Genomic DNA, 57288 nt, shown 5'->3' on the forward strand with positions numbered 1-57288 from the left:
TGTGCAGGAACGGTAGCCCTGGTGACCGGCGGAGCGTCCGGGCTCGGCCGGGCGACGGCGCAGCGGCTGTATGACGACGGCGCATCAGTGGTGATCCTGGATCTTCCGCAATCGGATGGCGCAGATTTTGCCCAGTCGCTGGGGGAGCGGGCGCGGTTTGTTCCTGCTGACGTGACCAGCGAGGAACAGGTTCAGGCTGCGGTGGACGCGGCGGTTGAGCTGGGCCCGCTGCGGATTGTTGTCAACTGCGCAGGAGTGGCAACGCCCGGCAAGGTACTGGGCAGGGACGGCGTGCTGCCGCTGGAGCAGTTCAACAAGGTCATCAGGATCAACCTGATCGGCACGTTCAACGTGCTGCGGCTCGCGGCGGCCGCCATGGTTGCCACCGAGCCGGTACAGACGTCGACCGGCACGAACGAGCGCGGGGTCATCATCAACACGGCCTCCGTCGCGGCGTTTGACGGGCAGATCGGCCAGCCCGCGTACTCCGCGTCCAAGGGTGCTGTTGCGGCGATGACCCTGCCCGTTGCGCGTGAACTCGCGCGGTCCTTCATCCGCGTCATGACCATCGCCCCAGGCATCTTCGAAACCCCCATGATGGCCGGCTTGCCGCAGGAGGCCCAGGACTCCCTCGGGAAGCAGGTGCCGCACCCATCCAGGCTCGGCAAGGCCACCGAATACGCTTCGCTGGTTGCGCACATCGTTGAGAACCAGATGCTCAACGGCGAGACCATCCGGCTTGACGGTGCCATCCGAATGGCCCCCAAATAAAACACAGCAGTAGCTCCTCTATCCCGAAAGGACAGCTCAATGGAGAGCAGCCTCCCATCCGCAGACTTCTACGGATTCGAGTCCCTGCTCAGTGACGCCGAACGGGCGAAGCTGCAGGACGTGCGGGACTTCCTCGCCAAGGAAGTGGCGCCGTTCGCCACCGATTGGTGGAACCGGGCGGAATTTCCGTTGGAGGTGCTGCCCAAACTTGCCGCCCTGAACCTGAGTACGCCGGTCCAACAGGGGTACAGCTACCTGTTCAGCGGCATGGTCATCGCCGAACTCACCCGCGCCGATACCTCGTTGGCAACGTTCTTCATGGTGCATCACGATCTCTTCGTTGAGGCGTTGCACGAATTCGGGACAGAGGACCAGAAGGCACGGCTGCTGAAGGATGCCATGGACCTCACCATCACGGGTGCCTTTGCCCTCACTGAGCCCCAGCACGGGTCCGATGTGGCGGGCGGCATGGCAACCACCGCAACGCGGGACGGGGATACCTGGATTTTGAACGGCGCGAAGCGCTGGATCGGAAACGGGACGTTCTGCGACTACATGCTGCTGTGGGCGCGGGACACCGCGGACGGCGCCGTGCGGGGCTTCATCCTGGACGCCACACTGCCCGGGGTTACCCGGACGGCCATCGAGAACAAGATTGCGCTGCGGACTGTGCAGAACGCGGACATCATCCTGGACAACGTCAGGGTGTCAGAAGCAGACCGCTTCGCAGGAATCAACACTTTCACTGACACCAAGCACCTGCTGCGCGGTTCCCGCATCCTGGTGGGCTGGCAGGCGGTGGGCCAGCAGTTGGCGGCGTTCGACGCGGCGCGTGCCTACGCCGTCGAGCGCCATCAGTTCGGGCGTCCGCTGGCGAGCTTCCAGCTCATCCAGCAGCAGCTGGTGCGCATGCTGGGCAACACCACCGCGAGCCTCGGCATGATGGCGCGGGTTGCGCAGTTGCAGGAAGACGAGCACCGCGGATTGCATGAAGGACAGCAGCAGGTGCAGCGCAGCGGAGCGGACATGGCGCAGGCCGCGCTCGCGAAGTCCTACACGTCATCGCTGATGCGGGAGACGGTGGCAATGGGCAGGTCGATCTTCGGCGGCAACGGGATCGTGACGGACTACAAGATGGCGAAGATTTTCGCGGACGCCGAGGCAATCTACACCTACGAGGGTTCTTTCGAAATCAATACCCTCATTGTGGGGCGTGCGGTCACGGGAGTATCTGCGATCCTCTGACGGTTGTTCCTGCAGCCAGCGCGGAAGTGGTGGTTGCCAGGGTGAGCAATCCACCGGGACAGTGGAGTATGAGCTCTGTTGAATCGCTGCCGCAGCTGACAGCCCGGGAGACCACAACCTTCCTGTCGAAGGTGTTTGTGCCGACCCTGGCCAAGGGACCGATCATCCGGAAACCCCCGGAGCAGGAGGCGGAGGATCTTTTGCGCGTGGTGGGCAGATCCGGTGCGTTGAGCTGGGACGAGTTCATCCAGTCTTGGTACCGGATGGTTCGGCGGGTGGTCTTCACGGATGCAGCCGCACACGATTCCGAACTCACGGACATGCGGCCAGCTCCGCGCTGACGGGAACTGGGCGTTTTGGAAGCCTCGCAAAAGGAAGCGCTGAATGTCGGAGGACCGTTGCCGGGCACCCTCGACAACTATTCACTGCGCTTCACGACGGACCCCGCCAACCGTTGAGGAAGCTTCTGCACCTCCTGTGACCCGATGCACGGTTCGATTCTGGAATGACGCGCGGGTGTCCGGGGTTCCACCGAGTGAGTCCTCAGTACCCGATGGAAGGAATCAGCAGTGAAAGCAGTGTTCTATTCAACGTACGGTGACCCGGGCGTCCTTGAGTATGGTGACCAGCCGGAACCGAAGGTAGGCCCGGACACCGTCCTCATCGAGGTCAAAGCCGCATCGGTCAACCCGGTGGACTGGAAGGTCATGGCGGGTTACCTCGACGGTGCCATCACGGCGCACTTCCCGGTGATCCCGGGGTGGGATGTTTCCGGCGTCGTTGTTCAGCCCGGCCCCGCAGTTCCTGAATTTTCCGCTGGCGACGAGGTCATGGGCTACGTCCGGATGGACACCGTTGGCCAGGGAACCTTCGCGGAGCGTGTCGCCGCGCCGGTGCGAACCCTCTCCCGCAAACCCGCGAACCTCTCGTGGGCAGAGGCGGCAACTGTCCCGTTGACCGGCCTCACCGCACTGCAGACGCTGGACGCGCTGGACGTCTCCAGCGGTGACACCGTGCTGATCCACAACGGTGCTGGCGGCGTGGGCACTTTCGCCATCCAGATTGCACGTGGCCGCGGAGCCCGCGTCATTGCCACCGCGTCCGAGCGGAACCATGACTTCCTGCGTGAACTCGGCGCTGAACCCGTCTCCTACGGCGAGGGCGTCGCTGATCGTGTCCGTGAGATTGCACCGGACGGTGTCAACGCCGTCGTCGACTTCGTGGGCGGCGACGACTGGCAGGCATCGCTGGACAACCTGACCCGGCAGGGGCGCGTTGCATCCATTGCCGACGCCGACGTGAAGGAACATGGCGGACGGTACGTCTTTGTGCGCCCGGTGGCTGCCGACCTCGCCACGCTTGCTGACCTGATCGAAGCCGGCACGGTGAAGCCGGTGCTCGCCCAGACCTATCCGTTGGAGCGCGCGGCGGAAGCCTTTGCAGCCAACATGGAGGGTCACACGCGCGGGAAGATCGCGATTACCGTCGGCTAAGCCCGCGCCGGGCCGCCGTGCACTTCCTCACCGTCGTGATGGTCGTCGTCGTATTCGTACTCATCGTCGTCATCATCAGCGAGGTCAATCGGTGGGAGGTTGGCGGTCTGGTGACGGCGCAGGGCCCGGCGATAGGAATGGTCCACGCGGTGACGGCGTGATCCGGCGGTGATGAGAACGAGGAAGACCGCCAGCGCCGTCGCCGCGGCCGTGGGCAGCGACTGCGGTTCCCCGATGAGCCGCTCCACGATGATCCAGCCCATGCCCCACACCAGGGCAAGGGCAACCGCAATGCGGCCGCGGTCCATCGAGCAGACTGCACTTCCCATCACGACGACGACGCCGAGCCCCGCGAGTGCCCAGGCGAACTCGTTTTCCGTGAGCCAGGAAAACCCCTCAAGGGACAGGAACGCCGCGGTATGGCTGAGTGCCGTGAAGCCCGTCCAGCCCAGGAAAAGGCCGAGCGGTACGTCGACCAGCGTTCCTTCCAGCCGGGTGGCGGCCGACCACCGGTTCAGCCAGCGCAGCGACACCAGGAGCAGGACCAGCAGCACGCCGTGCACCATCAGGCTCGGTGCATAAAGCTCCGCCTGAATGGTCAGGGCCAACGCAAGATTCAGTAACAGGGCGGCGATGACCACCCAGCCCAACCGGCGGTGCCGCGGGCTGTCTGCCTGGCCGGGCAGCCACTGGTGAACGGTGTAGGCGATCAGGCCGAGCCCGATCAAGGCCCAGATGTACAGCGAGTTGAGGCTGGGGGAGACGAGTGTGAGGTCCGGACGCAGCAGTTCACTGGTCCAGATTTCAGTTCCACCGAAGAACCCTGCCACGGACGCCGTTCCCACCAGTGCGCCGATCACCGTCAGGGTGACAAGATTGCGCCGTACCTGGTCAGCCCGCCACGACCGAACGTTCGCTGCAGCGCTCCGGGAGGTGGTCGCGGTCCAGGCGGCGGTCTGTCTCCCTGACTTGGCGGCCCATGCGGCGGCGGCGGCGGAGGCCGCTTTCAACTTCTCTGCACGCGCCGCCCTGAGTTCCGCAGCGCGGGCCTTCTCGCGTGCTTGCGCTTGGTCGTCCTGCGTCTGGTTCGGGGTGCGGGTTGGGCTGGGAGCAGCACCGGCGGGCGCAGCGGTCGCAGCAGGACCAGCGGTCGGCGGTGCCGCCGTCGTCGTTCTTGGTTTTTCATCACCGGCGGAGACCGGCGCCTTCGGTTGTGCGGCTTTCAGCCGCTCAAGGACGCTGCTCGTCTCGGTCCGCGGAGGGGACGCTTCGGTGTTCTCCCCGGGCGGTACGGGCGGAACCTCGGGCAGCCGGTGATTGGACGGGGTCGGCATGCTCATGTGTCTTTCGGACCTCCCGGCGCTGCTTCAGCGCGAAGAACGCTGCAATGATCAGTCCCACCAGAGTACCCACCCCCATTCCCAGAAGTGCACTGGCCCACATGGGGAAACCGGTTGTGACGTCCGAAATGTACCCAAGGCCCACCAGCCAAATGGACCACAGCACCCCGCCCACGGCAGCAAATCCCAGGAAAGGCCGCAGGGGCAGTTCGGCGATCCCGGCAGCGGCGATACCCGCGGTCCGACCGCCCGGAAGGAACCGGAGAGCAACCAGGCCGGCGTAGGTGGGAGACTTGCCCGCCTTCTCGACTGCGTTGCGGATGCCGCGGTGGACGGCGCGGCCCCAGCGGAAGCGGTCCAGCCAGTGCGTCAGTTTTTTTCGGAAGAGCAGGTACAGGGCGAGGTCGCCCAGCAGGCTGCCGGTTGCAGCGGTCAGGAGGGCGATGGAAAGGAGCACTGAGCCCTCGGATGCAAGCGAGCCTGATGCAATGACCAGGAATTCCGAGGGCATAATGGGCGCGAAAACATCAGCGATGACCACCAGAAGCGTGACCGGATGGATCATGAGGGACCACTCGGCAATGGTTGACAGGTCCACCCGTACCAATTTACAGCGGGACGCCAAAACATGACCGGCTGCCGGCACAGATTCTGGGACCTCACCCGAGCGAAGACAGTTCCAACCCGCTCGTGAAGGACGCCGGCCGGGAGGACAGCGGGTCGACAAACTCGATGTGCCGGGCCAGGAGTTGCAGGGGTTTCGAGTAGTCGTCTTCCTGCTGCGGCTGCAGGACCGGGTAAAACGGATCGTTGACAATTCCGAGGCCCAGGCCGGCCATATGTAGCCGCAGCTGATGCGTCTTCCCGGTGTGCGGTTGCAGCCGGTAGCGGCCCACGCTGTGGTGCTGCCCGACAAGCTGCACCCGGGTCTCCGCGTTGGGGTCACCGGGGACCTCCTGCGCGAGGAGGTAGTCGCGGGATTTCACAATGCGGCTGTGGACGGTGCGCGGGTGAGCGTCAAGCTCCAACGACGGATCGATGGGAGCTGCGGCCTCATACTCCTTGCGGATACGGCGGTTCTCGAACAGGAGCTGGTACGCGCCGCGCGTTGCCGGGTTGGTGGAGAACATGAGGATTCCGGCGGTCATCCGGTCGAGGCGGTGCATGGGGATCAGATCAGGAAGGTCCAGCTGCACCCGCAACCGCACCAGAGCCGACTCCGCCACGTACATGCCGCCCGGCGTCGTCGGCAGGAAGTGCGGTTTATCCACAACCAGCAGGTTCTCGTCCTGGTGCAGGATGCTCAGCTCCACCGGCAGGCGCTTCTCCACCGGCAGTTCCCGGTAGTACCAGATAAACGTGTGCTCGCTGAGCGGAGTTGCCCGGGTGAGCCGCTCACCGCCCAGGGCAACCACTTCACCGCGGTCAAAGCGCTCGGCAATTTTGTTCGGATCCACGTGGTTCCAGCGGTCCAGGATGTACTCCAGCGCGGTATCCCACGGCCCCTCCGAAGGAAGCCGCAGCCGCGTCGCGTTCACGCCGTTGCGCACGGGAAGAGGGGATTGCATCACTTATCAAGGGTAGCGGGACTGGGAGCGGGCACGCTCTCAGCAACCCGTGATCCGGTAAAGGGCAGCTTCCCCCTCGCTGTCCACGCGTTCAAATCCGTTTTCCGGGGTCAAGTCCTGCAGCCCCGGCACTACCTCCGTTTTCCCCGGATGCACGGAGCTGATCCCGAAATCGAGGACGTACTCCACCCCCATCTCCTGAGCCGCAGCGCAGACTTCCGGATTGGTGGTGAGCTCGTCCAGGGACTCGTAGATGATCTTGCCGGCAGCGGACGCAGGTAGGGTTCCGTACGGCAACAGCGTGGGGATTCCCGTGTAGGAGTATGACAACGACGCCCCCGTCAGCGGAACCCCCACAATGCCTGAGCCCTCCTCCACAGTCTCGGGCAGCCGCTCGATGAGCGCGAGCTCATCGACTGTCAGCAGTTGCGACTCCTGGGTGAACCGGTACTTCGCGGCGGCTTCCGCAACCCCGCGCTGTACCGCTCCCAGCGGCGCCAGCAGCACACCCACAACAACCAGCGCGACGACGACGGCTCCCCGCTCCCTGCTCCCCTCACGGAGGAGGGCACTCACCTTTGGCTGGCGTTTCGCGGCGTCGACGAGGGCCACCGCTCCGAGGGAGGCAATGATGATCCCAGCCACCGGCAGCATGGCGCTGATCCGAAAGTAGTCGTTGTACCAGACGCCGGCCACGATCCACCGCAGGTCCGGAGCTTCCTTCCAGTTCGCGACCACGAACAGCATCGCCGCGAAGCCGTACAGGGCAAGCGCCCAGCGGTGCCGTTTGCGGCGGAGTACGAAGGCGGCCCCCACCAGTGTCAGGCCCGCCACCAAAAAGGCTGGAGGCCGGAAAAGTGGGGAGTGCAGGACCACCTCGATCAGGGCCAAGCCGGCGTTACCGAGTTCGTCCCAGTTGTCCGAGCTGCCGCGCGAGGGCCGGATCCGCATCCAGACAACTGCGAGGACCACCAGGAAAACCGCGGTGGGTGTCAGGGTGCGCCAGGTCGGTTCAGCGCTCCGGCGGAGTCTGCTGTACGCTGCCGCGAGCACCATGGGCAGGCTGAGGCCGAGTGCGCCGACCACCGACGATGGGTGCGCCAGAGCCAGCCCCGGCAGAACTCCCAACAGCAGCAGGAGGTTGGCCGCCGTCGTCGTGCGCAACGGTGCGCCGACGCGCATCAGCTGCACCACCAGGCCGAGCACAGCCGGCAGCAGGGCGATGGACAGCATGAATGGATAGACCACGCCGAATTCATACAGGAGGTAAGGGAAACTGCTGTAGGCACCGGACAGCACGGCGGCGCTGAGCAGGGCCGTGCGGCGCTCGCCGGTCACACGGGTCACCAGGAAAAGGCACCCGATACACCAGATCGCCAGGACTATGGCGAGGTTCACCACATTGATGGCTGCGGGTACGGACAGCCCGGAAGACAGAAGGACCACCGACACGATGGCGTGCCATCCCGCCGGGTAGAACGTGGCCGCCCGTGTTCCCAGGTATCCGAGGTCCGGGGAGGACGCGTTGCCGGTTTCCGCGATGTACCGGACAGCGTTGAGATGGAAAATGTTGTCGTGTGACTGTGCGATGTTTTCCGGGTCACCGAAGATCCACAGCGTGATCAGACCGACCGGGATCGCCGCAACAGCCCACGCAGCAAGCGAGTGCCGCAGTGGCCCGCCGGGGTCCGTGGCGACCGCCTCCCCGAAGCGTCGCCGGATGAGCCAGAGCAGGAGTGCTACAGCGGCGGTGACTCCGAGCAGCGGCACAATCGACCAGCGGACGCCCGCCAGCGCGGCCGACTCGGAGGCGATGACCACGCCACTGACGCTCAGCGGACCGGCCAGTGCAAGCAGGGTGAGGCGACGCAGACCGAAGACGGCGCCCCACAGCAGGCCGGGGCCAAGGAGTACCAGCAGCGCAACGAAGAAGCCTGGAAGCGTGCTGAGCCAGCTCATGGTCTCCCTCGGTAGTCAGTGCGGATGGTACGGATGGTCAGGGTGATGCGGATGGTCATGTGCGCGCGGATGATGCTCACGCCGTATCCCGCGCGGGCTGGCAGCGCGGGCAGTGATACAGCACCCGCTGCTCCAACTCGTTGTCGCCGAGCTCGCTGCGCACAACGCGGGTTCCGCAACGCAGGCAGCCCCGGTCCGTTCGCCCGTACACCCACAGCGGGTCACGCAGCATGGACCCGGTGGTGACGCGCGTTGACCTGCCTTTGTTCACCTCGAGCAGCCGGTGCGCGAGTTCCACCATCCGCGGAAGGTTTTTGACTTCGCCCACCGGGGTGAGTGGATGCTCCCCAGCGAGGAAACACAACTCGCATCGGTAAACGTTACCGATGCCGGCGAGGTTCCGCTGGTCAAGCAACGCCAGGCCCACGGGGCGAGCCGGGTCCGCGCGCAGTCGGCGCAGCGCTTCCTCGGCGTTCCAGTCGGGCCCGAGCAGGTCGGGTCCGAGGTAGCCGACGGCGTCGTCCTCCTGTACCTGCGGGATGATGCGGAGGAATCCGAGTTCGAAACCCACGATTGTGGAGGTGTCCGTTTCCAGGATGCAGCGCGCCTTGAACGCTGGGCGGCGCCACTTCCCGCCTTTGGGATAGACGTGCCAGAGGCCCTCCATCTTCAGGTGGGAGTGGATGCTCCACTCTTCCTCCACACGGATGAGCAGATGCTTGCCGCGGGCGACGACGTCGCGCACCGTCCGGCCGGTGAAATCCACCGTCGCGAATTTCGGCACGCGGATGTCGCAGCGGGTGAGCTCCTTGCCGTGGAGGGCGCGGTCGAGGTCGCGGGCAGCGCGCCAGACAGTATCTCCCTCAGGCACGGATTCTCAGCCCCCGGGGTGTGCTGTAGAAGCCGGCATCGGCAAGGGCTCGTCCGGCTGCGGAGTCGAGGACGGATTCGCCGTTGATTTTCTCGACGGCCATCTTGTCCGCTGCCCCGTGCCGGATTGCGGCAACAAGCGCCTCCGCTGCGGCGGTGAGGGGTTCGGTTTCTGCGGTGTAGGTCAGCATGGTTTTACCGCCGCGCTCAACATAGAGCGCAAGCTGCCCGTCGACCAGCACCACCAGGGCGCCGGCTTTGCGGCCGGGCCGGTGTCCGCCGTCGTGCTGTGGCCAGCCGAGCGCCGCTCCGAAGGGGTTCGCCGGATCTGTAGCAGCAAGCGCGACGGCGGTGGGCTTCTTCGCGAGGGCGGCATCCGGGCGTGCGTCAGCGCTGAAGGAGCGCAGCCGGTCCACCGTGGCCGGCACCGCGAACTGCGCGGCGCCGAGATGCTCGATGAAGTAGCCGCGGCGGCACCGCCCCATTTCCTCCAGGCGCGACAGCATTTTGTACATGAGACCGAATCCGCCCGGAATACCCTCACTCACAACGGAACCGCGGGTGAGCACGCCGTAGCGGTCCATGAGCAGTTCCGCGGTAGCGTGTGCCCGGATGGTGGTGTCACCTTCGATGCCGGGCAGCAGCGACCACCGCCCGGCAACCTGTGGAGGAGTGCTGCGCTGGTAGCCGGTCCCGCTGTCGTTTCCGGTTGACAATGCGCCCGTCCGCAGGCTGCCGCCGGTCAGGGACGGCGCCCTGCCGAGCCGTCCCATCCGCGCGGTCCGCGCTCGTGGAGTGGGCGTGCGCTGCTTGTGCGCGGTTTTTCCGCCGGCCAGCAGGGAACGTACCGGAGTGAACGTGTCATTGCCGATCCGCCCGGCCCAGACCAGGTCCCACAGTGCGGCGGTCACCGCGGCGTCGGCGGAATGGTTCCCGTTGGTCAGGCCCTGAACAAGCTGCCGGAAGAAGTAGGCGCCGCCGCCGGAAAGCAGGTCAAGGAGTCCCTGCTGCAACGGGCTGGGCTCAAACTCCGGGTCCGGCCGCAGGGTAAGCGGCGCGTTCTCCGCGAGGTGAAGGGAGATCCAGCCGTCGTTCCCGGGCAGCGACCCGGCACCGGACCAGACCACTTCACCCGTCGCCGCCAGCTCGTCCAGCATCGCCGCGCTGTAGTTGGAGACTCGCGTGCGCAGGATCAGCGGCTCCCACGCCGACGCCGGAATCGGCACTCCCGAGAGCTGGTCGATCACCGTGGCCACGCCGTCGAGACCGCGCAGTCCGGAACCGACGTGCTGCCACGCGGGCAGGAACCGGCCGTAGGCGGCAGGGTCCACCGGCTCGACTTCGTGGCGCAGGGCAGCCAGCGACCGGCGGCGGAGCCGGCGAAGCACCTCGGCATCGCACCACTCGCTCGAGGCAGCCTCATGGCCCGGGGCTGAAGCCGTGGGGCGGAACTCGCCCTCCACCACGCGGCCATCCGCGACCAGCCGCTGCAGGGCGGTGACGACGACGGCGACACCCAGTCCCAGCCGCGCGGCGGCTTCCGCTGCCGTGAAGGGACCATGCGTGCGGGCGTAGCGGCCGACGAGGTCGCCCAGCGGGTCCGGGACCGGTTCGATGAACGCCAGCGGGACACCCATGGGCAGCGGCACTCCGAGGGCATCACGCAACCGCGCGGCGTCCTCGATGGCAGCAATGCGTTCTTCGCCGGCAACGTTGACGCGCAGTGCCCGGTTGGTCTTGACCAGCGCGTCCGCGGACGTGGCGGCTTCCCCGGGTTCCTCGGACCGTTCGGCGATTTCGGCGGGGGTCAGGGGGCCAAGCAGGCGCAGGAGGTCCGCGACGCCCTCGAGGCCGCGTGCTTTCCGGTCGGGGGCGAGGCGCTGAAGTTCCTGCTCGGTGTCAGCGATGACGCCGGCGTCGAGGAGTTCACGTAGTTCCGCCCGGCCGAGCAGTTCGTTGAGGAGCGTGGGGTCGAGCGAGAGCGCTGCGGCGCGGCGCTCGGCGAGCGGTGAGTCGCCCTCGTAGAGGAAGGACGCAACGTACCCGAACAGCATGGTGCGCGCGAACGGCGACGGTTGGGAGGTGGTGGTCTCGACAATCCGGAGTTCACGGCGGTCGATCTGCGCGGCGATGTCCTTGAGCGCCGGAAGATCATAAACGTCCTGGAGGCACTCGCGGACTGTCTCGAGGATGATCGGGAAGGTGGGGAACTTGCGTGCCACGTCCAGCAGTTGGGCGGAGCGCTGACGCTGCTGCCATAGCGGGCTGCGCTTGGACGGGTTATTCCGGGGCAGCAGCAGCGCCCGCGCCGCGCACTCACGGAACCGGGATGCGAAGAGCGCGGACCCGCCTACCTGCGCCGTGACAATGCCGTCCAGTTCCTCCGCATCGAAGAGGAACAGGTCGGCGCCGGGAGGCTCGTCTTCCATGAGCGGCACTCGCAGCACAATGCCGTCGTCGGACGCCATGGCTGAGCCGTCCATCCCGTACCGCTGCTCAAGGCGGGCACCCACCGCGAGCGCCCACGGCGCATGCACGGGCATGCCGAACGGGCTGTGGAGGACTACCCGCCAGTCACCGAGCTCATCGTGGAAGCGCTCAACCACGAGCGTGCGGTCACTCGGAACCACTTCGGTGGACTGCTGCTGCTCACGGAGGTAGGCGAGCAGGTTGCCGGCCGCCCACTCGTCCAGGCCGCTCGCACGGCACCGGGCAGCGGCGTCGTCCTCCGATGCATTCGAAAGTTCGCGGACGAACTTGCCGAGTGCCCGGCCCAGTTCCACCGGCCTGCCCAGCGAATCGCCCTTCCAGAAGGGAAGCTTGCCCGGCTGCCCGAACGCGGGAGAAACCAGCACGCGGTCGTGGGTGATGTCCTCGATGCGCCAACTGGTTGCACCGAGCGCGAAGACATCACCGACGCGCGATTCGTAGACCATCTCCTCGTCCAGCTCACCGACCCGACGCCCGCCGCGGTTTGATCCGGCGTCCTCGGACCCCACGAGGTAGACGCCGAACAGCCCACGGTCCGGGATGGTGCCGCCGGAGGTGACAGCCAGGCGCTGGGCGCCGGGCCTGCCGGTGATGGTCCCTTCCACCCGGTCCCAGACGATGCGCGGCCGCAACTCGGCGAATTCATCCGACGGGTACCGGCCGGCCAGGAGATCGAGCGTCGCCTCAAAGGCGGAGCGGGGAAGCGTGGCGAAGGGCGCGGATGCGCGGACCACATCGAACCATTCCTCCACATCAATGGTCTCGAGGGCGGTGGCCGCGACGGTCTGCTGGGCAAGGATATCCAGCGGGTTGGTGGGAATGTAGAGCGGTTCGATCTGACCGGCCAGCATCCGTTCGACGGTGACGGCGGTGTTCACGAGGTCTCCGCGGTGCTTGGGAAACAGCACGCCCTCGGAGACCTCGCCCACCTGGTGCCCGGCCCGGCCCACGCGCTGGAGGCCGCTGGCCACGGAGTGCGGGGACTCGACCTGGATCACGAGGTCAACTGCGCCCATGTCGATGCCCAGTTCCAAGGACGACGTCGCCACAACACACCGCAGCCGGCCGGACTTCAGGTCATCCTCAATGAGCGCGCGCTGGTCTTTCGATACAGAGCCGTGGTGGGCGCGGGCGAGCAACGGCTCGGCGCCCTCGGTCTGCCCTGCCTGAGCCATCAGTTCGGCGGGCGTGCGCTTCGGTTCGGTTTTCCCGCCTGCTTGCGGGTCCACCGCAGGATCCGCCTGGGGATTCTGAAGAGAATCCGCAGGCGCAACCGAGGGCGCGTTCGCGGGTGGATCCCAGAAGGACGCGGCTTCCAGCCGCTCAGCATGAATCTCGTTCAGCCGGGCGGTGAGCCGCTCGGCCAGCCGGCGGGAGTTGGCGAAGACGATCGTTGACCGCTTGGTCTGGATCAGGTCGACGATCTTCTCCTCCACATGAGGCCAGATGCTCGGCGAGGCAGTGGGGCCGCCGTCGTCGTCGTCGGTGGTGGGTGCGCCGCCCAGCTCGGTCATGTCTTCCACAGGCACGGTGACCGTGAGATCCCACGACTTCTTCGAGGGCGGAGCCACGATCTCCACCGGAGCGTTGCCCGCGAGGAAGCGGGCCACCGTCTCCTTCGGCTCCACAGTCGCTGAAAGTCCAATCCGCTGGACCGGCTTCTCAAGCATCGCATCGAGCCGCGCCAGGGAAACTGCAAGGTGCGCGCCCCGCTTGGTTCCGGCCACGGCATGGACCTCGTCGATGATGACGGTGTCCAGGTCCATCAGGGTTTCCCTCGCCCGGGAGGTGAGCATGAGGAAGAGTGACTCCGGCGTGGTGATGAGGATGTCCGGCGGCCGGGTGAGCAGGGCGCGGCGCTCAGCTTGAGGCGTGTCCCCGGAGCGCACGCCCACGGAGACGGACGGTGCCGGCAGGTCCAGTCGCTTGGCGGTCTGGGTGATACCGATGAGCGGAGCGCGCAGGTTGCGCTCAACATCGACGCCGAGTGCTTTCAATGGGGAGATATACAGCACGCGCGTGGACCGCTTGCCCTCAACGGGACGCGCAATGAAACTGTCCAGCGCCCAGAGGAACGCGGCGAGGGTTTTCCCCGATCCGGTTGGAGCGACGACCAGCGCGTGCGAGCCCGCCGAGACGGCGTTCCACGCGCCCTCCTGGGCAGGGGTGGGTGCGGAGAAGGCGCCCTCGAACCACTGGCGTGTGGCGGGCGTGAATTTCTCAAGCACCGATGTCATCGATTCATCATCTCCTACCCCTCCGACATTCTGTCAGCTGCGGTGGGAGCACGCGGTGCCGAGAGTTTGCTGTCAGGGTGACAGCGGTTTCGTGGGAGCTACCGTCATGAGCACGATGTCTTCGGCCGCGCACGCGGTGCCCGTCTGGTCGACGATCAGCGACTCGGTGTCATTCGGCGGGTACACACGCAGGCCTGCAACGTCCGTCAGCTCGCAGTCAGCACCGTAGTTCTGTGCGTTTGTCTGCTTCACGGGTGCAACCGCGGATTCGCCCGGAGCCAGGATCACCTCGGCGGATTCCGCAGGCTCGCGGTCTGCGGGAGCGCCCACCTGGTTGCCGGCGGCGTCCACATAGGACACCCCAGGGTATCCCGTGATCTCGCACTCCTCACCGGCCGTATTCGTGAAGATGATCTGCCGGTAGACGCTGCCCGCTGCGCCGCCGCCCATTTCGGTTTCGAGGACCGCGCCGAGCATGTCGGCGGTGCAGACGCCGTCCGCAGGCGACGCCGTCGGACTCTCATCCGCGGTGGCGGATGGCGTGGGTTCGCTGCTCTCGGAGGGCTCTGCGGAGGATCCAGAGGTCGATTGCGAAGGCGTCGGCTCAGCCTCTGCCGTCGGCGGCTCCGCGCTGGCCGACGACGCCGGACCGGCCTCTTCGGCCGGCTCGCCGGAGGCGCAACCCGTCAGGGCGAGCGTTCCAAGTGCGACGGTGGCGGCGAGCAGACGGGAAGCGGGTACGCGGGTGGTCATGAACCCACCCTTGTGGGGAACGTTCCCTGCGTCAAACAGCCGCGACGGCGCGTGGCCGATTGAGGCAGGGAACGTTAGGCCGTTACGCCTTGGCGTTGCGCGTGCGCAGAAGGGCGGTGACGCCGGCGATCAGCCCGAGCAAGCCGGCTCCAAGTCCTACGTAGCCAACGGTGGAGGCGCCGGAGGAGTCATTGCTGGCGGAGGCGCTTTCCAGATCAGCTTCTTCGGCGGTGGTTTCCGTTGCCGCTTCCTCAGCGTGGCCGCGCTCCTCGGCTCCGGTCAGCGTGATGGTGGGTGCGGGTGCCTCGAGGCTGTGCGGATCCTCGCCCTCAGCGGGGATTTCCGCCCAGTCGGTCTCTCCCTCCACACAGCTCTGCAGGACGGGGAACGCAAGCGTTTCACCCTCGCGCTCCGGCAGCTGAACCGATATGTCGAACTGCTGCAGGTAGCCGTCCTGCACAGGGGTCTCGGCTGTGTATACGATCTGCCCGACGCGCTCGGTCACGCTGCTTCCGTTATCCAGTGTCAGCGGCTCATCGAGCGTCTCGGTTACCTTCTCCACCGTCCACCCGGGAACGATTTCCGGCTTGGCATCCACCAGGGGCTCCGGCAGGGAGATGGTGAGCTTGTTGGTGGGCGAACCCTCGCAGTCATGCGAGAACGACACAGTGAGCAGGGCATGGGCGCCCGCCGCCGTGGTGTCAGGGGTGATGGTGACGTGCGCTGCGGCGCCGGCTAGTCCGAGGCCCATAAGGCCGGTGGTTGCGGCGGCTGCGGTCAGGGTACGGCGAATTGAAGTTTTCATGGTGTTACCTCTCGAAGGTGCTTGTTCAGGGACAAGCTGAAGTGTGGAAAGGGCGCTGGTACGGCGCCGGTGTTGGCTAGTGAGAGGTGGACAGGGGTGGGCCACGCAGCGGCCTCATGGTGAGCAGCGGCTGGAGGTAGTCGTGGACGGGAGCTGCGGGAATGACCGGGAGATCGGCCAGCGGCGGGAAAGTCACCAGCCGTGGCAGTGCGGCAAGCGGCCGCAGCCATTGCACTGCCAGTTCCAGTGCCGCTTCCCCGTGATAGAGCATCAGCGAGGTGACGATGACAGCGCCGGCGTGCGTCGCCAGCATGAGCGGGCTGTCGAACATGGAGAAGGCATGCGCGTGTTCCATGCCGCCGGCGGGTGCGCAGTGAACCTGTTGCGGACCGAAGTGCACGCTGGAGGCAGGGACGCAGGCCGCCGTCGTCGTAAGCGTTGTGAACGCCTGGTGAAGCATTAGCTGACCGGCGCCGAGGATGCCGAGTACGGCGGGAAGTGGCAATTTCTTCCGCGAAAGGATGGTCACCGCGAGCAGCGTGGTGACCGCAAGCGTGCCGAGGATTAGCGGGCTGGGAAGCGCCGCTCCACCGGCAAGGTGAGCGCCTGCGGCAAGAAAGAAGATAACGACGGCGGTGGCAATCGCGCGTACGAGGCGCGCGTGCGTGCTGGCCATCAGTCTCCTCCTTCCGCGATGCCGTTCTACTTCCTGTAGAAGTAGTAGGTTCTTCCTACTCTATTCGCTGCCGCTGACGCTTTGGCTCGGTCCTACCGCTCGTGGTGGGCAGGGCGGCTACTCGTGATGGTACGGTCGGCGCCCTGCAATTTCCTGGGACCGGTAGAGCTGCTCAGCCAGGATGAGCCGGACCAGTTGGTGCGGGAAGACGAGCGGTGAGAGGGACCAGACGAAGTCGGCGCGCCGGTGCACTTCAGGATTGACGCCGTACGCTCCGCCGATGATCAGCGTGACGTTGCGGGAGTTGTCGAGGGGCTGCTGGAGGCGGGCAGCGAGTGTGGGGGAGTCCACGGCTTTGCCCCGCTCATCGAGCAGGAAGACGTAGTCGGTGGCGTTCTTCCCGCCCAGCCGTTCGAGGAGGCGTGCCGACTCCTCGTCACGGGCTGCGTCGCCTTCGCGGGCAGAATGCGGGAGGAGTTGCCAGGACAGGTCAAAGGGCTTCTTCAGCCGCTTCTCGTAGCGGGCAATGCCTTCGGCGACCCAGGGTTCGTGTTTCCGGCCGACGGCCAGCGCGCGTAATGCCATGGTCCAACGCTAATGCCGACGCGAAGCGAGTCAGCAGCCATAGTGCCGCACAGGGCATGATGGCTGCTGCCCCGATGTACTCAGATGCGACCTATGCAACGCCGAGCTGCTTGAGGATACCTGCCTCGTCGGAGCAGCCCCAGCGTTCCACGATCAACCCGTTCTCGAAGCGGGCCACCTGGATTCCGCGGATGCGGATGCTGCGTCCGGTCGGTTCAATACCCTGAAAAGGACCCTGGTGTGTCCCAGCGAGAGTCAGTACTACGGTGACCTTGTCTTCGTCTGCCATCAACACTTCAGGATTAAGCTCGAGGTCCGGGAAGGCGTTCAGGAAGTCAACCCAGAAGTCGATAATGCCGCGGACACCCGGAGCGGCGTCCGGCGCGGGGTCATGGTCAACGACGTCCTGCGCAAACACTTCATCCAGCCGGTCCACCTCCCGGGCAGCGATGATGGAGCCGAGCTTTTCCTGTGCCTTGAGATTGATATCGCTGGACATGGATGAGTCCTCCTTGGATTGTCAGTAGTCTTAGTACCCACCATTGCCGTAAAGGTTTCCTGGCGCAACCGGTTGGACGAAAAGGAGCACTTCATGAAGAAAATTCTCATGGTACTGACCAGCGTTTCCGAGATCAGCGACACGGGAGAGGAGACCGGCTACAACGTCGCGGAGGCTGCACATCCCTGGAAAGTCTTCAAGGATTCCGGGCACTTTGTCGACTTTGCGTCCATCAAGGGCGGCCAGCCCCCGCGCGACGAGGTGGACACGGATGATCCCATTCAGGTCGCCTTCACCGAGGACGAGGTCACGCGTGCCGGGCTCTATAACACTGCCCGTGTCGACGTCGTTGATCCCGACCAGTACGACGCCGTCTACCTCGTGGGCGGCCACGGCACCATGTGGGACTTCCCGGACAGCGAAGGCTTGCAGAACCTGGTGGCCAGCATCTACAACTCCGGCGGCGTGGTTGGCGCGGTCTGCCATGGACCGGCCGGCCTGCTGAACGTGGAACTGGAGAACGGGTTCCGCCTCGTCGAGGGCCGGGAGGTGGCCGCCTTCACCAACGACGAGGAGGTCGCAGCAGGGAAGGACAAAGTCATCCCGTTCTTCCTGGCGGATCGACTTGAGGAACAGGGCGCCACCCACGTCTCCGCGGAGGTCTTCGCTGAGAAGGTCATCGTCGACGACCGTTTGGTGACCGGCCAGAACCCGGCCTCAGCCGCCGGAGTGGCCAAGGAGATGGAGAAGCTGCTGGCCGAGGTCATCCACCAGGAGAAGGCCGAGGAGCAGCATGACGCGGAGGCCCTGCGCGCCGAGAAGGACGCCAGGAAGACTGCTGCTGCGGACACCGAGCACTAACGCAGATGCCCGCTTTTGGGTAAAACGAAACCCCTGCCTCCCGTTGCACAGAAGGGAAGCAGGGGTTTTCAGTTGGCGGTGACGGTGGGATTTGAACCCACGTTGGCTTTTACACCAAACAACATTTCGAGTGTTGCACCTTCGGCCGCTCGGACACGTCACCAACGCCAACACTTTACCGGCTGAGTGACTCTGTGCCCAAAACGGCGGACGCTAGAGGTCGACGACGTCGTTCTTCCCCGAATCAGGGCGCTCGCCGGTAACCATCCCCTTGGCAATCTCGAAAGCCGCAACCACTCGTGGTGTATCAAGCGACCAGTATTCGGCGGTGTCGGCGTCCACCTTGATCAGGGCAACGGACGGATCATCCTTGCCGTCGAACCACGGCTCGACCGAAGAACTCCACAGCTCATCAATCTTGGCGCGGTCCTTCGTCAGCGTGGCCGTCCCCGCTACGGACAGATAGCCCTTGCCGCTGCTGATGGACACGTTCACCTGTGGGTTGGCGCGGATTTCATCCGCCTTCGGGGAGGGGTCCTCCGTGAAGAACCACAGGTCGCCGTCGAACTCTGCCTCCTGCACCGCGAGCGGCCGGCTCACAAGCTGGCCCTGGGCGTTCACAGTGGTGAGGATCGCGATATCAGCGTCCTTCACAATCTTCCTGAGTTCCTTCATGCCGTCCTGTTGAGAATTCATTCCTGCTCCTTATCTCGGTGCGCGATTGGTAAGTACACTTAGCAATCACCCTACGTCATCCCCTCCGGGCGGCGAAGAACTCCTTCAACAGGGCTGCGCACTCGTCCTCGCGGACCCCGGGGAAAACTTCGGTCCAGTGGTTCAGCCGGCGTTCACGCAGCACATCAAACACTGACCCGGCAGCACCCGCCTTCTCATCCCAGGCGCCGAAGACCACGCGGGGAATCCGCGCAAGCACGCTTGCGCCCGCGCACATCGAACACGGCTCGAGCGTTACCACCAGCGTGCAGTCTGCCAGCCGCCAGGCGCCCAGCACGGCAGCCGCCCGCCGGATGGCCAGTACTTCCGCGTGGGCGGTGGGATCGCCGGTTGCCTCACGCTCATTCCAGCCGGTGCCCAGCACTGTTCCATCAGGACCGACGACGACGGCGCCAATCGGCACGTCCGCCGTCTCACCCGCGTGCCGGGCGGCGGCCAGCGCCAGCTGCATCCACGCGGCATGGTCCCGCTTTGCGGGGGCGCGGTGGCTGGACATGTGCCAATGATACTTTTGAGCAATGCGCGTTCTGGTAGTGGACCATCCCCTGGTGTCCCATAAATTGACGGTCCTGAGGGACAAGAACACTCCGTCTCCGGTCTTCCGGTTACTCACGGAGGAACTGGTGACACTGCTCGCGTATGAGGCCACCCGGGATGTGCGCGTTGAGCCGGTGCAGATCGAGACTCCTGTCACCACAACGGTCGGAACCGGCCTGGTCAAGCCGACGCCCCTCGTCGTTCCCATTCTCCGCGCAGGTCTGGGCATGCTAGAGGGAATGACCCGCCTCGTGCCCACCGCGGAAGTCGGTTTTTTGGGGATGGCACGGAATGAGGAGACCCTCGAGGCCATCACTTACGCTGAACGGCTCCCTGATGACCTCACGGGCCGGCAGGTGTTCGTGCTCGATCCCATGCTGGCTACGGGAGGAACCCTCCGTGAGGCCATCAAGTTTCTGTTCCGCCGCGGTGCAGCTGATGTCACCTGCATCTGCCTCCTTGCCGCGCCCGAGGGACTCGAGGTCCTCAAGCAGGAACTGGAGGGCAAAAACGTCACCATCGTCCTCGCCTCCATCGACGAGAAACTGAATGAAAACGCCTACATCGTGCCTGGCCTCGGTGACGCAGGCGACCGCCTCTACGGCGTCGTCGGCTAGCTGGCTCGATCGTCCACTATCCGGGCGCTCACCCTTGAGCACTTCCGGACATCCAGAGGTTCTCTGGACAATATCCCGCTCTGAGATGCGCTCGCCACCTTTTCGTCTTCAAACGCCACGCAACGAGGCTGATGGTTTGACATTTTGTCTTCACTCGAAGCGTCCACCATGCGGACGCCCTACCATTGTTACTTGTGCGTAGCTGATTGTTACGTGTAATAATTCGGATTGTGAACACCAACTCAGCAGCATCTGCAGCCGCAGCTTATTCCCCGGGCATCATGTCCGCGCAGGAATCTCGCTGCTGTCGAATGTGCGCGTAACGGTTTACCCCACCCTCTTACGCATTCCCTAGCCCAACGGCGGGCTCCACAGAAGCTCCATCTCGACCGGGCACACCCCTGCATTCGAGCCGTGATGACGGCGATTCACCATGAGGTTGTTTGAACATGACCGTTTCTTCCGGATACGTCCACATTTCCCTCCGCAACGCACAAAACCGCGCGAGTATTCAGCGCCAGACTTACGGGCAGCGCCCGGGGTTTCCGACCTACAGCCAACCGGCCGCACCCTCGTATGCGCCGGCCTACGGACAGTTGAAGCCTGTGCCTACACCTGCTGACTCTGCCAACCCCATCACTGCGCCGGTCCCGGTGGTCACTCCCAACGGGATTCCCGGACCGCAGGCCGTAACGGCAGACACCACCGCCCGTGGATTCGTTCTCTACGTTGCACTGGACGAGGACACCGCTGCCGAGAATGACACCACGCTGAGCAAGCTGGCACAGGACGTGCGGGCCTACGTCCGCACACTCGTCCCCGGCGCACAGAGCCACGCCGCCGTCGCGCTTGCTCCGGCAGACGCCGTCGGCACCGATATTGATGTTGTCCGGCAGGCGCTGGGTGACCCTACGGTGAACCGCCGTCAGCGCACCGAACAGCAGCCCACACCTCCTCCGGCTCCACGTCCCACCGGAGTGCTGATTGACCTGTCCCGGCGCGAGGTGCACCTCGACGGTGACATTCTGAACCTGACCTTCAAGGAGTTCGAACTCCTTAACTACCTGGTCGAGAATGCCTCGCGGACAGTTGGCCGCGAGGAACTGCTCAGCGGGTTGTGGCGCAATGCCGATGAGGTTCCGAATGAGCGCACCATTGACGTGCACATCCGCCGCCTGCGCTCGAAGCTTGGCCGTCTGGCCAACACGGTGCGCACGGTTCGCGGGCAGGGTTACCGCTTCTATGAGCACCCTGAAGTTGTGGTGTGGGCTGCTCCGGAGTACTCCATCTAAGGTGCCGCTTTCCAAGTAGGGTGAGGGAATGTCCTCCCACCATCTGAAGCGCCTGATGCTCCTGCGGCACGCGAAGTCGGACTGGCATTCGGATGTGCCGGACCATGAGCGGCCCCTGAGCGGACGGGGACACCGGGACGCGCCACTGATTGGGCGGTGGATGGTGGAGCACGACGCCCTGCCGGACCTCATTCTGACGTCCAGCGCACTACGCGCGCGCCAGACCTGCATCTGGGTGTGCCAGGAGCTGGGGGAGAAGGCTCCGACTCCCCGGCTCGAGCCGAAACTGTATGCGGCAACGGCCACGGAGATACTCGCGGTGATCAACCAGGTGCCGGACACCGCAACAAGCGTCCTGGTGATCGGGCACCTGCCCGGCATCCAGAACCTCGCCATGCGGCTCGCGTCTGTGGACTCCGATGAGGACGCTGTGGTTGACCTTGCCAGCCACTATCCGACGGCGGGACTCACCGTCCTCAGTCATGCCTCGCAGTGGGGGGAACTGGACGGGCGTGACGCCGAGGTGAGCAACTTCGTGGTCCGCCGCGCTTAAAGCCCGTACTTCTCAAGCAGCCGGAGCCACACTTCGCTGATCGTTGGGTACGCGGGCACGGCGTGCCAGAGGCGGTGCAACGGAACCTCACCGGCAATGGCGATGGTCGCAGCGTGCAGGAGCTCGGCGACATCCGGCCCGGCGAAGGTCACGCCCACCAGAACCTTCCGTTCCTCGTCCACCACCATCTGCGCCCAGCCCGCATAGCCGTCGGCGTGGAGGGAAGATCCGGCAACCGACAGCTCCAATGACGTCTCGCTGACGTTCAGCCCGTCCTTGCGTGCTGTCTCGAGTGTCCGGCCCGCCATGGCGATTTCCGGATCGGTGAAGACAACCTGAGGGACGGCGTACGAATCCGCGGTGGCTGCAAACGGCCCCCACCTTTCCGGCGGCCCCTGCAGCTCGCCCTTCGCGCGGGCAACGATCGCATCCCCGGTCATCCGGGCCTCGTATTTGCCCTGATGGGTGAGGAGCACTTTCCCGGCGGCGTCGCCCACTGCGTAGAGCCAGGGATGGCCGTTGACCTGGCCGGAGTCATCAGTGTCCAGCCGCCGTGGTCCGAGCCCAAGTTCCTCGAGACCCAGCCCTGTCAGGGCAGGATGGCGCCCGGTGGAGACGAGCAGTTTTTCTGACTCCACGACGGTTCCGCCGGCGAGGCTCACACGGAAGCGGCCGGCGTCGTACGCAACTGATTCCGTACCGGTGTTCAGGTGGAGGGTGACGCCGTCGTGCTTCAGGCCCTGCTGCACCAGCCACGCCGCGGGTTCCGGGTAGCTGCCCAGCAGCCCACTCCGGGCGATCAGGGTGACCGCTGAACCAAGCCGGGCGTAGGCCTGCGCCAGTTCTGCACCTGCAACTCCGCCGCCCAGCACTGTGAGCGATTCCGGCACTTCCTTGGCGGACGTTGCTTCCCGCGTGCCCCAGAAGTTGAGGGCGTCGAGACCGTCGATGGGAGGAATGGTCGGTGTGGATCCGGTAGCGAGAACGACGGCGTGGCGCGCAACCAGGGTGGTGGCGCCGTCGTCGCTGGTCACCTCGATCCGACGCTCGCCGGTGAGGCGGGCGCGGCCGCGGATCAGTGTGATCCCCGTCTTCTTCACCCATTCGACCTGCGAGGAATCATCCCAGTGCGAGGTGAATTCGTCGCGGCGGGCCAGTACCTGCTGGGCATCAAGTGTGCCGGTGACTGCCTCACGTGAGCCTGCGACCGCGCGCGCGGAGTGCAGGGCGGAACCCGGCCGCAGCAGTGCCTTCGACGGCATGCAGGCCCAGTAGGAACACTCGCCGCCCACCAGTTCCGACTCGACGAGGGTGGCGGAGAGCCCTCCCTGAATCACACGGGCGGCAGCATTCTCGCCCACCGCGCCGGCTCCGATAACAATGACGTCGGTGGTCTGCTCAGCACTCATGGTCCTGAGCTTGGCACCGGAGATGCGGTGGGGCAAGCTCCGGGGAACGGGAGAGGTTAAACCAAAACCGCCCCGGTTGCCCGGAGCGGTTTGTTTAGTGGTGCGCGCGAAGGGATTCGAACCCCCAACCTTCTGATCCGTAGTCAGATGCTCTATCCGTTGAGCTACGCACGCAGTCAAAGCCGTTGTGAATGACTTTTCCATGGCCGTTTGGCCGTAGATAACTTTACAGCCATTCGGAACCTAATGCTAATTGGCGAAAGTGTTCGATTACTACCGTGGAGTAGGTTAGACCGGTCTACGTGACGTTTATCACACTAAGCAGGGTGAGGAGTTAGGTGAAACCGCGTACTTGTGCGGATCGCCGCGTTCGCAGGGCCAACAGTACGCCTCCGACGGCGGAAATCCGCGCCGATACCGCCCCTAGCATCAATACACACCACCCACCCAACGAAGGGACGAGACATGGGCGATTCTGTGCGGCAGCCGTTGCTTGCTGACCGAGCGACTGAGCACGATGCAGTAATGGCTGCACCTACAACTCACCAGGAACTGCTGGCCTGGGTCGAGGAGACTGCCGCGCTGACGCAGCCGAACCGGGTGTATTGGGTCAACGGATCCGCTGAGGAGAACGCACAGCTCAGCGATGAGCTGGTCTCCGCAGGCACCTTCAAGCGCCTCAATCCCGAGCTCTTCCCCAACTCTTTCGCAGCGTTCTCCGACCCGGCCGATGTTGCCCGGGTCGAGGAGCAGACCTTCATCTGCTCGCAAAACGAGCGGGACGCCGGATTCACCAACAACTGGATGGACCCGGACAAGATGAAGGAGAAGCTGCGCGGCCTGTTCGCCGGCTCCATGCGCGGCAGGACCATGTATGTAATCCCCTTCGTCATGGGCCACCTCGATGCGCAGAGCCCGAAGTTCGGCGTCGAGATCACGGACAGCGCCTATGTAGTGACCTCCATGCGCATCATGGCGACCATCGGTGCCGACGTCTTGGACCGGCTGACCGAACTCAATGCCGAGTTTGTCCCGGCCCTTCATTCCGTAGGTGCGCCGCTGGAATCCGGGCAGCAGGACGTCGCGTGGCCGTGCAACGAGGAAAAGTGGATTGTGCACTTCCCGGAGGAGCGCTCAATCTGGTCCTTCGGATCCGGTTACGGTGGAAACGCTTTGCTCGGCAAGAAGTGCTATGCCCTGCGCATTGCTTCGGTGATGGCCCGGGACGAGGGCTGGCTCGCTGAGCACATGCTCATCCTGAAGCTCACTTCTCCGGAGAACAAGACGTACTACGTTTCCGCAGCCTTCCCGTCCGCTTGTGGCAAGACGAACCTCGCCCTGCTCGACCCGACCATTGAGGGCTGGAAAGTCGAGACGCTCGGAGATGACATCACGTGGATGCGTTTCGGGAAAGAGGGAGAACTGCGTGCCGTGAATCCGGAGACTGGCCTGTTCGGCGTGGCGCCGGGCACCGGTTGGGACACGAATCCCAACGCCATGCGTGCCATCGCCAAGGGCAATTCCGTGTTCACCAATGTTGCATTGACTGACGACGGCGGTGTCTGGTGGGAGGGCATGACCGAGGACGTGCCTGCACACCTGATGGACTGGCAGGGCAACGACTGGACGCCCTCCTCGGACAACCCGGCTGCCCATCCCAATGCCCGATTCTGCACGCCGATCGACCAGATCGACATGCTTGCCGAAGAATTCAACGACCCTGAGGGCGTTGAACTGTCGGCGATTCTCTTCGGAGGTCGGCGAAAGACCACCGTCCCCCTCGTGACGCAGTCACGCGACTGGACCAACGGCATCTTCATGGGCTCCACCCTGTCCTCGGAGACCACGGCCGCCGCTGCCGGAGCGGTTGGCAGGGTGCGCCGCGATCCAATGGCGATGCTGCCCTTCATTGGTTACGACGCCGGTGATTACCTCAGCCACTGGCTGAAAGTCAGCGGCCAGGCAGACCAGACGCGATTGCCGAAGATCTTCCTCGTGAACTGGTTCCGCCGCACGGCGGACGGCGGCTTTGCGTGGCCGGGCTTCGGTGACAACTCACGGGTGCTCAAGTGGATCATCGAACGGCTCGAGGGCCAGGCCGATGCCGTTGAGACCCCGATCGGGTACGTGCCGGCGCCGGACGCGATCGATCTCACCGGCCTGGACCTCACCGCCGCTGACGTTGAGCAGGCGGTCCGGGTGGATGCTGACGAGTGGGCTGCCGAGCTGGAGGGCATCGAGCAGTGGTACCAGCGGTTCGGGGAGTCATTGCCCTCGGCGCTTTCCGGGGAACTGCAGCGTTTGAAGGAGCGTTTCGCGGTCTAGCGGCGGGTAATACGCAACAGCGTGGCCGGTTCTGCCCAGCGGCGGAGCCGGCCGCGCTGCCTTGAAGATACTTCTCTACTGGCGGATCTGCTCGAGAACCGCAGTGGTGAGGCTTTCAAGGGTCTCAGGCTTCTCGGCTTCCGCGTTGAGCCTCAGGAACGGCTCCGTATTGGACGCCCGGAGGTTGAACCACCAGGAGCCGTCATCGGCAGTAAAGGTGAGGCCATCAACCTCGTCCACCGTGACGCCGTCGTTCTCGAATTCCTGCCGGACGCGCGCGGTCGCGGCGGCGACGTCGTCGAGCCGTGTGTTGATCTCGCCGGAGGCGAAGTAGGGCTCGTATTCACGGCCGAGCTCGGACAGCGGCTGACCCTGTTCACCGAGCGCGGCGAGCACGTGCATGGCCGCGAGCATTCCGGTGTCTGCGTTCCAGAACTCACGGAAGTAGTAGTGAGCCGAGTGTTCCCCGCCGAAGACCGCGCCCTCCTCGGCCATGACGGCCTTGATGAAGGAGTGGCCCACGCGCGTGCGCACCGGCCGGCCGCCCTCTGCGCGAACTAGTTCCGGCACGGCGCGTGAGGTGATCAGGTTGTGGATGATCACGGGTTCCTGCTCGCCGGCAGCCTGCGCACGGCGGATCTCCCTGCGCGCCACCATGCCCGTGATTGCGCTGGGCGAAACCGGGTTGCCCTGCTCATCGATGACAAAGCACCGGTCCGCGTCCCCGTCGAAAGCGAGCCCGATGTCCGCGCCGTTACTGACCACTGCCTGCTGCAGGTCGCGGAGGTTTTCCGGCTCGAGGGGATTGGCGGGATGGTTGGGGAAGGTGCCGTCCAGCTCGAAGTAGAGCGGAATGATCTCGAACGGCAAAGCGTCCAGATACTCGGCCCCAAGCACTGCCGGAGTAGTGAGCCCTGCCATGCCGTTACCTGCATCCACAACAACCTTCATTGGGCGGCTGTCCGAGAGATCCACCAGCGAACGCAGATACTCGGCGTAATCCTTCAGTACATCCCGTGAGGAAGTGGAGCCACGCCGCTCGCCTGCCGGAATGGTGCCTTCAGCAAGGTACTTCTCCGCCAGCTCCCGGATCTCCGCAAGGCCCGTCTCGGAGGACACCGGGACTGCGCCGGGGCGGGACATCTTCATGCCGTTGTACTGGGCGGGATTGTGACTGGCTGTGAAGGTGACGCCTGCGGCGTTGTACCTGCCGCTGGCGTAGTAGAGCTCATCAGTGGAGATCAGACCGAGGAACACCACATCTGCGCCGCGGGTGGTAGCGCCTTCCGCGAAGGCGTCGGAAAACTCCGGCGAGGAGGGGCGCATGTCGCCGCCAACCAGGACGGTTTCCCCGGACAGCTTCAGCACATCAACGAAGGCGGCGCCCACTGCCCGGACGGACTCCGTGGTGATGGTCTCACCGACGATCCCTCGTACGTCATAGGCCTTGAACGATGCGGACAGATCGATGGTTGTGTTCACGCTGGAAAGTCTAACCGCTTGGCTTCGGCCGTCCGGAGGCTGGGGAGTAATGGACGACGACGGTTGTCCACACTGCGCCGAAGCCCGCCGAATGCGTCAGTACCAACTGCCATACTGGGGCGCATGGCTGAAACAACCACCCTCCACCAGCAGGCGCTCGCGATTCTTCGATCACTCGTGGGGCGCGAGGACGCCGCATTTCATGAGGGCCAGTTCGAGGCTATCGAGGCGCTGGTCAGTGGTGGGCGCCGGGCCCTGGTGGTGCAGCGCACCGGGTGGGGGAAATCCGCCGTGTACTTCGTTGCGAGCCTGCTGCTGCGCGCCACGGGTGCGGGACCCACCCTCATCGTGTCTCCGCTGCTCGCGCTGATGCGGGACCAGGTGGCTGCCGCCGAGCGGGCTGGTGTTCGGGCCGCTGCCATCAATTCGGCAAACCAAACCGAGTGGCAGGAAATCACCGCCCGGCTCGACGCGGACCAACTGGACGTGCTCCTGGTGTCCCCGGAGCGGCTGAATAACCCGGCCTTCCGCGAGAACCAGCTGCCGGAACTTATCCGTCGCACCGGGCTGCTGGTGATTGACGAGGCACACTGCATTTCCGACTGGGGGCATGATTTCCGGCCGGACTACCGGCGCCTCCGCGATCTCATCACCACGCTGCCGCAGGGTGTGCCCGTGCTTGCAACCACGGCCACCGCCAACTCCCGCGTGGTCAAGGACGTCGAAGATCAGCTCGGCACCGATGGAACTGCTGTCTACACACTGCGCGGAGAACTTGCCCGTAAGTCGCTGCGGCTCGGTGTGCTGCGCCTTCCGAGCCCCCGCTCACGGCTCGCGTGGCTCCTGACCCACCTGAATGATCTGCCTGGAAGCGGGATTATCTACACCCTCACCGTCTCTGCAGCTGAAGACACTGCACGCCTCCTGCGCGAGAGCGGCCATTCCGTGCTGGCCTACACCGGCCGAACAGACCCGGCGGATCGAGAAGCGGCGGAGAAGGCACTCAAGAACAACGAGGTGAAGTCATTGATTGCCACGAGTGCCCTCGGCATGGGCTTCGACAAACCCGATCTCGGGTTCGTGGTGCACCTTGGCGCGCCGTCCTCTCCGGTCGCCTATTACCAGCAAGTGGGCCGCGCCGGCCGAGGAACCCCCAACGCGGATGTGCTGCTGCTTCCAGGAAATGAGGACCGCGAAATCTGGGAGTACTTCGCCACCTCGTCCATGCCCGCCGAGGACAAGGCGCAGCGGATCCTGGCGGAACTGGCAGGAGGAACGGTGCTCTCCACGCCGGCCCTCGAAGCCCGGGTGGACGTGCGGCGATCGCCGCTCGAGCTTCTCCTGAAGGTGCTTGACGTGGACGGTGCGGTGCAGAAGGTGACCGGAGGTTGGCAGGCCACCGGGAGGCCCTGGGAGTATGACCGCGAGCGGTATTCGCGCATTTCGGCAGCTCGTGTGCAAGAGCAGAACTCAATGCTCGACTATGAAAATACCAGTGGCTGCCGGATGGAATTCCTCGCTGCCGCGCTCGATGATCCGCTGGCTGCGCCCTGCGGCCGCTGCGACAACTGTGCCGGGTCCTGGTTCTCGGACGAAGTGTCACACGACGCCTCGGAGAGTGCCGCCAGCGCGCTCGGCAGGGTCGGTGTCCTTCTGGAACCCAGGAGCCAATGGCCATCCGGGATGGACAAGCTCGGTGTCCCCGTCAAGGGCCGCGTCCCCGCGGACCAGCAGGTCTCCGCCGGACGTGCACTCGCACGCATGACTGACCTCGGCTGGGGGAACCGGGTAAGGGAACTCCTTGCGGACTCATCCGACGACGCCGCGCTGGACCCGGCAGCCGTGCAGGCCTGTGTGCGGGTGCTCGCAGAATGGCAGTGGGACACCCGACCGGTGGCGGTGGTCAGCATGCCATCACGACGGCGCGCTCTGCTGATCCGTTCGCTCGCCGAAAGCCTGGCCGGCGTGGGCCGGATCCCTTACCTGGGGGCACTTCAACTGCCGCAGGGCTGGCCGAGCGGTAGCTCCGGCGGCAACAGTGCGTTCCGCCTCGCAGCGGTGTGGGAGAGGTTTGCGGTACCGGACGAAGGCCGTGCCTGGTTCGCGGCCAATCCCGGGCCGGTGCTGCTGGTCGATGATCTGGCGGACAGCCGGTGGAGCCTCACAGTCGCCGGAAGGGCACTGAGGCAGGCAGGCGCCCAGGAGGTGCTTCCCTTTGTCCTCGCACTGAAGGCCTAACCGTTCAGCAGATACGTTCGTGTAAAGGAAAAGGCGCCCCGGTCCAGGACCGGGGCGCCTTTTCGAAACGCGGAGACGGGGGGATTTGAACCCCCGGTAGGCTTTAGGCCCACACTTCATTAGCAGTGAAGCCCATTCGGCCGCTCTGGCACGTCTCCAGCAGCTATTACTAGCCACCCAAGACTACCCAGAACCTCAGGGCAAGAGCAAAATAACGCGGGCCCTACAGCTTGCCCGTCAGCGCTTTCCACACAAACTCGTGGGACATGGCGTGCATGCGCGCCGCCTGGCGGTTATCAGAGGCTCCGGCATGCCCGCCCTCGAGCGCCTCGTGGAACCAGACGTTCTTCACCCCGAGCGCCTTCATCCGGGCGGCCATCTTCCGTGCCTGCACCGGGCCCACCCGATCATCGCTCGTAGCGGTCCAGATCAGGGTCTTCGGGTACGCCGTCCCCTCCTGCAGCCGGTGATACGGCGAGAACGTCTGAACGTACTCCCACTGCTCCGGCTTGTCCGGATCGCCGTACTCGGCAATCCACGAGTAGCCCGCGGAGAGTTTGGTGTACCGCTTCATGTCCAGCAGGGGGACACCACACGAGATGGCGCCGAAGAGGTGCGGGTATTTGGTGAGCATGTTGCCCACCAGCAACCCGCCGTTGCTCCTGCCCGTGCAGCCGAGCAGCTCCGGCCGGGTCACTCCGCGGTCCACCAGATCCTGGGCGATCGCGGCGAAATCCTCGTAGGCCCGGTGCCGGTTGGCGTGCAGCGCCGCCTGGTGCCATGCTGGCCCATACTCGCCGCCGCCCCGGATATTGGCCAGCACGTACACACCGGACCGGCCGTCCTCGGTCCGGCGCTCCAGCCAGCCGCGCCCGGTCACTCCGCTGTACGCGGGTGTCATGGCATGTTCAAATCCTCCGTAGCCGGAGAGCAGCGTAGGGTTGCCGCCGTCGAGCACCAGGTCCTTGGACGCCACCTGGAAGTAGGGAACCCGGGTGCCGTCACTCGATTGCGCGAAGTGCTGCGAGACGGTGAAGGAGGACTCATCAAAGTACGACGGAGACTCCTTCACTTCCGCGTGCGCTCCACCGATGGTGCCGCGCACCACCGTAGTGGGAGTGAGGAAGCCGGTGGCAACCAGCCAGTAGTCGTTACCGGCGTCGTCGTCCTCGTCATCGACCGCATACGCATCCACCGAGTGCAGGGGCGGGCAGGCATCCAGCAGTTCGGCCGTCCACGAATCGGCAGGGTTGAGCACGCGGATTTCCGAAGAAACATCCCTGAGCAGGTTGAGCAGGAGGTAGTCCCTCGTCCAGCTCCAGGACTGCAGGGCAGTGTGCGCATCCGGCTCGAAGACGGTTGTCAGTCCGCGGCGCCCGGCGAGGAAGTCCTCCAGAAGGACCGCCTGAAGCGAGCCTCCGCGGTATGTGACGCCGTCGAGTTCGAAATCGGTCCGTGGCCGCAGCAGCAGCCACTGGCGGTGCAGCGACACGTTGACGTCGTCGGGGACGTCGATGTGCACCCACTCCTCTTCGCGGCGCAGGTAGGTGCGGCTTGAGTAGAAGTCGATAATGTGGGCGGCGATATCGCGTTCGAAGCCCGGCGTCTGATCATGGGCCACTGCGGCCATCATCGAGTTCTCAGGGATCTCGAAGTAGAGCTGCGCAGCGTCCAGCGGTTCACCACGCCGAAGGGTGCGCACTGTGCGGGGGTAGGAGCTCGTGGTCATAGATCCCGGCCCGAAGTCCGTGCCGACATGCAGCGCATCCGGTCCGGCCCAGCTGATCCTGCTCTTTGCCACCGGGATATCGAAGCCGCCCTTCACGAAGGAGCGGTCGGCGAGGTCGTACTCGCGGTAGCGCTGCGCGTCCCCGCCGTCCGGTGAAAGGGCAATCAGGGCCCGCCGGTAGGGATCGCCGTTAGCCGGACGCAGGAACATCGCGCCGCCCCAAACCCACTCCTGACCCTCCACAGCCGCCAGCTCATCGACGTCGAGAAGCGTGTCCCACTCCGGCGCATCGGTGAGGTAGCTGTCCCAGGTGGTCCGCCGCCAGAGCCCTTTCGGGTGTTCCTTGTCCCGCCAGAAGTTGTAGTAGTGCTCACCGCGCTTGGCGACCATCGGAATCCGGTCGGAGGAGTCAAGAACCTCGAGAAGGCGCTGTTCGTCTTCGAGGAAGGCGTCGTTGACCAGAACCTCCTCCGTCTCCGCGTTCTGGCCGCGCACCCACTGGAGGGGTTCTTCGCCGTAGATATCCTCAAGCCAGAGGAATTCGTCGTCGCTGGTAGGAATGGGTTCAGGCACGGTGGACGTCATACCGTTATCTTAGGCAACTTGCCTCGTGTGTGCTCATTGCCTGATGAATAGGGTCTGCCCATCGCTTGCCTTACCTGATTGGATAGAGCCATGCACATTGCCGACACCCATGACCTGATCCGCGTGCAGGGTGCGCGAGAAAACAACCTGAGGGACATCAGCGTCGAAATCCCCAAACGGCGGCTGACCGTTTTCACGGGGGTCTCGGGATCCGGCAAAAGCTCTCTGGTCTTCGCCACGATCGCCGCGGAGTCACAGCGGATGATCAACGAAACCTATAGCGCCTTCGTGCAGGGATTCATGCCCACGCTTGCGCGTCCCGACGTCGATCTGCTCGAGGGGGTCACCACCGCGATCATCGTTGATCAGGAGCGGATGGGCGCCAATCCGCGCTCAACCGTCGGTACGGCCACCGATGCCAACGCCATGCTGCGCATCCTCTACAGCAGGCTCGGATCCCCATACGTCGGTCCGCCCACCGCTTACTCCTTCAACGTTCCAACCCGCAAGGCGAGTGGCGTCATGTCGACAGACAAGGGCGGCCGGGTGGAAAAGAGTGTTGTCAGCCAGGCCGTCTACCTGGGTGGGATGTGCCCGCGGTGCGAGGGGATGGGCAACGTCAATGACATCGATCGAACGGCCCTGTATGACGACGCGAAGACGCTCGCCGACGGCGCGCTGACCGTTCCCGGGTACTCGATGGACGGCTGGTACGGCAGGTTGTTCGAGGGCATGGGATTGCCGATGAACAAGCCGATCGCCAAGTTCACAGCGAAACAGCTCGACACCATGCTGTACGCGGAGCCCACCAAGATCAAGGTCGAAGGAATCAACCTCACCTACGAGGGCATCATCCCGAAGATCCAAAAGTCGATGCTCTCCAAGGACCCTGAGGCGATGCAGCCGCACGTACGCCGGTTCGTCGAACGCGCAGTGACGTTCCAGACCTGCCCGGAATGCAAAGGGACACGACTCACCAAGGAGGCGCTCTCCTCCAAAATCAACGGCAGGAACATCGCCGAGCTCTGCGCGATGCAGATCAGCGACCTGGCCGACTGGCTGCGCGATCTCAAAGAACCCACCGTGGCGCCGCTCCTCAAGGGGCTGCAGCACCTTCTCGATTCTTTCGCCGACATCGGCCTGGGCTACCTCTCGCTCGATCGGCCCGCTGGCACGCTTTCCGGCGGCGAGGCGCAGCGGACCAAGATGATTCGCCACCTCGGTTCCTCACTCACCGACGTCACCTACGTTTTCGACGAGCCCAGCATCGGTCTCCACCCGCACGACATCGAACGGATGAACCGGCTCCTGCTTCAGCTGCGGGACAAAGGGAACACGGTGCTCGTCGTTGAACACAAGCCGGAGACCATCACGATCGGCGACCACGTCATCGATTTGGGACCCGGAGCAGGCACGAAGGGCGGGACCCTCTGCTTCGAGGGAACCGTTGAGGGACTGCGGAAATCCGACACCATCACCGGTCGCCACCTCGACGACCGGGCCAGGCTCAAAGACACTGTTCGCCCGGCGGCGAAGGCGCTGGAGGTCAGGGGAGCGTCGACGCACAACCTGCAGAACGTGGACGTCGACATTCCGCTCGGCGTGCTGTGTGTTGTCACCGGCGTGGCCGGATCAGGCAAAAGCTCACTGATCCACGGCTCGGTGGCCAAACGGGACGGCGTCGTGGTTATCGACCAGGGAGCCATCCGCGGATCGCGGAGAAGCAATCCCGCCACGTACACCGGCCTGCTTGAGCCCATCCGCAAGGCGTTCGCCAAAGCGAACGCGGTCAAGCCCGCGCTGTTCAGCTCCAACTCGGAAGGCGCGTGCCCCACCTGCAACGGCGCCGGCGTTATCTACACCGAACTGGGGGTCATGGCCACCATGGAATCCACGTGCGAGGACTGTGAGGGCAAGCGGTTTCAGGCATCTGTGCTGGAGTACACCCTGGGTGGAATGAACATTGCCGAGGTACTTGCGATGCCCGTGTCGGAAGCCACCGCGTTCTTCGGTGAGGGTGATGCCCGCACCCCGGCGGCGCACAAGGTCCTCGACCGGTTGGCCGACGTCGGTCTTGGCTACCTCAGTCTCGGCCAACCGCTCACCACGCTCTCCGGCGGTGAGCGGCAACGCCTGAAGCTGGCCAGCCAGATGGGCGAAAAGGGAGACATCTACGTTCTCGATGAGCCGACCACCGGTCTGCATCTGGCCGACGTCGAGCAGCTGCTCGGTTTGCTGGACCGCCTCGTCGACTCCGGGAAGTCGGTTCTGGTCATCGAGCACCATCAGGCAGTGATGGCGCACGCTGACTGGATCATCGATCTTGGTCCCGGTGCCGGGCACGACGGCGGCAGGGTCGTTTTCGAGGGAACGCCGGCAGAACTTGTGGCTGGCGGAGATTCCACCCTCACGGGCCAGCACCTGGCCGCCTATGTGGGACGAAGCTGACCGGATGCGCCGGACATCCGGTTGAACCGGCGGATGCTGCGTGGCCGATAATCTAGACGGATGGAAACAACGCGGACGGTGACGGTAGCCATCATTGGCGCCGGTCCGCGTGGTATCTCCGTGCTCGAACGCCTGGCAGCGAACTGGGCCGCCCTGCCCGAGGGGAACCGGCCGCGGACCACGGTCCACCTGGTCGAGCCCTACGAGCCGGGGCCGGGCCATGTGTGGCGTACGGACCAGTCACGGCATTTCCTGATGAACACCCCGGCGCTGTTTCCGACGGTAGTGCCGGTGGGTGAGGCTGCCGCGGGACGGGCGCCATCGCTTGTTCCGGTGTCCTTCGACCATTGGCGCCAGCGGATGGTGGACTCCCCGGACAGTCGTCTCAGCGACGATGACCGGAAGGAACTCCAGTCACTCACCTTCGCTGATTTCCCGAGCCGTGCCCTGTACGGCCGCTACCTGGAGTGGATCTACAGCTCGCTGACCGGGGCTCTTGGGGAGGGGTTCAAGGTGGTGGTTCACCGCTCCGAGGCGCAGCATGTGGAGCCGTTGACTGCGGGCTTCCGGGTGAGGCTGAGCGGGGGCGGCGCGGTGGTCAGTGACGCCGTCGTGCTTGCGCTGGGCCATCTGCCCGCCCAACTCAATCCTGAACAGGAAGCACTGCGTGACGGCGCGGCCCGGCTCGGCCTGCAGTACTGGCCGCCGAACGTACCCGCAGACGCCGACTGGAACCGGTTGCCTGCCCGCAAAACCGTGCTGGTGCGCGGGCTCGGTCTGAACTTCTTCGACATCATCACCCACCTCACGGAGGGCAGGGGCGGAAATTTCGTATCCAGCGGTCTGCCGGCAGGGCGGGCGTTGGACTATCATCCTTCCGGGCGTGAGCCGCTGGTGGTCGCCGCGTCGCGTCGTGGCACCCCCTACCGTGCCAAGGCAAAGCTGGACAGCTATGTGCCGCGCAGCATCCAGCTCCGGTACTGCACACCCACCCGCGCTTCCCGCTTCGCGGCTGAGGGAATCCAGCCTGGTTTTGATCACGACCTTTGGCCGCTGCTGCACCGGGATGCTGTCTGGGCCTACTACGGCACGCTGGCACGCACGGCCGGTCTGCCGGACGCTTTCCTTCCCTCGCTTCAGGACGTGCTGGATGATGCCGATCAGGTCTGGCGCCGGCGGCTGGAGGAGCTCCTTGACGGGACAGTGGCTCCCGCTGACCGGTTGGACCTGGAGTCGCTCGCCAGTCCCTTCCGGCGGCACCGGTTCGCCTCTGAGGAGGAGTACAACCGTGCAGTGCTGGACTATCTGGAAGAGGACGCCGCCGGTTCCGACCGCGGCGAGAATGACCCATTGAAAATGGCGATTGGAGCCATGAACGCCGGCCGATCCGTCATCAAGGAGATCGTGGCCGACGGCGGGCTGACCGAGGCGTCGTGGACTGCCGAACTGCGCGGTTGGTTCGAGCCGCTCGTCGAGGGCCTTGCGAGCGGACCGCCGGCCCTGCGTATCGAGCAGCTGGCAGCACTGGCTCGCAGCGGCATCGTGCGTTTTGCGGGCCCTGCGCCGCGGTTTGAGCTGGATGCCGCGCTTGGCCGGTTCACTGTTTCCTCGCCCTGGGTGGAGGGCGGGAAGTACGACGCCGGGGTCCTCGTCGAGGCGATGATGCCGGCTAATCGGGTGTCCCAGAACCGGTCGGTCCTGCTTCGCCGGCTGCTGGAGGACGGCCTGGTCCGGGCGCGCACCATGATGTCGGAAGACGGTGTGCCTGAAGTGTCTCCCGGAATCGATGTCAGCAAGCCGCCGTACCGGGCAATCGGCGCCAATGGTTTGGCGCAGGAGAACCTCTATGTCCTCGGCCTGCAGCTGAGTTCCGTGCAGTGGGGGACGGCGATCGCCGCGGAAGCCGGCGCCTCCCTCGATGCCGGCAGCCGTACGCTGCGGGACGCCGACGACATCGCGCGCGCAATCCTTGCCTGACGGGTGCCGTTATTGACGTGAGCCTTCGCACACCCATGGCGCTGAACGAAGAAGCGCTCCTCCGCAATGCGAAGGAGCGCTTCTTCGTTGGTTCACCACGGCCTTACAGGCCGTGAAAAACCGTAGCCGCGACGAAATCTAGCCGCGACGGGCATCCGCAAGGCACTTGCGGTACTCGGCCATGGCCTTGCCATAGCTGTTCGGGTGCCCGGCGCCAGGACCGCGCTCCGGCTTGACCGGGGCGACGCACTCCGCGCCGGCAACCGCTTCGATGGTGACCGGAAGGGTCACCGTCGTGCCGGATTCCTTGGCCACCAGAACGATGCTCCCCGCTCCCGGTGTTGCTGCCGGAACGGTGACCGTGACCTGCGCCGCGCCGTCCGTGACGGGCGTGGTGCCCAGCTGGGTGACCTTGCCGGCGGCGTCGACGAAGCTCGCCGACACGCTGGTGTTGATCGGGCTGCCTAGCGACGTAAGGTTCAGCTTTGCAACGTCGAAGGTGACAGTGTCACCAGCCGTGATGGTGGCCGGTGCATTCTTCACGATCACTGAGCGACGATCGAAGCTCGGGGACAGTGGGCTGTTCTGCTCGATGTAGCTGATCCAGGCGTCGCGGTCTACAAGTCCCGAGTCACGGACGTCGGTTCCCTGCTGGAAGACGGTGAAGTTATCGCCGCCCTGCGCCAGGAAACTGAAGGTGCCGATCCGGTACTCTGCAGCCGGGTCCAGCGGTGCGCCGTCAATCGTGACCGACGTGATGCGGGAGCCGGCTGCAAGATCCGGATTATAGGTGTAGGACACGTTGTCCGACAGCCCGAGCGCCAGGAAGGACCGGGATGAGCCTTCCGGCTGCCACTGCTGCTCCAGCATCGTGATGAACTGCTCACCGGTCAGGGTGACCGTCCACAGATTGTTGAGGAACGGCAGTACCGCATTCGCTTCGGCGTAGGTGATGACGCCGTCCTCACCGTAGTAGAGCTCGTTGCGCATGCCGCCGGGATTGATGACACCGATCTCGGCTCCGCCGCGTTCAGCGGATGAGAGCGAGTCCCGCAGTGAGTCAGCGATCAGGTTGCCGAGCGTTGACTCGGACGTCCGGTCATCACGCTTGCCGTTGACGAAGGCTGTAGTGATGTCCGCTGTCACGGATCCAACGGGCTGGTTGCCGATGACTGCTGCTTCGGCGAGCGCCGCGTCAACAATCGTCTTGACCTCGGCGACCCTCGGATAGGTTGCTACCAGCGCAGCCGGGTCAGTGGCCGTGCGTGCAACATTCTGCGCCGTATACGACTCGACCTCACCGGTGGCGTTATCCACGGTGAGGGTGATGTGGCCGATGAACTCGCCGTAGGAGCCGGTCTGGATGATCGGACGGGTTTCGCCCTCAGCGCCAGGTACAGGTGCATCCCACGCGTACTGCTTGTGCGTGTGGCCGGTGTAGATGGCGTCGACGAGCGGCGAGGTGCCGGTGACGATGTCAGCGAACGCGCCTCCCGCGGCCACCTCTGCCTCGATGGTGGAACCCTCGACGGCGCCGTCTCCGGCTCCCTCGTGATACTCGGCAATGATGACGTCGGCCAGGTCCTGGTCCTCGATCTGCTGCGCCACGCGGTTTACGGCCTCGACGGGATCGCCGAAGTCGAGATCGGCGATTCCGTCAGGGCTCACCAGCGAAGGTGTTTCCTGGGTGACGGCACCGATGATGGCAACGTCAATACCGCCCACGTTCACAATTTCGTACTCCTGCAGGGCAGGCGTGGTGGTTCCCTTCTGGTACACGTTGGCGCCCAGGTACGGGAACTCCGCGGCGTCGGCCACTCGGCCGCTCAGGTCAGCGAAACCGCCGTCGAACTCGTGGTTACCGACAGCCGAAGCGCGAAGGTCGAGGGCGTTGAGGACGTCGATGGTTGGCTGGTCCTGTGCAACCGAGGAGGCGAAGAGTGATGCTCCGATGTTGTCTCCGGCGGAGAGGAACAGCGAGTTCTCCTCGCCGTACTGGGCGCGCAGTTCCTCGATGGTTCCAGCGAACTTCACGGTGTTCGAGTCGATACGCCCATGGAAGTCATTGATGCCCATGAGGTTGAGCTCGGTCGTGGTGTCCGCCGGTGCCAGGTTCAGGCCCACGATCACCGGATCGTGGTCACTCGCCCGGAACTGGTTCGGCGCGTAGAAGTCGGTGGCGTTGTAGTTGTAGCGGCTGTACTCAAGCGCTACGGATTCCACCGCGTTGATGTTCCATACGTCCACGCCGGATACCGCCGCGTCTGCTGCGGGGGAGGCGAGGATGTGGTCGAGGGAACCAACGAGTCCGGAGAAAACGTAGGAGTATCCATCAGTCTTGGCGCCCTGGTTGATGTAGCCGGCGTCGTACAGGACCTGCATGGGATCCTCAGCCGAGTAGGAGTTGAAGTCACCGGCAAGGAAGACCTTGTCTGTGCCCGCTTCAGTCTTCACCTGTTCAGCGAAGGCGACGAGAGCGGTTGCCTGCTCAACGCGGTCGGCATTGGATGCGCCCTGTCCGTCACCCTGGTCTGCGTTTTCGCCGCTGCCTGATCCCTTGGACTTGAAGTGGTTTGCGATGGCGAGGAACTTGGTGGAGTCATCACCGCCGACAATGTTGAAGGACTGCGCCAGGGGCTTGCGGGCATTTGAGAAGGCGACGTTGTCATCGAGGATGACGGACTGGCCAACAGGCTCCACAACCGACGTCTTGTAGATGAACGCGGTCCTGATGACGTCCTCGTTCTCGATGGCGGGCAAAGCGTCCGGTGAACGGACGTAGTCCCACACACCGGGGGCAGCCTCATTGAGCGCGGCAGTCAGCGTGGCAAGGGCGGCGTCCCGGTCCTTGCCGAACTTGGCCGAGTTCTCAATCTCCTCGAGGGAGACCACGTCCGCGTCCAGCCCGTTGATCGCCGCAACGATCTTCGCTTCCTGGCGCTCCAGGTTCTCTGCATTCGCTGCGCCGCGGGCATCACAGCCGCCGCGGACGGTGACGGGATTGCCGTCGCGGTCCTCGTAGTACGTGCACCCGCTGAGCTGGTCACCCGTGGTGGTGAAGTAGTTCAGCACGTTGAAGGACGCAATTTTGACGTTGCCGCCAACGTTCTGGGGTGCGTCAGGACGTGATCCCTCGAACACGACGGGCTGAACTTCGGCGGAGTTCACAGCAGTGAGAGCGGTCAGCGGCTGGAACTTCCAGGAGCTGTTGCGGAAATCGAAGACAACGGGCGAGGTGAAAGTTGCCGATGAGTTGACCCGCACCGGCTGCTCCGGTGTGAGGTAGGGCAACGGCTGGTCCATGTTGGCGCTGCTGAGGAAATTGGTGGTGGCGCCGTCGTCGAGCCTGACCCGGCGGGCAGCGTTGTCAGCGGAGACAGCAGCATTCTCGGCCGTTCCCGGCGGAGCGATTTCGGTGGGCTGCACCAGGGGACTGTCCCCGACGGCAAGAGTGATTTCCCCATACTGGTTCAGTGAGTAGTTGTCCGAGACCGTGAAGCCGTTGGTCGGCTGCACGAGCATTCCCTCGAGTGCTTCGCGTGCGGCATCATCTGCGGGGTACGCGATAGAGGCGGTCTTCACAGCCTCCGCGGGCTCCCCGGGCTTGGTCATTCCGCCGGCCAGGACGGTGATCTGTGAGAGGCCGAAGTATTCTCCGGCGGTGCCGGTTACCTCCACGAGGTCACCAACAGCAACGTCAGCAACAGTGGCGGTCGAGTAGATGAAGATGCCGTCAGAGGCGGCATGATCCGCACCGAGGTCACCGCCGGTCCCGGGGGTCTGGATGTAGTAGCCATCAAATCCGCCGGTGGGGTATGTGGCAGTTACTACGCCGCGGGTGGTGACAACCTGCCCTCCATACGGCGTTGCTCCACCCGTGCCCTGGATCTGATCGATGGGGATCACTTCGCCCGGGGTGGGCGGTTCCGGTTCTGGCTCGGGTTCGCTTCCGGCCGTCTCACCAGCGGCATTGGTGGGAGTGACGGTTTCGGAAACGGTGAAGTCGGTCAGGTTGTTGTCGGTGTCAACGCCGCCTGCGCGGTTCATCGACAGCGGGTTGCGGGTGCCGCCGGGCCCTTCTTCGCCTGCGGCCTCGAAGGTGTTGGACTCTCCGTATCCCAACAGGTCAACGACGCCGGGCGCGGCCACAACAGAGCCGACAGGCAGGTTGCTGACAGCAGTAGCTTGATTGGACAGGACGATGGTCCCGCTGCTCCCGCTGATATTCAACGAGCTAGTCACATCAGCCGCCGGCAGTGCTGCGCCAACAGAGCCGTTGCTGGACGCCTGGATGAGGAAGTTTCCGTTTGCCGGGATGCTTCCCTTCAGCGGCGCAACGCCGGTCGGGGCAACTACCCCCGTCGCTGAACGGTACTGAAGCGACCAGCCGTCCAGGCTCACCGGCGCATCGGTGGTGTTGATCAGTTCTACGAACTTGTGCGTGAACGGTGCGTTGGCACTGCCCCCGTTGACGTACGCCTCATTGATAACGACGCCGGCGCCCGCTTGGGCGTCGACGGTTTCCTCTGCGCTGGCTGGCGAGAACGCCATCGGTGAGGCAATGAGCCCGACCGAAAGCGCTGAGCACAGCGCGCCCCTCCACGAATTTTTCATTCGTCCTGTTTCTCCTTGCTTTTGGCCGGATTACGGCCGCGAGTGATGCCTGCTTCGGCAGTGAGCCTCGGCGGAACTGGCCACGAAAGTGACAATAGGATCTGCCGGTGACATTCCGGTCGCGGCAAGCCAAGCACGCCGCAATGAACGGGTGGTTACCTCGCGGAGAACAGAGCAGCCGGGTTGAGACCATCAACGCGTTTCCCATCGTCGGCCCGGTGGTGCCGGACGTCGGCGTCCTAATATCCACCACTTCGTAGTGATGTAGACCACATCAGGCGCCTTGCACATTCAAGCACGAGTACTTGCTGTTGGGAACTACTGGCTGGAGTCGCGGAGTGTTCCCGTTGAGGGCTCACCGCCGGCACTGCCGACGAGGCAGATCACCGACCGGCCGCCGTCGTCAGTCCATTCCGACTCGACCGGGTAAAAGTACTGGAGTGCCAGGGCGGACGCGTCATACTCCACGCCGACGAAGGCAGCGAATTCACCGCGGCAGAACTCCTGCGCCTGAGCGTCCGCTTCGCCGAGCCCGGGATAAACGCCTGCATCCAGCTCGGTTGTCGCGAATACTTCGAACGCGTGAGGTTCTTCGCAGGGAATTATCTGAATGTCCGGCTCCGCTGCGGTGCCGGAATCGGTCATGCACTGACCCTCTTGCAGGTCGTTCGCCGTGACGCTCGAGGCCTTCTGCGCCTCCGCTGCTTCGCTGCTCGCTGGCGCCGGCGGCTCGGAAGGTGAGGTGCCGTCGTCGTTCCCGGCCGTGCATCCGGTCGCTACTGCAGCTGCTGCTATCAGGGCAGCGGGCAGGAGAATTCGCCGGAGGGCGGCAGTCGTCATTGAAATGCTCCTTGGAGTGAGACTTGGCACTTCCGGAGCCTACCCGATGGGATTCGAGGCGACTGGCAGGGCTTAAGACAGTTGCACCCCGTCCATCAGGACGGGGTGCAACTGGTGAGCTTGGCACGGCTCGATGCGGAAGGTAAGGGATTCGAACCCTTGAGACGGGGTTACCGTCCACTGGTTTTCAAGACCAGCTCCTTCGGCCGCTCGGACAACCTTCCATACGGGGAATAGTGTTTCATGCAGAGCAGGCTGCACAAAACTCCAGGCAGCAGGGTGAGCTCCGGGAAAGGGAAATCATGAGAGCAGTAGTGCTTCGCGAGTTCGGTGAGCCGGACGTTCTTCAGGTGGCCGATGTTGCGGCGCCCAGTCTCCAGGCCGGTGAGGTGCTGATCGACGTCGTCGCGGCCGGATTGAACCGCGCGGATGTGCAGCAGCGGTTGGGTGTCTACCCGCCGCCTCCCGGTGCCTCCGAGTATCCGGGCCTTGAGGTTTCCGGAAGGATCGCTGACCCGGGGGAGTCGGGCTTCCATCCGGGCGACGCCGTCGTCGCGCTCCTTGCGGGCGGCGGTTATGCCGAACAGGTGGCAGTCTCCGCCGGGCAGGTATTGCCCGTGCCCGCAGGCGTGGATCTCGTGGCCGCCGCCGCGCTACCCGAAGTGGCTGCGACGGTCTACTCCAACCTGGTCCTGGTTGCGGGTCTGCGCAACGGCGAAACCCTTCTCATTCACGGTGCTTCCGGGGGTATCGGGACTATGGCTATTCAGCTTGCACGCGCCCTGGGTGCCCGTACGATCGTGACTGCCGGAACGGCCGGCAAGCTCGATTTCGCCCGGTCACTGGGCGCAGAGGTCTGCGTAAATTACCGGGAGCAGGATTTCGTTGCCGAGGTGGACGCAGCTACCGATGGGCGCGGTGCTGACGTGATTCTCGATGTTGTTGGCGCAAAATACCTCGGCCGCAACGTTGAGGCCCTGGCGATAGGAGGCCGCCTTGTGGTCATCGGACTGCAGGGTGGTGCAAAGGCCGAGATCAACCTCGGCTCGCTCATGGGAAAGCGTGCGTCCGTCACGGGAACCACGTTGCGCTCGCGGCCTGTGGAGGAGAAGGCGTCCATTCTGGCCGGGGTACGCGAGAACGTCTGGCCGCTGATCTCCAACGGGTCCATTTCCGTGCCCGTTGACCGCACCTTTCCGCTCGCAGAAGTGGTTCAGGCGCATGAGTATTTCGACTCCGGGCAGCACACTGGAAAAGTGCTTCTGACGCTTTAGTACCGCTCATTTGGCGTGAGCGGCGAATTCGATGCCGAGCGCAGACGGGGACACTAAGGCTGCTTTGTGGATTCCGGGCGGTGTGACAAGCTTGCTTTCACCTGAATTCCAAGGAGGAACCATGGCCAAGCACAGGGCAGACGGCAAGCCGGACGGCGCAACGCACGGCAAGGACGAGGAGTCCGGTCTGGAGCGTGCCGCCGAGAGTTGGGCAGAGAACCTCGCCGACCAGGTGAACGACGGCGTGAAGAATAATCCGCACGACACCGCCAATGACGGGCCTGACCCACGGACGGACACGCACTCCAGCCTCAGCGAGGGATCCAACTCCCGTGACGGCCGGGACGACCCAACACACTGAACGTCGGAATATAGTGCAGATCAGGCGGGTTTGACCGGGGTTGGACCCGCCTGATCTGCGCAAGACTCTCTGGCGCCCGCGAACTGCGCGTGGTTTGCTGGGGTGATGACTGAGAACCTTCCAGAACACCTTCGTGAAGACATCGGCGCGTCCGGACCGGGCGCTGAATCCGAGGACGAGCACCTGCGTGAAGACGTCAACGTTCCGTCCGATGAGAATGATGGCGGCCCCGAATTCTCCGAAAGTCACTTCACTTCCGGGCAGCTCAACGCAGGCCAGCGTGTTCCGGGCGTGAGCCCCGGGGGCGAGTACAAGGAGGGCCGCGAGGAGGAGCTTGCGCACCGGGACGAGGCCGACTGACACGCTTCGGCATACGTGCCGCATGAGAGCATGTTGCTATGACCGAACAGCAGCCCGAGCACCACAACGGCACTCCCGAGCATGCGTCGAAAGAGAGCCCGGTCCTGTCCGGAGAGCTGGACGCGGGGCGTGGTCTTCCGGAACAGAACGACGACGGCGGCTCCCGCAGTGAAAAGACGCAGGGCACCAAACTGACTGAACTGGTGGACGAGCCCGCCAAGGTCATGCGCATCGGTACCATGCTCAAGCAGTTGCTCGAGGAGGTGCGCAGCGCTCCCTTGGATGACGCCGGGCGCAGCCGACTGGCCGAAATCCATGAGCGGTCCGTGCGTGAGCTCGAGGACGGACTCGCACCGGAACTGGTCGAGGAACTGCAGCGGATCAACCTTCCGTTCACGGAAGACTCTGTCCCAACCGATGCCGAACTGCGCGTTGCACAGGCACAGCTGGTCGGATGGCTGGAGGGTCTCTTCCACGGTATCCAAACCGCGCTCGCCGCTCAGCAGATGGCCAATCAGCAGCTGGCCGCGCAACTGCAGTTGAAGCAACTGCCGCCCGGCACCGTCATTGCCCCGGGCGTGGTGGTCGGCGATGACGGTGAACCGAAACGTGCTCCCGGAGTGCGGCCCGGTTCCCCCCAGGTTCCGGACACCCACGGTCCGGGCCAGTACCTCTAGACGCGCGTGGCACTTTTTGCGGCGGCCCGACAGGGCCGCAAGGATGACGCGGAGCTCGGTACGGGAGTGTGGCGGCGCGCGCATGACCGCTTTCGGCGCGGGCTTGACCGGTACCACCAGATTCTTGAGGGCGTTGAGGATGACGCCGTCTATAACGAGTTGGCGGGTTTCGCCAATCAGCTTGCCCAATTGCTGCCGCGCGTGCGCGAGTGCTGCGTCACCGCGCAGGCTCAACATCCGAGCGAGGGGCTGGACATCCCCGGGGCCCTTCTTCAGGTACACCGTGCTCTGTCCCGCGCGGGCAACGCCCTGGCAACCACAGCGGAGGCGGCCGCGATGGCCCGCCTGGACGGCGAACGGTGGGGTATCGCGTCAGCCGGACTGGAGAACGTCCGGCGCCGGGCGGAAGTAGTCGCTGAGGACGTCATCGAAGCTGAACGCTTGCTGTCAGTTCCCGGTCAATAGCTACGTCAAGAGCAACCTGTCGGAATACTTGCCGTCGGGTGGAGGTTGCCACCATTCGACAAGAGCAAACAGTCACCGAAAGGGATACATGAGTACCTCACCAAACCTGACGTTCAACGACGGCCGCACCATTCCCCAGTTGGGTTACGGCGTGTGGCAGGTCGATGACGCAACGGCAGAGGACGTCGTCGGACGCGCTTTCAAGGCCGGCTACCGGCACATCGACACCGCGAAGATCTACGGCAATGAAGCAGGCGTGGGCCGCGCGATTGAAGCCTCGGGTCTCAGCCCCGAGGAACTGTTCATCACCACCAAGCTGTGGAACGCCGATCAGGGGTATGAGAGCACCCTCCAGGCATTCGAGGAGTCCATGCAGCGGCTGGGCCTCGAAACACTCGACCTCTACCTGATTCATTGGCTCCAGCCGAAGCAGGGCAAGTATGTGGACACGTGGAAGGCGCTCGTTGAACTGCAGAAGCGCGGCCGCGTCCATTCAATCGGTGTCTCCAACTTCACGGTCGAAGCACTGCAGGAAATCATTGACGCAACCAGCGTCGTGCCGGCAATCAACCAGGTCGAGACCCACCCGTACCTGAATCAGGCCGAACTGCGCGCCTTCGAGGCGGACAAGGGAATCCTCCACGAGTCCTGGTCCCCGCTCGGTTCCGGCAAGGGCCTGCTTGAGGATCCGGTGCTCGCCGGTATCGCAGAAAAGTTGGGCGCCACTCCGGCGCAGGTTGTGATTGCGTGGCACCTCGCACTTGGGCTCGTTGTCATCCCGAAGTCGGTGACGGAGTCGCGCATCATCGAAAACTGGGGTGCGCTCGAGGTCTCGCTGAGCGAAGAGGACATTGAGGCAATTAACGGCCTCGACAAGGGTGAGAGCGGCCGTATCGGCGCCAATCCCGCAACGGCTGACTTCGCCTGATCGTTTCCCTCGGTTGACCCGAATGACTCGATCGCCGCGGCGGTAGGTCATTCAAACTAGTGCAGGCACTGCATGCGTTGCCTTCAACGCATGCAGTGCCTGCACCGTTTTGTGAGAAGAATAGTGCCCATGGACAGCGACATTGTGAACCTTCTGATCGGGACCTACGCGAGCGACGGCGCCGAGCCGGGATCCGGTGAAGGCATCTGGCGTGTAACCCTGGACCGGCGCAGCGGCGCACTGAGCGGCGATCACCTCATCACGACGACGACGGCGCCATCTTTCCTCGCACTCCACCCTTCCGGAAACATGCTTTATGCAGTCCAGGAGACAGAGCAGGGCCAAGTGAGCGCGTTCAGCGTGCAGGGCGAAAATCTGTTACTTCAAGCCACAGTGCCGACCGGTGGCTCGTTCCCGTGTCACCTCCTCGCCTTCAACGACGCACTGTGGGTTGCCAACTACGGTGATGGCGTGGTCAGCCGCCTGGACCTGAACGCCGACGGCGAGCCGACGGGAATGCCTGCCGTGTACCGGAACTCCGGTTCGGGACCCAACAGTGAACGGCAGGAAGGGCCCCACGCCCACTTTGTTCATGACACCGGCGACGGGTCCGTCTGGGTAAGTGACCTCGGAACTGATGAGATCCGTCGATTCACTGTGTCCGGGCCGGACGGCCTTGCGGCCGTGCTGCCGCCGGCCACAGGCCCACGGCACCAGGCAGCGCTGCCGGGCGGCGCCGTCGTCGTTGTCGGTGAACTGGACTCCCGCCTGCATGTTCTGGCCTCTGACGGGAGTGGATCGATCCTCTCGAGCGTGGCCGCGCTCGCAACGCCGGTGCCATCCGGGCAGCCGAGCCAGCCCTCGCATATCGATGTCGGAGTTTCCCCGGCCACACGAAACCTACTGTATGCAGCAACCAGAGGGCCCGATGTCCTGGCCGTGTTTGCGGTGGAAGACGGCCAGGCGCTCAGGCATCTCTCGGACACACCGACCGGCGGCGCGTGGCCGCGGCATTTCGCGGTGGTACCCACCAGTGATGATGGCGCGGACTTCATTGTGGCGGCGAACCAGTACTCGTCAACGCTCGATGTGCTGCGCGTGGACGGCGTTGGTCACGCTGAGCAGGTGTATTCCCTCGGGCTGCCGGTTCCCGCCTGCGTCATCCACGGCGCCTGAAAGGTTGGGTCTGGAAGGATGGACGCGAAACTGCCCGCGGCTGAAGAGGTGCTCATGGATAATCAGAATCTGGACAGCGTGTTCACGCAGGTTCGGGACGTTGTGCGCTCGGATGCTGAGCTGGACGGGCCGAGCTGGGTCGACTACAACCGTCGCTTCGATACCCATTTTCCGGTGCTGTACCGGCTCTTCGAGTCGCTCTACGGGGACAGGGATGACTGGCTGGACCAGCTCACCCGGTTGGTGCTCCTGACCGCACGATCCTGGGCATCCCGCACGCCCGAGCTGAAGCTGATTGACGAACAGCAGGAGCGGGAACCCACGTGGTTCCTGTCCGAGGAGATGCTGGGAGGGGTCTGCTACGTCGACAGGTATGCCGGGAACCTTGATGGCGTGCGCAAGCGCATCCCGTACTTCAAGGAGTTGGGTCTCACCTACCTGCATCTGATGCCGCTGTTCCAGGCCCCGGAACCGCATTCCGACGGCGGCTATGCAGTTTCCAGCTACCGTCAGGTCAATCCGAATCTGGGCACAATGGCGGAGCTCCGCGAACTGGCTGCGGAGCTCCGGAGTGTTGGCATCAGCCTCGTGGTCGATTTCATCTTCAACCACACCGCCAACGAGCACGACTGGGCGCGCAAGGCAGCCCAGGGAGATCCCCACTACAGCAACTACTACTGGATCTTCCCCGACCGCACCATGCCGGACGCGTTCGAGGCGAACGTGAGGGAAATCTTCCCGGACGACCACCCAGGTTCCTTCGTCCAACTCGATGATGGCCGCTGGGTCTGGTCGACCTTCCATAGCTATCAGTGGGACCTGAACTACTCGAATCCTGACGTGTTCCGCGCAATGGCTGAGGAGATGCTCTTCCTGGCCAACCAGGGCATTGGCATCCTGCGTATGGACGCCGTCGCGTTCATCTGGAAAGAACTTGGCACCTCATGCGAGAACCTGCCGCAGGCTCACCTCCTCCTGCAGGCCTTCAACGCTGTCTGCCGGCTGGCGGCGCCGTCGTTGCTCTTCAAGTCCGAGGCTATCGTGCACCCGGATCAGGTGGCCGAGTACATCGCTCCGGGAGAGTGTCAGCTCTCCTACAATCCCCTGCAGATGGCGTTGATCTGGGATTCGATGGCTACCCGGGACGTCTCGCTGCTTTCGCAGGCGCTGGAGCGGCGGCACAACCTGCCGGACGGTACGTCCTGGGTGAATTACGTTCGGAGCCACGATGACATCGGGTGGACTTTCGCCGACGAGGACGCCGCCGAGCTCGGGATCAACGGGTTTGAACACCGTCGGTTCCTCAACTCCTTCTACGTCAACCGCTTCGCGGGCAGCTTCGCCCACGGTGTTCCCTTCCAGGACAACCCCAAGACCGGAGACTGCCGGATTTCAGGTACGACGGCGTCGCTTTTGGGTATGGAGCAGGAACAGTCCGCTGCTGTTGAGCGAATTATGCTTGCGCATTCGATCATCCTGAGCACGGGTGGTGTTCCGCTGATCTACCTGGGAGACGAAGTGGCGCAGGAGAACGATTACGCCTATGCCGGGGAAGCCGGACATGAGGACGATAGCCGTTGGGTCCACCGGCCGCGCTATCCCGCGGAGAGCTACGCGCGGAGAGCCGATTCGACGACGCCGGAGGGCACCTTGTATTCGGGGCTCGCAGAGCTCCTGTCGGTCCGGGCCGCCACCCCTGAGTTCGCCGGAACCCGCCTGATCGATTTTTTCACCGGGAACCGGCACGTGCTCGGGTACCAGAGGCCGGGTGATACGACAGTGGTGCTTGTGCTGGCGAATTTCGCTGATGATTGCCAGACGATCTCGGCCGAGACATTGTCGGGCTTCAACCCCACCGGCAGCAGAAACCTGGTCACCGGTGAGCACGTTGGGCTTGGCTCAGGAGTCCAGCTCGCTCCACGAAGCTTCCTGTGGCTCCGGGTTGCTCGCGCGTCCTGACAACCGCAATGTGTACGAATGTACCCATAATGTGTACGCTTGTACGCATGCAGAACTATTTCGAGGGTGATTCCAGAACGAACAAGGAGCGGATGCTCTCCGGTGATCTGTACATCGCCGACGATCCCGACCTCGCTGCCGGCCACCAAAGGGCAGTCAAGCTGGCCCACGACTACAACGAGGCGTACGCCCAGGACGTCGATTCCGCGCGGCCGATCCTCGAATCCCTCATTGGCCAGCTTGGCGAAGGTGCCCACATTCGGCCGCCGCTCGCCGTGGACTATGGCACGTATATCACCATCGGCGCCGGTACCTTCATCAACTGCAACTTCACCGCGCTTGACGTCGCTCCCATTGTCATCGGCCGGGACTGCCAGATCGGCCCGAGCGTTCAGCTGTTGACTCCCACTCATCCGGTCGAGGCGCAGCCGCGTCGCGACAAGCTCGAAGCGGCCCTTCCCATCACTATCGGGGACAATGTATGGCTCGGTGGCGGGGCTATTGTGCTGCCGGGAGTGACGATTGGTGAGAACAGCGTCATTGGTGCCGGCGCCGTCGTCACGAAGGATGTTCCGGCGAATGTCGTCGCCGTGGGGAATCCTGCCCGCGTGATTCGGAAGATCTGACCGCATGAGCCAGCGAAGGCATGATCCGGAGCGGCGGGACCGGATCATCGACAGCGCATTGGCCACCATCGCCGAACATGGCGTAGCGGGCACCACGCACCGCAAGGTGGCGAAGCATGCCGATGTACCGCTTGGGTCCATGACGTACCACTTCGCAGACATGGATGAGCTGCTCCGCGAGGCTTTCACGCGCTACGCCAAGCGCATCGCCCGGCGTTTTGCTGACCGCTTGGCAGCTGTCTCCGGCACCGACCAGCTGGTGGCTGCGATTGCCGATCTTGTGCATCACGACCTCAGCGAGAGTCCCGAGGATGTGGTCCTCACCCTCGAGCTGTACACGCTGGCTGCGCGAAAGCCGGACTTCCGGCGGATCACCCACGACTGGATGGAGCAGAGCCGGGCCGTCCTTGAGCGGCACATGGACGCTACCGCGGCATTCGAGGTGGATGCGCTGATTGAAGGGTTGTTCATCCACGTGAGCCTTGACCAGCAGCCCCGCTCCCGGGCAGGCACCGAACGGGCGGTTCGCCGCTTCCTCACCGAGGCGCCCGTGCGCTGAACGTGCCCCCGATCACCAGAACCATCTCGAGAAAGACGCTCATGAGCTCAATGACCACCGAGCAGCGCGTAGCTGTTCCACGGGACGCGCGAAACGCACGGATCGCCGTGGCGGTGCTGTTCTTCACCAACGGCGCCATCTTCGCCAACCTCCTGCCGCGCTATCCGGAGATCAAGCGGGACCTTGGCCTCAGTAACGCGGAGTACGGGCTGGCTATCGCATCGTTTCCGCTGGGCGCCCTGATTGCCGGGTTGGCCGCGGCAACCCTGATCCGCCGGTTTCGTTCCTCCAGAGTGGCGGTGGCCGGGACGCTGTTCGTTGCGGTTGGGGTATTGATCGCCGGTGTTTCACCGACCTGGGTTGCCCTGGCGGGTGCGATGTTCTTCGCCGGTGCAATGGATGCGGTGACCGACGTGGCTCAGAACTCACATGGTTTGCGGGTCCAGCGGTTGTACGGCCGGTCCATCCTCAACTCCTTCCATGCCGTCTGGTCGATCGGAGCTGTGGCCGGTGGGCTCATGGGAGGGTTGGCGGTTGCACTCGATGTACCGCGCGGAATCCACCTCTCAGTCACCGGCGCACTCTGCGTTGCCGCGGTGTTCATTGCCTACCGGTTCCTTCTGGCCGGCCCGGAACCTGTCGAGCGGACGGTGGTGTCTCCAGGCCCTGATGTCCACGCCAGCGCCCCCAAGATGCGGCGGACCGGCCCCTACCTCACACTTGCTGCGCTGGTGCTCATCGCGGTAGGCGGGACGCTGGTCGAGGATGCCGGCAGCACATGGGCGGCGGTCTACCTCTCGGGGCAGTTGGACGCCAGCGTCAGCATCGCTGCCCTCGGTTTTGTGGCGATGGTGGGCGCACAGTTCATCGGGCGACTGCTGGGCGACGGGCTCGTGGACCGCTTTGGGCAACGCGCTGTTGCCCGGGCGGGCGGCGTGATCGTTTTCCTCGGTATGGGAGCGGCCCTCGCCTTCCCATCCGTCGCCGGAACGATCATCGGGTTCGGCCTCGCGGGCTTTGGTGTTGCCACGCTGGTTCCCGCCGCTATGCACGGCGCCGACGAACTGCGCGGACTGCGGCCCGGAACCGGTCTGACCGTGATCAGCTGGCTCATGCGGGTGGGCTTCCTGGTCTCACCGCCCGTCGTCGGCCTGATCGCTGACTCTCTGAGCCTGCGCGTAGGACTCCTGGTGGTGCCGTTCGCAGGGCTGCTGGTCATCCTGCTGGCCGGGGTACTGTCCTCGGAGCGCGCGGAGCGCCACCGGTCCTGACGCGGGCGGGCAGCCCCGGTCATTCATGGGGCTGCCGCAGAAAGAGGGCACAAAAAGAGCCTCCTGCCAGAGTCGAACTGGCGACCTTCTCATTACGAGTGAGACGCTCTACCGACTGAGCTAAGGAGGCTGATGCGGGTGAACTTCGCTATTGCAAAGGCTCATTCCACAAGGAATAACTGTATAAGAGCATAAGCTCACCGGTCAAAATCAGCAGCGAACGCCGTCGTCCGGCACGGTGCCGTCGATCAGAAAATCATCCACGAGAGACTCGATGCATTCGCCGGAGCGGCCGTAGGCGGTATGCCCCTGCCCCTCCCAGGTCACATGCACCGCGGATTCCAGCTGGTCCGCAAGGGCCAGTGACCACTCGTAGGGTGTCGCTGGATCTCCCGTGGTTCCGATCACGAGCATCGGCGGCGCGTCCGGTGCGCTCGCGGGGGAGGGCTCGAGCACCGGTTGGTGCGCCCACTCCTTGCAGGCGAGCGCACCGTAGCTCAGGTATTCACCGAAGACCGCGGATGAGGCTTCGAGCGCTTCCGCCTGTTGCTCCATGACCGCTGGGTCGGCCGGCATGGGGTAGTCGAGGCACGTCACCGCGGTGAAGGCCGCGGACGCGTTGGTGAGGTAATCGCCGTCGGGCTCGCGCTCCGCGCCAAGGTCAGCGAAGCGGAGGAACTCCGTGGGGTCACCCTGCAGCGCCTGATCGATCGCGGCGGTCAGGGCCGGCCAGCTGGCACTGTCATACAGCGGAAGCACGAAGCCCTGGAAGAACGTCCCGATGGTGACCAGCCGCCCGTCGGCAGCCGTCATGGGGCTCTCCTCAACGGACTCGAACAACGCATCCACAACAGCCACACCCTCGTCAACATCACCGGGAAGCGGGCACTCGCTCTGCGATTGGCAGTCTGCGACGTAACTGCGCAGCGCCTCATCGAACGCCGCGACCTGCCCGGCTGTGATCTCCGCCGAGCTCAGGGAAGGGTCTACGGCGCCATCGAGCACAAATCGCCCGACATTGTCGGGGAACAGTTCCGCGTACGCAGCGCCTAGCTGGGTACCGTAGGAAAACCCGAGATAGTCGAGCTGTTCCTCACCGACAAGGGCCCGCAGGATGTCCATGTCCTTCGCGGCGCTCACGGTGTCGATGTAGCCCAGCAACTCACCGGTGCGCTCGGCGCACAGTTCGGCGTACTCCGCTGAGTCCGCTTCGAGGATCTCGAGGGCCTCCGCATCGGTGGCATCCGCCGGAATCGTCTCGGTCCGGGCCTCGTCGCGTTCCTCATCCGTCAGGCATTTCACCGCAGAAGACCGGTTGACCCCGCGGGGGTCAAACCCAATCACGTCGTAGGACTGGCGCAGCCGATCGCTGAGGATGAACTCAGCGGAGTCGCGGACCAGGTTATAGCCGGAGGCTCCCGGTCCTCCCGGATTGACCAGGAGAGAGCCCTGGGCGTCGCCGGACGCATCCAGCCGGATAGCCGCAACCTCGATCGATTCCCGTCCCGGATCGCTGTAATCAAGAGGAACCTCGACTGTGGCACAGGCGAAATCCTCCTCACACTCCTCCCAGACAACTTCCTGCGAGTAGAACTCCCGGAGGTCTTCCGGGACCTCACCGATAACCTCCGCCTGTGCCGTCGTCGCACCTGTCTCCGGGCCGGCGGTGCACCCGGAAAGCACCAGAGCAACGACGACGGCGGCAGCACCTGCCAGCGCATGCAGCGGTGAGCGGCGCGCGGGTTGGGAGTGGGTCACGCGGAAAGTTCCTTCTCTGGGAGCAGGCTGACGGCCATCGCTTCGATGGCCAGCAGGGGGGCAACATTTGTTCCAACGATCCGCGTGCGCACTTTGTTGATGGCCTCAATGCGCCCCAGGGTCTCCTCCGGCGTGCCGTGTTCGGCGTAGCGCTCAAGCTCAGGCCGCAACGGCTCGTTCACCAGGTATCCGGAGGTGCCGAGCTGCAGCATGAGGACGTCACGGTAGAACGAGGTGAGATCGGTCAGCGCGCGGTCGAAGTAGTCGTTCTTGGAGCGCTTGGCCCGCCGGTTCTGATCGTCCTCCAGCCGCTTGACCTGCGCACGGATAGCAGGCGGGAGAGTGCCGGATTCGGGCGCACCGAGGGAGACCAGCAGCGCGGCCTTCTCCTCGGCGTCGCGTTGCTCGAAGGAGCTCTGCGCCTCGGCTTCAGCGAGCTTCACGAGATCCGCAGCTGCCCTCATGGCACCGGCAATGTTGCGCAGGTTGAGGGGTAGCCGCACTATCTGGTTGCGCCGCTCGCGGGCATCGCTGTCCGTAGCAAGGCGCTTCGCCACTCCAATGTGGCTCTGGGCGGCGCGGGCCGCAGCTTCGGCGATGATCGGGTCGATACCGTCACGCCGCACCAGCAGGTCTGTGACAGCGTCCACGGGCGGAACGCGCAGGCTGACTGAGCGGCAGCGAGAGCGAATGGTCACCAGCACGTCTCCGGGACTTGGTGCGCACAAAAGCCAGATCGTGCGCGGGGGTGGTTCCTCGATGGCCTTCAAAAGAACGTTTGTGCTGCGCTCCTGCATGCGGTCGGCATCTTCAACGATGATGACGCGCCAGCGGCCCGTTGACGGCTTGTCCTGCGCCTTCCGCACCAGCTCGCGGGCTTCATCGATGCTGATGGTGACCTTCTCGGTGGTCACATTGGTGACGTCCGCATGCGAGCCGGCCAACGCCGTCGTGCAGGCTTTGCACTCCCCGCAACCGCGCTCCTCCAGCAGCGGGCGGTCGCAGAGCAGCGCAGCGGCGAAAGCCCGTGCGGCGTTGGAGCGCCCGGAGCCGGGTGGCCCGGTGAACAGCCATGCGTGGTTGGGCTGCTCAGCGGCTGCGGCACGGCGCAACTGCTCCACGGCTGCAGCCTGACCGGTCAGGAAGGTCCAGACGCTCATGCCAGACGCTCCCGCACGGCGCTCGCGATTATCGCTGCCAGCTCATCAACGGGATCCGACGCGTTCAGCACCAGATACGCCTCCGGATTCAACGCCGACTGGTCCCGGAAAGCCGCCCGGATCTGCCGGTGGAATGAGTCCGGCTCCGATTCCATGCGGTCTTCCTGCGCCGCTGTGGAGGTTCGGCGGCTGCGGCCTTCCACGTGGTCAACATCGAGCAATACCGTCAGATCCGGCCGGAGCCCCTCCACCGCCCACAGATTGATCTCCAGCACGCTGTCCGCTCCGAGACCGCGGCCCACTCCCTGGTAGGCCACGGAGGAGTCGATGTATCTGTCACAGATGACGACGTCGCCGCGCTCCAGGGCCGGCAGGATCACCTGATGCACGTGGGCGGCACGCGAAGCGGCGAATATCAGTGCTTCCGTCCGCGCGTCGATGTGCCCGTGCCCGTGATCAAGCACCAGGGAACGCAGCTTCTCGCCGATTTCGGTACCACCGGGCTCCCGTGTACGCACCACCGTTTGGCCGTCAGCCTGAAGGGACTCCGCCAAGCGCGCGGCCTGCGTGGACTTGCCGGCGCTGTCTCCGCCCTCGAAGGCAATGAACATGCCGCGGGTAGGGCGGGAAGTCTGGGATGTCACTGGATCAGCCTACCGACTCAGCCCGAAAGCCCGCGCCGCCTGTGGAGAACACATAGAATCGATCCACCGGCCGTGCCGGGCAACTGCCAACTCAGAGTTGATAGTTCAACCGGCTATCTTCAGCGCGCGTCATGGGCGGCGCTGAATTACCGCCCGCATCATTCAGCAACTTAACCTGATGCAATGACCCAGCACGCGGACCTTGCCCCGGATACCCTCACTGTGGCCGCAGGCCGCCCGCCCCGTGAGCACGATTCCCCGGTCAACCCGCCCATTGTGCTGTCATCGACCTTCCACGAAACCGCGCCGCCCACCGGGTCCGACCGCATCTACGCGCGCATGTCCAATCCCACCTGGGATCCCTTCGAGGAAGCCCTCGGGCAGCTGGAAGGTGCCGCGCTTCCGGCGCTCGCCTTCGCCTCCGGACTTGGTGCCGCAGCCGCAGCGCTCTCCCTCGTGCCCACCGGGGGAGTAGTGGTCATTCCCCGCCACGCGTACGGTGGGTCTGTTTCGCTCGCGCTCGCAGAGGAAGCCCGCGGCCGCCTCACGGTCAGGCAGGTCGACATTGCTGACACCGAGCCGGTCCTGTCACAGCTCGACGGCGCGGACATGCTGTGGCTCGAAAGCCCCACCAACCCGATGCTCGAGGTCGCGGAGACCGCGGTGCTGACGGAAGCTGCCCACGCAGCGGGCGCCGTCGTCGTCGTTGATAACACCTTCAACACACCGCTGGTGTGCCGGCCGCTGGACTACGGTGCCGACGTCGTCCTTCACTCCGTCACCAAGTATCTGGCCGGCCATTCCGACGTCGTCCTCGGCGCACTGGTTACGTCGGATCCTGAGCTGCGCGCCCAACTGACCTCCTACCGGACACTTCACGGTGCCATCGCGGGGCCGTTCGAAGTGTGGCTGGCCCTCCGCGGTCTACGCACACTCGCGCTCCGGATGGAACGCAGCCAGGCCAATGCGCTGGAACTGGCCGTCAGACTCGAGCAGCATGCCGCCGTCCAACGGGTTCGCTACCCGGGGCTGCCCAACGATCCCGGCCACGAGCGCGCCACCGCACAGCTCAAGGGCTACGGCGGCATCATCAGTATCGAACTGGGCAGCAGAGAAGCCGCTGACGCGCTGGTCGAAGCGGTCCGCCTGTGGCTCCCCGCCACCTCGCTGGGCGGCGTTGAATCGCTGGTTGAACGACGACGGCGCCAGCCCGGTGAGCCCAAAACGGTGCCTGAGGCGCTGGTCCGGCTGTCCGTCGGCATTGAGAACGTTGAGGATCTCTGGGCAGACCTGAATGCGGCACTCTCCTCAGCGGCGAATACCCGGTAGGCTGAATCCGTGGAAATTGTGCTGCTGACCGAGTTGTGGCTCTTTCGTGTTCTCGGCTACCTCGCGCTCGCCATTGAACTGTGGGCCCTGGTCGATTGTGCCCGGCGCAAGCCAGCCTCCTTCGAGGCCACGTTCAAGCGCACCAAGAGTTTCTGGCTCGGCCTGACTGCTGGCTCTGCAGCGATCGGGGCGCTCACCGCGTACTTCGGCGGTTTCGGCCTGTTCGGACTTCTGCAGCTCGTTGCGATTATTGCCGCCTGCGTGTACCTCGCTGACGTGAAGCCTGCGGTGAGCGAGGTCCAGGGGAGCGGGCCGTACGGCCCCTGGTAGGCCCAACCCTCAGTTTCACTGAGGAGCAACCGCGTCCCAGGCAACAGTAATCTCGCCCAGACGCCACCGTGACGGGCCGTCGAGAAGCGGCCATCCGGCGTCGGACATCGCCGAGCACATCCCCAGCCAGCGCTGCCGGTTTCCGAAGGAGCCGAGGGGCGCCGCGTCGAGCCACGCGCGGTCGAGCGCCTGCAGGTAGTCGAACACGCGTTCACCGGGAACGTTCCGGTGGATCAGGGCCTTTGGCAGACGCTCGGCCACATCGGAGGGCACCCCGAATCCGCCGAACCGCAACGAGATGCTCAGCGACATCGGGCCATCCACGCTGATCGCCGCCCAGGTGGACCGGCGCCCAATTTCGTCGCAGGTCCCGTCAATGAAGAGCCCGTTCTCCGACAGCCGGTTCCGTACCCGGTCCCAATGCACCAGGTACTCATCCTCGCCGTACTGGCGCAACACGTTGAACGCTCGGACAACCACGGGACGCCGGCCCTGCAACGGCAACTCGAACCCGCCCTGGACGAAGCTCAAACCCGGCCGCTCAAGCGGAAGCGCAGCGCGGACGCGCCCGGGATCGATCTCCACACCGACCACCTGAACGTCATCCCTCACCGCACGCAAGCGGGTGAAGAGTTCAACAGCCGTGACCGGTGTCGCGCCGTAACCGAGGTCAACCACGAGCGGATCCTCCGCTGTCCGGATGCGCCACGCCTGCGGGCCGGCCAGCCAGCGGTCCATGCGCCGAAGGCGGTTCGGGTTGGTTGTGCCGCGTGTGATCGCCCCAACGGGCTTCGCGGGCTGTCGTATCGGCACCGTTCAAGGTTACGGGTAATGAAACCGCCTGCCGCAGCGCATCATGTGCTCCAGCTGGCCAAATA

47 protein-coding genes and 5 tRNA genes (1 of these 52 cut by a window edge) are annotated in these 57288 nt (G+C 64.6%); 25 read left to right on the forward strand and 27 right to left on the reverse strand.

Features of this window, described 5'->3' with window-relative positions:
• The 4 genes from ASH00_RS06935 to ASH00_RS06950 form a co-directional block, all read left to right on the forward strand.
• On the forward strand, positions 1-771 hold the 3' portion of the coding sequence (locus tag ASH00_RS06935) for a 3-hydroxyacyl-CoA dehydrogenase (RefSeq protein WP_056546245.1). The gene continues 6 nt to the left of window position 1, outside the view; only the last 771 of its 777 coding nucleotides appear in the window; its start codon lies beyond the left edge, outside the window; it ends in the stop codon at positions 769-771.
• 39 nt (positions 772-810) lie between these two features.
• Complete coding sequence (locus ASH00_RS06940; RefSeq protein WP_056546248.1) at positions 811-2016, forward strand: acyl-CoA dehydrogenase family protein; 1206 nt, start codon at positions 811-813, stop codon at positions 2014-2016.
• A gap of 68 nt (positions 2017-2084) precedes the next feature.
• Positions 2085-2357 (forward strand): hypothetical protein, encoded by a 273-nt coding sequence (locus tag ASH00_RS06945; protein WP_056546250.1) that lies wholly within the window; start codon positions 2085-2087, stop codon positions 2355-2357.
• Between the two features lie 228 nt (positions 2358-2585).
• The gene (locus tag ASH00_RS06950) at positions 2586-3509 is read left to right on the forward strand and encodes an NADP-dependent oxidoreductase (protein ID WP_056546253.1); all 924 of its coding nucleotides are present in this window, start codon (positions 2586-2588) and stop codon (positions 3507-3509) included.
• On the opposite strand, the gene ASH00_RS06955 is transcribed toward ASH00_RS06950, so the two are convergent.
• From ASH00_RS06955 to ASH00_RS07005, 11 genes are all read right to left on the reverse strand, one after another.
• Positions 3506-4843 carry a hypothetical protein gene (locus tag ASH00_RS06955; RefSeq protein WP_056546255.1) on the reverse strand — a complete coding sequence of 446 codons (1338 nt, stop codon included), beginning with the start codon at positions 4841-4843 and terminating at the stop codon, positions 3506-3508. The two genes, ASH00_RS06950 and ASH00_RS06955, sit on opposite strands and share 4 nt — an antisense overlap.
• Positions 4740-5447, reverse strand: coding sequence for a DedA family protein (locus ASH00_RS06960; protein ID WP_056546257.1), 708 nt, complete (start codon positions 5445-5447; stop codon positions 4740-4742). Before ASH00_RS06960 ends, ASH00_RS06955 begins: the two co-directional genes overlap by 104 nt.
• A 61-nt stretch (positions 5448-5508) precedes the next feature.
• Positions 5509-6417, reverse strand: coding sequence for an RluA family pseudouridine synthase (locus tag ASH00_RS06965; protein WP_056546258.1), 909 nt, complete (start codon positions 6415-6417; stop codon positions 5509-5511).
• 39 nt (positions 6418-6456) lie between these two features.
• The gene (locus ASH00_RS06970; protein WP_056546260.1) at positions 6457-8376 is read right to left on the reverse strand and encodes a DUF6541 family protein; all 1920 of its coding nucleotides are present in this window, start codon (positions 8374-8376) and stop codon (positions 6457-6459) included.
• Between the two features lie 76 nt (positions 8377-8452).
• Positions 8453-9247 carry an Fpg/Nei family DNA glycosylase gene (locus ASH00_RS06975; RefSeq protein ID WP_056546262.1) on the reverse strand — a complete coding sequence of 265 codons (795 nt, stop codon included), beginning with the start codon at positions 9245-9247 and terminating at the stop codon, positions 8453-8455.
• Complete coding sequence (locus ASH00_RS06980) at positions 9240-13973, reverse strand: ATP-dependent helicase (RefSeq protein ID WP_056546264.1); 4734 nt, start codon at positions 13971-13973, stop codon at positions 9240-9242. The genes ASH00_RS06975 and ASH00_RS06980 overlap by 8 nt, the downstream gene beginning before the upstream one ends.
• Positions 13974-14045: 72 nt before the next feature.
• Positions 14046-14726 (reverse strand): DUF4232 domain-containing protein, encoded by a 681-nt coding sequence (locus ASH00_RS06985; protein WP_056546267.1) that lies wholly within the window; start codon positions 14724-14726, stop codon positions 14046-14048.
• An 82-nt stretch (positions 14727-14808) separates the two neighbouring features.
• Positions 14809-15531 (reverse strand): YcnI family copper-binding membrane protein, encoded by a 723-nt coding sequence (locus ASH00_RS06990; protein ID WP_056546268.1) that lies wholly within the window; start codon positions 15529-15531, stop codon positions 14809-14811.
• A gap of 76 nt (positions 15532-15607) precedes the next feature.
• Positions 15608-16207 carry a hypothetical protein gene (locus ASH00_RS06995; RefSeq protein ID WP_056546271.1) on the reverse strand — a complete coding sequence of 200 codons (600 nt, stop codon included), beginning with the start codon at positions 16205-16207 and terminating at the stop codon, positions 15608-15610.
• Positions 16208-16324: 117 nt separating this feature from the next.
• On the reverse strand, positions 16325-16792 hold the full coding sequence (locus ASH00_RS07000; protein WP_056546274.1) for a 23S rRNA (pseudouridine(1915)-N(3))-methyltransferase RlmH: 468 nt from the start codon (positions 16790-16792) through the stop codon (positions 16325-16327).
• Between the two features lie 91 nt (positions 16793-16883).
• Positions 16884-17291: an ester cyclase gene (locus ASH00_RS07005; protein WP_056546277.1), complete on the reverse strand. Its 408-nt coding sequence runs from the start codon at positions 17289-17291 to the stop codon at positions 16884-16886.
• A gap of 93 nt (positions 17292-17384) precedes the next feature.
• On the opposite strand from ASH00_RS07005, the gene ASH00_RS07010 reads away from it, so the two are divergent.
• Complete coding sequence (locus tag ASH00_RS07010) at positions 17385-18152, forward strand: type 1 glutamine amidotransferase domain-containing protein (RefSeq protein WP_056546280.1); 768 nt, start codon at positions 17385-17387, stop codon at positions 18150-18152.
• 73 nt (positions 18153-18225) lie between these two features.
• Here ASH00_RS07010 and ASH00_RS07015 read toward each other — a convergent pair.
• From ASH00_RS07015 to tadA, 3 genes are all read right to left on the reverse strand, one after another.
• Positions 18226-18315: transfer RNA gene (locus ASH00_RS07015), tRNA-Ser, on the reverse strand.
• A 50-nt stretch (positions 18316-18365) separates the two neighbouring features.
• A complete protein-coding gene (locus ASH00_RS07020) occupies positions 18366-18848 on the reverse strand; it encodes a pyridoxamine 5'-phosphate oxidase family protein (RefSeq protein ID WP_056546283.1) in 483 nt (160 codons plus the stop codon).
• A gap of 55 nt (positions 18849-18903) precedes the next feature.
• Positions 18904-19383, reverse strand: a complete 480-nt coding sequence (tadA, locus tag ASH00_RS07025; RefSeq protein ID WP_056546286.1) for a tRNA adenosine(34) deaminase TadA — start codon at positions 19381-19383, stop codon at positions 18904-18906.
• 22 nt (positions 19384-19405) lie between these two features.
• Between tadA and upp the strand changes: the two genes are divergently transcribed.
• From upp to ASH00_RS07040, 3 genes are all read left to right on the forward strand, one after another.
• Positions 19406-20041, forward strand: coding sequence for a uracil phosphoribosyltransferase (gene upp, locus ASH00_RS07030; RefSeq protein WP_056546288.1), 636 nt, complete (start codon positions 19406-19408; stop codon positions 20039-20041).
• 449 nt (positions 20042-20490) lie between these two features.
• Positions 20491-21333: a winged helix-turn-helix domain-containing protein gene (locus ASH00_RS07035; protein ID WP_056546291.1), complete on the forward strand. Its 843-nt coding sequence runs from the start codon at positions 20491-20493 to the stop codon at positions 21331-21333.
• 28 nt (positions 21334-21361) lie between these two features.
• Positions 21362-21886: a SixA phosphatase family protein gene (locus tag ASH00_RS07040; RefSeq protein ID WP_056546294.1), complete on the forward strand. Its 525-nt coding sequence runs from the start codon at positions 21362-21364 to the stop codon at positions 21884-21886.
• Here ASH00_RS07040 and ASH00_RS07045 read toward each other — a convergent pair.
• Both ASH00_RS07045 and ASH00_RS07050 read right to left on the reverse strand, forming a co-directional pair.
• A complete protein-coding gene (locus tag ASH00_RS07045) occupies positions 21883-23295 on the reverse strand; it encodes a dihydrolipoyl dehydrogenase family protein (protein ID WP_056546298.1) in 1413 nt (470 codons plus the stop codon). The genes ASH00_RS07040 and ASH00_RS07045 overlap by 4 nt on opposite strands.
• Before the next feature lie 98 nt (positions 23296-23393).
• A tRNA-Arg gene (locus ASH00_RS07050) sits at positions 23394-23469 on the reverse strand.
• Between the two features lie 291 nt (positions 23470-23760).
• On the opposite strand from ASH00_RS07050, the gene ASH00_RS07055 reads away from it, so the two are divergent.
• Entirely contained in the window at positions 23761-25620 is a 1860-nt protein-coding gene (locus ASH00_RS07055; RefSeq protein ID WP_056546301.1) for a phosphoenolpyruvate carboxykinase (GTP), read from the forward strand.
• Positions 25621-25695: 75 nt separating this feature from the next.
• Here the strand turns inward: ASH00_RS07055 and ASH00_RS07060 are convergent, their stop codons facing one another.
• A complete protein-coding gene (locus tag ASH00_RS07060; protein ID WP_056546304.1) occupies positions 25696-27102 on the reverse strand; it encodes a phosphomannomutase/phosphoglucomutase in 1407 nt (468 codons plus the stop codon).
• Between the two features lie 123 nt (positions 27103-27225).
• Here ASH00_RS07060 and ASH00_RS07065 point away from each other — a divergent pair, with 123 nt between their 5' ends.
• Positions 27226-29340, forward strand: coding sequence for a RecQ family ATP-dependent DNA helicase (locus tag ASH00_RS07065; RefSeq protein ID WP_056546307.1), 2115 nt, complete (start codon positions 27226-27228; stop codon positions 29338-29340).
• A gap of 70 nt (positions 29341-29410) precedes the next feature.
• Here the strand turns inward: ASH00_RS07065 and ASH00_RS07070 are convergent.
• Together ASH00_RS07070 and ASH00_RS07075 are read right to left on the reverse strand one after the other, a co-directional pair.
• Positions 29411-29498 (reverse strand) — tRNA-Ser (locus tag ASH00_RS07070).
• A gap of 65 nt (positions 29499-29563) precedes the next feature.
• Positions 29564-31654, reverse strand: a complete 2091-nt coding sequence (locus ASH00_RS07075) for a prolyl oligopeptidase family serine peptidase (protein WP_056546309.1) — start codon at positions 31652-31654, stop codon at positions 29564-29566.
• A gap of 90 nt (positions 31655-31744) precedes the next feature.
• Here ASH00_RS07075 and ASH00_RS07080 point away from each other — a divergent pair, with 90 nt between their 5' ends.
• On the forward strand, positions 31745-34102 hold the full coding sequence (locus ASH00_RS07080; protein ID WP_056546312.1) for an ATP-binding cassette domain-containing protein: 2358 nt from the start codon (positions 31745-31747) through the stop codon (positions 34100-34102).
• A gap of 60 nt (positions 34103-34162) precedes the next feature.
• Complete coding sequence (locus ASH00_RS07085) at positions 34163-36079, forward strand: FAD/NAD(P)-binding protein (RefSeq protein WP_056546314.1); 1917 nt, start codon at positions 34163-34165, stop codon at positions 36077-36079.
• Between the two features lie 138 nt (positions 36080-36217).
• Here ASH00_RS07085 and ASH00_RS07090 read toward each other — a convergent pair whose 3' ends face one another.
• From ASH00_RS07090 to ASH00_RS07100, 3 genes are all read right to left on the reverse strand, one after another.
• The gene (locus ASH00_RS07090) at positions 36218-40693 is read right to left on the reverse strand and encodes an ExeM/NucH family extracellular endonuclease (RefSeq protein ID WP_056546317.1); all 4476 of its coding nucleotides are present in this window, start codon (positions 40691-40693) and stop codon (positions 36218-36220) included.
• Between the two features lie 318 nt (positions 40694-41011).
• Complete coding sequence (locus ASH00_RS07095; RefSeq protein WP_056546321.1) at positions 41012-41533, reverse strand: septum formation family protein; 522 nt, start codon at positions 41531-41533, stop codon at positions 41012-41014.
• Between the two features lie 136 nt (positions 41534-41669).
• Positions 41670-41757 (reverse strand) — tRNA-Ser (locus ASH00_RS07100).
• A 78-nt stretch (positions 41758-41835) separates the two neighbouring features.
• On the opposite strand from ASH00_RS07100, the gene ASH00_RS07105 reads away from it, so the two are divergent.
• From ASH00_RS07105 to ASH00_RS07155, 11 genes are all read left to right on the forward strand, one after another.
• Positions 41836-42807, forward strand: a complete 972-nt coding sequence (locus tag ASH00_RS07105; protein ID WP_056546810.1) for an NAD(P)H-quinone oxidoreductase — start codon at positions 41836-41838, stop codon at positions 42805-42807.
• 121 nt (positions 42808-42928) lie between these two features.
• Positions 42929-43168 carry a hypothetical protein gene (locus tag ASH00_RS07110; RefSeq protein ID WP_056546324.1) on the forward strand — a complete coding sequence of 80 codons (240 nt, stop codon included), beginning with the start codon at positions 42929-42931 and terminating at the stop codon, positions 43166-43168.
• A gap of 105 nt (positions 43169-43273) precedes the next feature.
• Positions 43274-43528 carry a hypothetical protein gene (locus ASH00_RS07115; protein ID WP_056546327.1) on the forward strand — a complete coding sequence of 85 codons (255 nt, stop codon included), beginning with the start codon at positions 43274-43276 and terminating at the stop codon, positions 43526-43528.
• A 38-nt stretch (positions 43529-43566) separates the two neighbouring features.
• Positions 43567-44205: a bacterial proteasome activator family protein gene (locus tag ASH00_RS07120; protein WP_082565923.1), complete on the forward strand. Its 639-nt coding sequence runs from the start codon at positions 43567-43569 to the stop codon at positions 44203-44205.
• Positions 44206-44211: 6 nt separating this feature from the next.
• Complete coding sequence (locus ASH00_RS07125) at positions 44212-44670, forward strand: hypothetical protein (protein WP_056546330.1); 459 nt, start codon at positions 44212-44214, stop codon at positions 44668-44670.
• An 88-nt stretch (positions 44671-44758) separates the two neighbouring features.
• Positions 44759-45598, forward strand: a complete 840-nt coding sequence (locus tag ASH00_RS07130; protein WP_056546333.1) for an aldo/keto reductase — start codon at positions 44759-44761, stop codon at positions 45596-45598.
• 129 nt (positions 45599-45727) lie between these two features.
• Positions 45728-46774: a lactonase family protein gene (locus ASH00_RS07135; RefSeq protein WP_056546335.1), complete on the forward strand. Its 1047-nt coding sequence runs from the start codon at positions 45728-45730 to the stop codon at positions 46772-46774.
• An 18-nt stretch (positions 46775-46792) separates the two neighbouring features.
• On the forward strand, positions 46793-48733 hold the full coding sequence (locus ASH00_RS07140) for an amylosucrase (RefSeq protein ID WP_082565924.1): 1941 nt from the start codon (positions 46793-46795) through the stop codon (positions 48731-48733).
• 47 nt (positions 48734-48780) lie between these two features.
• Positions 48781-49359 carry a sugar O-acetyltransferase gene (locus ASH00_RS07145; protein WP_056546338.1) on the forward strand — a complete coding sequence of 193 codons (579 nt, stop codon included), beginning with the start codon at positions 48781-48783 and terminating at the stop codon, positions 49357-49359.
• Between the two features lie 4 nt (positions 49360-49363).
• On the forward strand, positions 49364-49918 hold the full coding sequence (locus ASH00_RS07150; protein ID WP_056546341.1) for a TetR/AcrR family transcriptional regulator: 555 nt from the start codon (positions 49364-49366) through the stop codon (positions 49916-49918).
• A gap of 41 nt (positions 49919-49959) precedes the next feature.
• The gene (locus ASH00_RS07155) at positions 49960-51189 is read left to right on the forward strand and encodes an MFS transporter (protein WP_157359023.1); all 1230 of its coding nucleotides are present in this window, start codon (positions 49960-49962) and stop codon (positions 51187-51189) included.
• Positions 51190-51246: 57 nt separating this feature from the next.
• Here the strand turns inward: ASH00_RS07155 and ASH00_RS07160 are convergent.
• The 4 genes from ASH00_RS07160 to tmk form a co-directional block, all read right to left on the reverse strand.
• Positions 51247-51319, reverse strand: a tRNA-Thr gene (locus tag ASH00_RS07160).
• A gap of 80 nt (positions 51320-51399) precedes the next feature.
• Positions 51400-52947 carry an alpha/beta hydrolase gene (locus ASH00_RS07165; protein ID WP_056546347.1) on the reverse strand — a complete coding sequence of 516 codons (1548 nt, stop codon included), beginning with the start codon at positions 52945-52947 and terminating at the stop codon, positions 51400-51402.
• Positions 52944-54107: a DNA polymerase III subunit delta' gene (locus ASH00_RS07170; protein ID WP_056546350.1), complete on the reverse strand. Its 1164-nt coding sequence runs from the start codon at positions 54105-54107 to the stop codon at positions 52944-52946. The genes ASH00_RS07165 and ASH00_RS07170 overlap by 4 nt, the downstream gene beginning before the upstream one ends.
• Complete coding sequence (gene tmk / locus ASH00_RS07175) at positions 54104-54718, reverse strand: dTMP kinase (RefSeq protein WP_056546353.1); 615 nt, start codon at positions 54716-54718, stop codon at positions 54104-54106. The genes ASH00_RS07170 and tmk overlap by 4 nt, the downstream gene beginning before the upstream one ends.
• Before the next feature lie 216 nt (positions 54719-54934).
• Between tmk and ASH00_RS07180 the strand changes: the two genes are divergently transcribed.
• Both ASH00_RS07180 and ASH00_RS07185 read left to right on the forward strand, forming a co-directional pair.
• Positions 54935-56080, forward strand: a complete 1146-nt coding sequence (locus ASH00_RS07180) for a trans-sulfuration enzyme family protein (RefSeq protein ID WP_056546356.1) — start codon at positions 54935-54937, stop codon at positions 56078-56080.
• Between the two features lie 9 nt (positions 56081-56089).
• Positions 56090-56410 (forward strand): DUF2516 family protein, encoded by a 321-nt coding sequence (locus tag ASH00_RS07185; protein ID WP_056546359.1) that lies wholly within the window; start codon positions 56090-56092, stop codon positions 56408-56410.
• Between the two features lie 15 nt (positions 56411-56425).
• Here ASH00_RS07185 and ASH00_RS07190 read toward each other — a convergent pair whose 3' ends face one another.
• Positions 56426-57148 (reverse strand): class I SAM-dependent methyltransferase, encoded by a 723-nt coding sequence (locus ASH00_RS07190; RefSeq protein WP_235563215.1) that lies wholly within the window; start codon positions 57146-57148, stop codon positions 56426-56428.
• Positions 57149-57288 lie beyond the last annotated feature (140 nt).

It is taken from the genome of Arthrobacter sp. Soil782 (assembly GCF_001428435.1).
In the GTDB taxonomy this organism is placed as follows: Bacteria; Actinomycetota; Actinomycetes; order Actinomycetales; family Micrococcaceae; genus Arthrobacter_D; species Arthrobacter_D parietis.

Excerpts from the sequence above, each read along its gene's own strand:
- ASH00_RS06940 (WP_056546248.1), top strand. The coding sequence starts at position 811 with ATGGAGAGCAGCCTCCCATCCGCAGACTTCTACGGATTCGAGTCCCTG.
- ASH00_RS06945 (WP_056546250.1), top strand. The coding sequence starts at position 2,085 with ATGAGCTCTGTTGAATCGCTGCCGCAGCTGACAGCCCGGGAGACCACA.
- ASH00_RS06955 (WP_056546255.1), bottom strand. The coding sequence starts at position 4,843 with ATGCCGACCCCGTCCAATCACCGGCTGCCCGAGGTTCCGCCCGTACCG.
- ASH00_RS06965 (WP_056546258.1), bottom strand. The coding sequence starts at position 6,417 with ATGCAATCCCCTCTTCCCGTGCGCAACGGCGTGAACGCGACGCGGCTG.
- ASH00_RS06970 (WP_056546260.1), bottom strand. The coding sequence starts at position 8,376 with ATGAGCTGGCTCAGCACGCTTCCAGGCTTCTTCGTTGCGCTGCTGGTA.
- ASH00_RS06980 (WP_056546264.1), bottom strand. The coding sequence starts at position 13,973 with ATGACATCGGTGCTTGAGAAATTCACGCCCGCCACACGCCAGTGGTTC.
- ASH00_RS06985 (WP_056546267.1), bottom strand. The coding sequence starts at position 14,726 with ATGACCACCCGCGTACCCGCTTCCCGTCTGCTCGCCGCCACCGTCGCA.
- ASH00_RS06990 (WP_056546268.1), bottom strand. The coding sequence starts at position 15,531 with ATGAAAACTTCAATTCGCCGTACCCTGACCGCAGCCGCCGCAACCACC.
- ASH00_RS06995 (WP_056546271.1), bottom strand. The coding sequence starts at position 16,207 with ATGGCCAGCACGCACGCGCGCCTCGTACGCGCGATTGCCACCGCCGTC.
- ASH00_RS07000 (WP_056546274.1), bottom strand. The coding sequence starts at position 16,792 with ATGGCATTACGCGCGCTGGCCGTCGGCCGGAAACACGAACCCTGGGTC.
- ASH00_RS07005 (WP_056546277.1), bottom strand. The coding sequence starts at position 17,291 with ATGTCCAGCGATATCAATCTCAAGGCACAGGAAAAGCTCGGCTCCATC.
- ASH00_RS07010 (WP_056546280.1), top strand. The coding sequence starts at position 17,385 with ATGAAGAAAATTCTCATGGTACTGACCAGCGTTTCCGAGATCAGCGAC.
- ASH00_RS07020 (WP_056546283.1), bottom strand. The coding sequence starts at position 18,848 with ATGAATTCTCAACAGGACGGCATGAAGGAACTCAGGAAGATTGTGAAG.
- tadA (WP_056546286.1), bottom strand. The coding sequence starts at position 19,383 with ATGTCCAGCCACCGCGCCCCCGCAAAGCGGGACCATGCCGCGTGGATG.
- upp (WP_056546288.1), top strand. The coding sequence starts at position 19,406 with ATGCGCGTTCTGGTAGTGGACCATCCCCTGGTGTCCCATAAATTGACG.
- ASH00_RS07035 (WP_056546291.1), top strand. The coding sequence starts at position 20,491 with ATGACCGTTTCTTCCGGATACGTCCACATTTCCCTCCGCAACGCACAA.
- ASH00_RS07040 (WP_056546294.1), top strand. The coding sequence starts at position 21,362 with ATGTCCTCCCACCATCTGAAGCGCCTGATGCTCCTGCGGCACGCGAAG.
- ASH00_RS07045 (WP_056546298.1), bottom strand. The coding sequence starts at position 23,295 with ATGAGTGCTGAGCAGACCACCGACGTCATTGTTATCGGAGCCGGCGCG.
- ASH00_RS07055 (WP_056546301.1), top strand. The coding sequence starts at position 23,761 with ATGGGCGATTCTGTGCGGCAGCCGTTGCTTGCTGACCGAGCGACTGAG.
- ASH00_RS07065 (WP_056546307.1), top strand. The coding sequence starts at position 27,226 with ATGGCTGAAACAACCACCCTCCACCAGCAGGCGCTCGCGATTCTTCGA.
- ASH00_RS07075 (WP_056546309.1), bottom strand. The coding sequence starts at position 31,654 with ATGACGTCCACCGTGCCTGAACCCATTCCTACCAGCGACGACGAATTC.
- ASH00_RS07080 (WP_056546312.1), top strand. The coding sequence starts at position 31,745 with ATGCACATTGCCGACACCCATGACCTGATCCGCGTGCAGGGTGCGCGA.
- ASH00_RS07085 (WP_056546314.1), top strand. The coding sequence starts at position 34,163 with ATGGAAACAACGCGGACGGTGACGGTAGCCATCATTGGCGCCGGTCCG.
- ASH00_RS07090 (WP_056546317.1), bottom strand. The coding sequence starts at position 40,693 with ATGAAAAATTCGTGGAGGGGCGCGCTGTGCTCAGCGCTTTCGGTCGGG.
- ASH00_RS07095 (WP_056546321.1), bottom strand. The coding sequence starts at position 41,533 with ATGACGACTGCCGCCCTCCGGCGAATTCTCCTGCCCGCTGCCCTGATA.
- ASH00_RS07105 (WP_056546810.1), top strand. The coding sequence starts at position 41,836 with ATGAGAGCAGTAGTGCTTCGCGAGTTCGGTGAGCCGGACGTTCTTCAG.
- ASH00_RS07110 (WP_056546324.1), top strand. The coding sequence starts at position 42,929 with ATGGCCAAGCACAGGGCAGACGGCAAGCCGGACGGCGCAACGCACGGC.
- ASH00_RS07115 (WP_056546327.1), top strand. The coding sequence starts at position 43,274 with ATGACTGAGAACCTTCCAGAACACCTTCGTGAAGACATCGGCGCGTCC.
- ASH00_RS07120 (WP_082565923.1), top strand. The coding sequence starts at position 43,567 with ATGACCGAACAGCAGCCCGAGCACCACAACGGCACTCCCGAGCATGCG.
- ASH00_RS07130 (WP_056546333.1), top strand. The coding sequence starts at position 44,759 with ATGAGTACCTCACCAAACCTGACGTTCAACGACGGCCGCACCATTCCC.
- ASH00_RS07135 (WP_056546335.1), top strand. The coding sequence starts at position 45,728 with ATGGACAGCGACATTGTGAACCTTCTGATCGGGACCTACGCGAGCGAC.
- ASH00_RS07140 (WP_082565924.1), top strand. The coding sequence starts at position 46,793 with ATGGACGCGAAACTGCCCGCGGCTGAAGAGGTGCTCATGGATAATCAG.
- ASH00_RS07145 (WP_056546338.1), top strand. The coding sequence starts at position 48,781 with ATGCAGAACTATTTCGAGGGTGATTCCAGAACGAACAAGGAGCGGATG.
- ASH00_RS07150 (WP_056546341.1), top strand. The coding sequence starts at position 49,364 with ATGAGCCAGCGAAGGCATGATCCGGAGCGGCGGGACCGGATCATCGAC.
- ASH00_RS07155 (WP_157359023.1), top strand. The coding sequence starts at position 49,960 with ATGAGCTCAATGACCACCGAGCAGCGCGTAGCTGTTCCACGGGACGCG.
- ASH00_RS07170 (WP_056546350.1), bottom strand. The coding sequence starts at position 54,107 with ATGAGCGTCTGGACCTTCCTGACCGGTCAGGCTGCAGCCGTGGAGCAG.
- tmk (WP_056546353.1), bottom strand. The coding sequence starts at position 54,718 with ATGTTCATTGCCTTCGAGGGCGGAGACAGCGCCGGCAAGTCCACGCAG.
- ASH00_RS07180 (WP_056546356.1), top strand. The coding sequence starts at position 54,935 with ATGACCCAGCACGCGGACCTTGCCCCGGATACCCTCACTGTGGCCGCA.
- ASH00_RS07190 (WP_235563215.1), bottom strand. The coding sequence starts at position 57,148 with ATGGACCGCTGGCTGGCCGGCCCGCAGGCGTGGCGCATCCGGACAGCG.